Origin of the sequence: Gemella haemolysans (assembly GCF_028308085.1) — a bacterium.
In the GTDB taxonomy this organism is placed as follows: domain Bacteria; phylum Bacillota; class Bacilli; order Staphylococcales; family Gemellaceae; genus Gemella; species Gemella haemolysans_D.
This window is the reverse complement of the sequence record NZ_JAQMFS010000029.1, coordinates 1-57,671: the sequence shown is the minus strand read 5'-3', so window position 1 is coordinate 57,671 and position 57,671 is coordinate 1. Positions and strand designations below refer to the sequence as shown.

Sequence of the window (57,671 nt, the reverse complement as noted above, 5' to 3'; positions counted from 1 at the left end):
AGTTTGGCCTAATGTTCTTAATAATAAGCTAAAAGTAGTCGCTATATTAAGTTGTTCTTTAGGTACAACTTCTTGGAATGCTACTTGTGTTGATGGAAAAATCAAACCATGACCAAGTCCAAGGAAAGCACCACTAATCGAAATATAGTAATAAGAAACACCTATTGGAGCAAAGGCCATCATAAATACTGAAATAGCTATTGCTATAAAACCTATATTTATAAGTTTTTCAAACGACCATTTACTTATAAATTTAGCAGAAAATCTCGTTGCTAACATAACTGCGATAGAACTAAAGATCTGTGTTCCGCCAGCCATGGTTGCACTAGTTCCTAAAACAACCTGCGCCCACATTGGAGCGTAAATACTATATCCAATAGCAAAAGCATAAACAAGTACCATAATTAGATTTTTCGTAATGTAAGACATATTCTTTAATAAACTTATTGGCAGAATCGGTTCTGTTTCCTTTATTTCCCACTTCCATAGCATATAACCACTAACAATAACAAACATTGCTAGTAAACTATTCATAAATATATTAAGGCTCGGAAGATTACTAATCCAATAAAGAATAACTCCTGAAATAATAACTAATAGTCCACTTCCAATGTAATCAACTCTTGGTTTTTGTGAAATTACAGTTTCCTTATAAAAAATTTGGATTAATACTAAAGAAACTACTGAAAATGGAACAAGGCTAAAAAATATCCAAGACCACCCTAATACATCAACTACAAAACCTCCAGCAATAGGACCTAAGATACTTGCCACACCATAGAAGGCTGTTACCCATCCTAAAGCAACGGCTCTTTCTTTCGCATCAGGAAAAAGCTTAGCATATATTACAAAAGGAATAGAAATCATTCCTCCTATACCAATACCCATTAATCCTCTAGCAAACACCATCATCCAGATATTTACAGAAAATCCTCCTAGTATAGAAGCTATTGCGAAGATTAAAATTGATAATTGAAATGCTTTTTTATTACCTATTACTTCTCCAAGCTTACCCCAAAGGACAGTAGTCATGGCTATAAAAAATAATAACATGGAAGTTAATAGACCTAATTGATTTATACCATTTAAATCCTTTATAATTTGCGGTAATGCTGTATTCAACATTGTTGTATCAAGTCCGCCTATAAAATTAGCTAAAAGCAAAGCTATCATAGATAAACGTTTTTGAATTTTCGTCATTGTATTTCCTTTCAGTTCTTTTCAATTTATTTTCAACACATTTATTTATTATATACTATCTTTTCTATTTTCGAAAGATTAAGAATACATAATAAGGAGCGACTTAAAAATCGTGATTTCGTAGAAATCGATCTTGTCGAGTTACCACCTCTATATTTACTAGATATCTAGAAATTTGTTTATAAAGAAAATTTTTCTATCAATTAATCACTGCATTTTGGTATTAATAATTCTATTTTTTGATAAAAATAATCTTTTGAATTAGTATATTCAAACTACTATAAGACTGTAGAAATAAATTTGAAAAATAGAATTTAACAGACTTCAATAGATTAATGGTTATGTTCTAGATGATAACCAGCGATTATATAGTTTATATTTTTTCATTTGTTCTTTATAGTGGTGGAAATAAAATGCTGTAGCATTTTATCGAGGAAAAGAAAGATTACAAGCTTTCTTTTTAGTCGGAAAACAATCTTTTCTTTGAAAAGTTGGTTGAAGACGTCTCGCACCACAATAAAAAGAACAAATGTATAAAAATGTAATTTAAGTATTACAAAAAATACCCATATAAAAATTAAAAGAGCTGAACTCTTTAATGATTTCATTGAAATTACTATTGAGTCAGCTCTTTTTGTATTATATTTTTTTTACAAATTCAGATTTTAGTTTCATAGCTCCGAAACCATCAATTTTACAATCAATATTGTGATCTCCATCAACTAATCTGATATTTTTAACGCGAGTTCCTTGTTTTAATGTAGAAGAACTACCTTTAACTTTTAAATCTTTAATTACAGAAACTGTATCTCCATCTTGAAGTACATTTCCATTAGCATCGCGGTAAACTTTTTCCTCTTCTGCTCCACTAGTATCTTCTGGTGACCACTCGTGAGCACACATTGGACATACTAGCATATTTCCATCTTCATAAGTATATTCACTTTTACATTCTGGACAATTAGGTAATGTCATTTGTTTCCTCCATAAAATTTCATATTTGTACAAAGGATATTATACCATAATGAGAAGCAATATCAAAACAATATCAAAAATTATTTTCTTCAAAACGCTGATATTATAACGATTTCAATCATAATTCATTATCTCAAAAAATTTTTTTGAAAAATCGTCTACTTTTGTAGGCAAAGTACTTGAAATTTTTAAAAAGTAGGAGTAAAATATGAACTAAAGAGTTTTCATCTTATATTTATTTAAAAAATATAAAATATAAACAATAAAATTTAAAACAAAAGAGGAATAAAATTATGGTTAAATATGATCTATTAGTAGTAGGATTCGGTAAAGCCGGAAAAACTTTAGCAGCAACATTTGCTAAAGAAGGAAAAAAAGTAGCAGTAGTTGAAGAAAGCAGTGCAATGTACGGTGGTACTTGTATTAACATCGGATGTATTCCAACTAAAACTTTAATCGTAGCTGCTGACAACAAAAAAGACTTCGCAGAAGCTAAAGCTACAAGAGATGCTGTTGTATCTAAACTTAATGCTAAAAACTTCGCTATGTTAGACAATAGTCCAAACGTTGATGTTTATACAGCCCACGCTAAATTCGTTTCAAACAAAGTAGTAGAAATTTCTGCTAACGGAGAAACTAAACAACTTGAAGGTGAAATCGTAGTAATTAACACTGGAGCTAAAAACAATGTATTACCAATTCCAGGATTAACAACATCTAAAAATGTTTACGATAGCACTGAATTCCAAAAATTAGAAAAAGCTCCTAAAACTTTAGGAATTATCGGTGGAGGTAACATCGGATTAGAATTCGCTAACCTTTACGCTCGTCTTGGAGTTAAAGTTACAGTAATCGACTTCGCTCCTGGAATCCTAGGAAGAGAAGATAAAGATATCGCTGAACTTGCTCAAGGATACTTAGAAGAAGCAGGAATCGAGTTCAAATTAGGAACTGCAACAAAAGAAATCCGCAACAACGGAGAACTTGTAGTTGTTGATACAGAAAAATACGGTCCACTAGAATTCGAAGCAGTATTACACGCAACTGGACGTCGTGCTAACACTGAAGGATTAGGATTAGAAAACACTGACATCGAATTACGTCCTAACGGAACAATCGTAGTTGACGAATTCTGTCAAACAGCTGTAGAAAATGTATTCGCAGTTGGTGATGTTAACGGTGGATTACAATTCACTTATGTATCATTAGACGACTTCAGAGTAGTTAACGGATACTTACACGGTAACAAAGAATACACAACTGCTGACCGTAAAAACGTACCTTACTCAACATTTATCTCTCCAGCACTATCTCACGTTGGATTACACAAAGAAGAAGCTGAGGCAGCTTACCCTAACGTTGCAGTAGCATCATTACCAGTAGCTAACATGCCAAGAGGAGCTGTTAACCAAGACCCACGTGGATTATTCCGTGTAACTGTAGACAAAGACACTAACTTAATTCTTGGAGCTACACTATTCGGTAAAAACTCAGAAGAAATTATCAACCTAATTAAAATGGCAATTGATAACAAAATTCCTTATACTTACATCAGAGATCAAATCTTCACTCACCCAACAATGGCTGAGAACTTAAATGATGTATTCAAATTAATCTAATAACTGCAGAAAGCTTAAAATCTCAATAATCATTTGAGGTTTTAAGCTTTTTTTATTTATTTTATTAGAACTTCTTCTATATAAATATATAAAATTTTCAAATAATTGAAAAAATATGTCTCAATCCCTTTACAAATCAATAGTTTTCTTGTATAATGTACACATGTCTTTTTAAAAAATACAATAAAATAAAAAAAGGAGATCGAACAATGAGTTTATATAAAAGAATTCCATTAATAGCAAAACTTATTATCGCTGTAACATTAGGGATAGTTTTAGGAAGTACTCTATCAACGTCTATTATTAGAGTTTTCGTTACTTTCTCATCAATTTTCAGCTCATTCTTAGGATTCACAATTCCACTTATTATTGTTGGATTTATCGTACCAGGTATCAGCCAAGTTTCAAACAATGCTGGTAAATTACTTGGATTATCAACAGGAGTTGCATATATTTCTACAATTATTGCAGGAACATTTGCATTCTTAACAGCTGAAGCAGTATTACCAAACATCTTAGCTAACGCAACATTACAATCATTCAAAAACCCAGAGGATTTATTATTAAAACCTTTCATCGAGTTTAAAATGACTCCAATTTTTGATGTTACTACTGCTCTTATTATCTCATTCATCTTAGGAATCGGGATTTCAGCAACTCAATCAGAAGGTCTTAAACAAGGATTCGCAGACTTCGGAGAAATTATCGAAAAATTACTTGCTACAGTAATTATTCCACTTCTTCCATTCTACATCCTAGGTGTATTCATGAACATCACAGCTTCTGGTGAAGTATTCAAAATCTTAAAAATCTTCGCAATGGTATTCGTATTAATTATTATTATGCACGTAATAATCATTATTATTCAATACTTCGTGGCTGGAACACTTAACGCTAGAAACCCATTCAAGATGCTTGTTAACATCTTACCAGCATACATGACAGCGATTGGTACTCAATCTTCAGCTGCTACTATCCCAGTAACACTAAGAAGTACTAAAAAAATGGGTGTTGATAAAAACATCGCAAACTTCACAATTCCATTATTCGCTACTATCCACTTATCAGGAAGTACAATTACATTAACTACATGTGCATCTGCAGTATTCTGGCTACAACACGGTGCTGCATTCCCATCAGCTGCAGTAATGATTAAATTCATCTTATTACTAGGTGTAACAATGGTAGCTGCTCCTGGAGTTCCAGGTGGTGGAGTTATGGCGGCTCTTGGATTATTACAATCAGTTCTTGGATTCAACGAAATCATGTTATCTCTAATGATCGCATTATACATCACTCAAGATAGCTTTGGAACTGCATGTAACATCTCTGGAGATGGAGCTTTATCAGCAATCGTTGATAGATTAAATAGAATATTCTTCAAAAAAGACGAAAAACAAAAAGCATAAAAAATTATCCCACAAACATAAGTTTGTGGGAATTATTTATATTCGAAAAAGTAAAATTTAAGGGGAGAAGTCACATCACAATCAAAGAACAAATGATGATAGAATCTACTTTAGTAAAAATAAATAACTATATATTTATCTGTTCTTTATAAATTTGAAGATTTTTCACCTACTGTTTATAGTAGCTGCAGTAAAACATATAGTTTTACTTAGAAAATCAAAGACTACAGGCTTTGATTTTAGCCGGAAAGTCCTTTTGCAATGCAAAAGAATTGGAGGCGTCTAAAGCTACATTAAAACAGTAGGTTATCGAATAATATTTAACAAAAAAGCAACTCCTTGACCTAATCTCGGAGCCGCTTCTTTTATTCTATTTAAGTTTATATCTCAATTTTACCGGATTATGATCACTATATCTATACTCTTGATTTAGTGTTTCTACACCAAGCACTTCAATATTGTCACTCGCGATATACCCATCGATAATGAAACCATATGTCCCTTCACTATCTTTCACATAAGGTTTATTGTTAAGTCTCGCTGAATTTCTACTTTCATCATAAACTAACTTAAATCCTGCCGGTAATAGACTCTTATCTAAATTCTCAGCACGCCATAATTCTTTTGGAACAACATTAATCTCATCTTGCGTTAAAGTTTTTAATGACTGATTAAAATCTGCCCCAACCAATACATAATTTCCTTTTTTATACTCATAATCGATAAATTCAAGAAGTTGCTTCATCTGAGCTTTTTTACCAGAATTACCCTTATCATAAGCATCAAGATGCGCATTGATTAACACTAAATGTTTATCACTATTTTCTACTTTTGTATAAATAACAGAAAATCCACGTTTTAAATTAGCTAGTCTTTCAGGGAAAGTGAATGGAATTGCCATTTGGAATCTTCTTGCATTTTCTATTTTAAAATCAGTCGCAGTATATATACCACTTTTCACCTTTCCTAGCGGTGGTAATGGATATGGTATATATCTAACCTTGAAGTTATAAGCTAAAATACTGTTTAAACCAAGAGCTTCATCAAATGCTCTAACTTGATTTATATTATAACTACGTTTTGAATCTTCATCAATTTCTTGAATAAAATTAACATTCGCTTTCTCATTTTTAACTATTTCTGTAATATTTTTTAGATTTTCTTCAACATGAACTTTATCAAGAGGTAACACCATCTTTCCACCATCCATAAAGAAATCTTCATCTTTATCAAGCCCAGCATAACCTATATTCCAGTTAAGGGCACTATATTCTGTTCCTATTTTTGCTATTTCTAAACTACCTTGCTTAGTGACCTGCAAGCTCTCCACTCCATTAGGACTATATTCTGTCGCCCATAAATAGCCAACTAATCCTGCAAAACCTAAAGCTGCTACTAACACTAAACTAACAACTATTTTTAATATTTTTTTCATCATTAACCTCATAAAAAAGGGGACTCGATAAAATCGCAATTTTCGAGTCGATCCCTAATGCTTTTTATTATATACTATTTATCTTTCTTCTTATCGGGCAATTGAGAAACGATAATCCCTACAAATACAATAAGCATACCAATTCCTTCTCTTATCCCAATATGTTCACCAAGGATAAGCACTCCACCTATTGCAGCTACAACAGACTCTAAACTTAATATTAGAGACGCTGTGTGTGGCGGAACGTCTTTTTGACCTACAATCTGTAAAGTGTAACCTACTCCACTTGAAAGTACACCTATTGCAAGTAACGGCCAAATAACGCTCATTATATCCGCAAAAACTATTGTTTCTTTAAACGCTGCTAAACATAAACTTAATATTGATACTACTCCTAATTGTACAATAGATAAAAACATTGAGTTAACTCTAGCTGCTGAATAATCAATAACTATTATATGAATCCCGAATAGAACCGCACTAATTAAGACTATAATATCTCCCATTTCTAAAGAAAATTCTTCTTTTACAGATAAGAAATAAAAACCAATTACAGATAAAACCAATCCTATAATAAAGAATTTATTAAGTTTATTTCCTAAGAAAACACCTATAAATGGTACTATACAAATATACAATACTGTAATAAATCCAGCTTTACCTGCAGTTGTCATACCAATACCGATTTGCGAAATATACATCGCAAAAAATAGTACAATTCCACAAATACCACCAAGTGCCCAACTTTTATTTTTTGTTATAGGTTCAGCTAACACTTTTGGAGCTTGACTCTTATACAAACTCGGCACTAGCAATGCAACAACAATAAGAAAGACTACTGCAATTATCGATCTTATACCTACAACTGTTAACGGTCCTAGAACTTTACTTGCTATATTTTGCCAAATAAAAGCCAGACCCCAAATAATTGTAACAATTATTAATAATAACTCTGAAATAAATTTTCTCATTAATACACCTTTCCTATAAATTTTTATGAATTTAAAATTCTAAAAGTATTTATTATTGTAGTAATAAACACAGTATACTTTTATAATTTTATACGTTATTCTTAAAAAATTCAACTGTTAGCACCCTTTTATTATGTATTTTAGGAACAACTTATCACAACCACTATTTCCTTGGAAATATCCTTGAATTATTTAGTTATTAATAAATAAAAAGTGACCTAAAGATCTCAATTTCATAGAAATATCCATCTTTAAATCACTCTAAATTATACTAACTCAATTTATTAATTTTAATAATTATACACGCCATAAAAATCTATTTAAATGAGTTTTTATCTAATTTATTATTTTTAAAATAAGTTTCATATTCAATCATTTATGTATTATTTTTCAGGAGCTTCTTTTGTTAATTCTAGATTTTCTATACTTAAACGTCCTTTTGTGAAGTCTTCAACATTAAAGTGTTTTACCCTCTTATTGACATAAGTAATTTCTGTATCCCAGCTTAATCCAAAGAATGGTAATTCATCTGCGATAAGGTCATCGAATTTGTTGTATGCTTGTTTTAATTTATTATCATCAAACATTTCATCTGACCTTTGCTCTTTGAATGCTTCATCGATTTTGTCACTAGTATATCTGAAGTAGTTGAATTGTGACTTACGTCCGAATAGTTCTTGACGACTTGGGTCTGATCCGTGGTGACCCGCACCTAAGAATAAATCGATTTGTGGATCATCTCCTAGTACACGTTGATCCCATTCTTTTTTACCCATTAATTTATTGTCTAGTAATTTAACATCTAGACCTACTTCTTTCCATGATTTAATAAATGTATCAGCTAACGCTTGGTCGTAGTTATTTCCACCCTGAAAGGCAAAGTTGAATACAAGTTTATTACCTTTGTTGTCTTCTCTTAACCCGTCTCCATCTACATCTTTATAGCCAGCTTCATCTAAAAGTTTTTTAGCTTTTTCTACATCTTTTTTAACTACAGTCGCTTTTTCATTTCTTAGTTTTCCTACTGTTGGTGGGTATAAAGCTGATCCTGTTGGTGTGAAACGTAGTCCTTTATAGATTTTCTCATTAATTTGATCACGATCAACTGCGTATAAGAAGGCTTGTCTTACATTTTTATTATTAAACTTAGTATTTTCTAAAGGTACATTTTCTTTTTTCTCTTTATCGTATTTACCGAATTTAAATCCTACAAATGACATAAATGAAGATGGTTGTCCTAATAGCTCTCCATTTTTCGCATCTTTTAATCCTTCATAAACTGTTGTATTGATATCAGTAAGATAGTCTATTTCTCCGTTTTTAAGTATTTGACTCGCTTGTGCTGGTGCTACTGCCTTGAATTCAACTTTAGGCACTTTTATCTCATCCTTTTTATAGTAATATGGGTTAGCTTCAGCTACTACACTTTCACCTTGTACTTCTTTTGTTATTACATAAGGGCCGTATGATAATGGGCGTTTTGTTAATTCAGCTTCTCCAAATCTAGCAAAGTCAGTCACTTTTGCGATTTGTTTTGCGTTAGAGAAGGCATAGATGAATCCATCTCCCCATAACATCGAAGGTGATAACTTACTATATTTGATAACTACTATTTTATCATCTTTCGCTTGAATACCTGAGATTGTCTTAGCTTTTCCTTCGTGATAATCTTTCATACCTTCGATAAGCTCAAATGAACCGTTATATCTTACATTTTCTGTGTATTTTGGATTCCCTAGTAGTTCATAACTAGCGATTATATCTTTTGATGTAAGATCTTCACCATTATTCCATTTCACACCATCGTGAATCGTTAAGGTTGCTTCATTTTTATCCTTATCTATATGTAATTTTACAGGTGCATCGTTATCATCTAATTTATATTTCAACGCATCATCTACTGGGAAAGTTTTTCCGAATACTGTTTCTGTAATTACTCCATCAGCCTTGTTAGCGTGCAGTACTGGATGGAATAATCCAACAAATGGGCTATTTGTTAGAATCCCATATTTAAATGTAGCATCCTTAACTGTATTACCTCCATTATCTGCAGATACTTTGAAGTCTACTTTTGCTTTAGTTTGATTTTGGTTATTGCTGTTTGAGCCTGTAGAACATCCTGCTAATAAAATTGATAATGCAAATACAGAACTGAATACTGATAATATTTTTCTTTGTTTCATAGTTAATTTTCTCCTGAATAATGTTAATTTTAAGACGTTTTATATTATTAACCCACTCTAAAAAGAGAAAAAATGCCGCATAGTTTATTTTACTATGCGGCATTATCGAATTTTAAGTACATTGTATAATTACAAATTTCCTACCTTGCCGACATAGACACTTTTTAGAGCACGCTAAAATTGTGTCTATGTCGTTAAAACATACACACAATATTATCTACGCCATTGCCAAGATTGAATATTGAAATTTTGTCTCATGGTAGTCCTCCTAATCATTAAGTTTTTCATTTAACTTATTATGAAAAACCTTTGTACTTTTGTTGTATTTATTTTACTACTAATTGACTAAAAAATCAAGAGTTTTTTGAATTTTCTCTCAATTTAGAAAAAACAAACGACATAGACAACCGAAGTCATCTATGTCGCATTTTAAATTCTATTATTTAGCACCTTCGTTAGCTGTTAACTCAATGTCATAAAGTTTGAATTGGTTTTTCTTAGCTTTAGCTAAATCATATGATTTAACACGTTTGTTGAAGAATGAGATACTTGTATCCCAGCTTAATGGGAAGAATGGTAATTCTTCAGCTACTTCTGTGTCAAATTTATTGTAAGCTGCTTTTAATTTAGCATCGTCAAACATATCTGCTGATCCTTGAGCTTTGAAGCTGTTTTCGAATGCTTCAGTAGTGTAACGGTATAAGTTTAATGGAGCTTTTTTACCTAGTAACTCTTGACGGTTAGGGTTTGTTCCATATTGCCATGCACCTTGGAAGATATCGATTGATGGATCATCTGCTTGTACACGTTGTGCAAAGTCTTTTGGAGACATAAGTTTTCCATCTACTAATTTAACATCTAATCCTACTTCTTTCCAAGATTTAACGAATACGTCTGCTAATGCTTGGTCATATTCAGCACCTGTGTTACGGATTGCGAAGTTGAATGAAAGTTTGTTTCCGTTTTTATCTTCACGTAGTCCGTCACCATCTTTATCTTTGTATCCTGCATCGTCTAATAATTTTTTAGCTTTTTCTACATCTTTTTTAGCTGCAGTTGCGTTTTCGTTTACTAATTTACCTACAGCTGCTGGGTACATACCAGATCCAGTTGGAGTGAAACGTAATCCTTTGAAGATTTTTTCATTGATTTGGTCACGGTCAACTGCATATAAGAATGCTTGACGTAAGTTTTTGTCAGCTAATTTAGAGTTAGGATCAACTACGTTTTCACCCTTAGCTTTGTCGAATTTACCTAGTTTGAATCCAACATATGACATGTGACGAGAAGTATCACCTAAGAATGTTCCGTTTTTGATGTCTTTTGCTCCTTCGTAAACACTTGGAGTAACGCTATCGATATAGTCAACTTCTCCATTTTTGATTACTTGGCTAGCTTGAGCTGGAGCTACTGTTTTGAACTCGATTTTTTTAAGTTTCATTTTATCTTTGTTGTAGTAGTGAGGGTTTTGTTCTGCAAGAACACTTTCTCCGTTTACTACTTTAGTGATGTAGTAAGGACCATATGATAATGGTTTTTTGTTTAAGTCTGCTTCAGCAAATTTAGCGAAGTCTTTAGAAGCTTCTTCAACTTGTTTCGCGTTTAAGAAGTCAGTAACTAAACCTTCACCCCATAGTAATGATGGACGAACATCAGTGTACTTAAGTACTACTGTTTTGTCATCTTTAACTTGGATACCAGAGATATTTTTCGCTTTACCTTCGTGGAATTCTTTCATTCCTTCAATAAATTCGTATGCATCATTATAACGAGTGTTTGTAGTGAATTTAGGGTTACCCATAAGTTCGTATGTAGCTACGATATCTTTTGATGTGAATGCTTCACCGTTGCTCCATTTAGCTCCATCGTGGATAGTTAATGTAACTTCTTTTTTATCACGATCTAAGTGGAATTTAACTGCTGCATCAGCATCATCTTGTACAACACGTCCTTCTTCATCAGTAGGGAATGTCCCACCCATTACAGCTTGGTTTACGTATTGATCTTCTGCTTTATCAGAGAATACTGGGTTCCAAAGACCTGTTAATGGTTGAGCTGATAAGATACCATATTTTAATGTAGCACCATCTACAGCTGATCCTCCATTATCAAAGCTTGTTTTAAATTCTACTTTTGCTTTAGGAGCGTTTTTGCTTCCAGAATTACTTGATGTTGAACATCCAGCTAAAATTACTGAAAGAGCCATCGCTGAACTAAATACTTTTAGAAACTTATTCTTTTTCATTTTATTTCCTCCATAATATATAAAAACTTATTTTCAATTATTTATGAAATAATTCTAACATCATTTTAACGATAAGTCAAGTAAATTTTCAGAAAATAATATAAAAATAACAAAATTCTCTTTTTAAATTTCTGTTCGATATTTTAAAAATATAAATTTAATATTAGTTAACTAAATTATACTTTATTACTTTACAAATATATATATTTCTTATTTTACTTACATAACAGTGACATCTCATATCAAAAACCTACTATTCTTTTCATTTTAGTTTTGTTAAATCGATATATTTATTCTTATACAAAAAAAGGGACTGGAGGTGACTCGATAAAATCGTTTTCTCAAAAATCACGATTTTCGAGTCACTCCCAATCCTCTTTAAAACTTAATATAAAATTTTTAGATTATCCTTTGGCACTATCTTTATTAGTAAGCTCTAATGCATATAGTTTTTGTTCACCATAAGCGTATTTTTTAACATCGAAGTTTTTGATACGTTTATTTACCCATGTAATATCTGTACTCCAGCTAAATGGTAGCCAAGCCGCTTCTTCTGCAAAGTCTTTATCGAACTTTTTATATGCTTCTTTTCGCTTAGCATCATCTAACATTTCTTTAGAATTGATTGTTTCTAAGTCTTTTTTAAGCACATCACTCATATATCTTTGATAGTTAACTTTAGCTTTATCGCTTAATAGACGTGCTGGGTTAGGGTTAGTACCTAAGCTCCATGCTCCTTGGAATAAATCGATAGATGGATCGTCACTTGTTACACGTTGTGTCCAGTCTTTTGATGACATTAGTTTTCCATCAGCTAATTTTACATCTAAACCTACTTCTTTCCATGATTTAATAAATGCATCAGCAAGAGTTTGATCATAGTCTTGACCTGTGTTACGGATTGCGAAGTTAAATGTTAATTTCTTACCATCTTTATCTTCTCTTAATCCATCTCCATCAACATCTTTAAGTCCTGCTTCATCAAGAAGTTTTTTCGCTTTTTCTACATCTTTTTTATACTTGAATCCATCTTTATCATAGTAATCTTCTGAACGTGGTGGGTAAATACCTGAGTTTGTAGGTGTGAATCGTAGTCCTTTGTAAATTTTTTCATTTAATTGATCCCAATCTACCGCATATCCGAATGCTTGACGTACTCGTTTATCCGCTGCTTTTGCATTTGGATTTACTTTCACTTCATTTTTCTCTTTGTCCCATGTACCTAGTTTAAATCCTACATATGAAATATAGAAATCTGGCTGTCCTAATAATGTTCCGTTTGAATAGTCTTTTACCGCGCTCCATACATTCGGAGTTACTTGTGACATGTAGTCAATTTCACCATTTTTAATTATAGAACTTGCTTGAGCTGGCGCAACTACTTTATATTGGATTTCTTTTACTTTTACATCGTCTTTTTTATAGTAGTATGGATTTTGCTTAGCAAGTACGCTTTCTCCATTTACTACTTTATCTAAATAGTATGGACCATAAGATAATGGTTTTGTATTTAATTCTGCTTCTACAAATTTACTAAAGTCTTTTGATGCAGCAGCTACTTGATCTTTGTTAAGGAATGTTGTTATGAATCCACTTCCCCATAGAAGAGCTGGTTTTACATCTTTGTATTGAATTACTACTGTTTTATCATCTTTTTTAGTAAGACCTGAGATTTTTTCAGCTTTACCTTCATGGTAGGCTTTCATACCTTCTATTGTTTCAAATTCACTCTTATAACGGATATTATCTTTATACTTAGAGTTACCCATAAGTTCGTATGTTGCGATAATATCATCCGCTACTACGTCTTGATTGTTACTCCATTTTAAATCTTTACGTATAGTAAGTGTTACTTGTTTTTTATCCTTATCTAGATGAAACTTAACCGGTGCATCTTCATCATCTTCTTTTAATTTGTATGAATGATCAAAAGCAAATGTGTGTGCCATAGTATCTTCCATTACTGCATTATCTGTTGCTTGCAGGTGGAATACTGGATTAAACATCCCTGTTAATGGATCGGCACTAAGGATACCAACTTTCAATATAGAATCACTTACCGCACTACCACCGTTATCAACTGATGTTTTAAATTCTACTGATGGTTTTCCATCTTTTGATGATTTTGACGACGTTGAACATCCTGCTAAAATAATTGATAGTGCCATTGCTGAACTGAATACTTTTAAAAATTTATTTTTCTTCATTTTTTCCTCCAATATAACTCTAGTTTATTAATAATTAATAAAGACAAAATTTAAGGCGAGGTATCTTTGCTACATTAAAGCATGATACTTCGCCTTAAATCTATGTAAATTTGTAGCTCTACATATTTTTATTAAGAATATGGGAATAACTCAAAAATCGTAATTTCAAGTCAACCCTTGTTAATTAATTTTTCATTTAAAAGTTATATCTATTTTTTTTATTAATATTTCTATAATATAAACAGTATATTCATATTTTCAAAGATGAGAGGGCTTAAATTAGAAACCTCTATTGAAATTCTAATTTTTCATCCCTCTCAAAAATTAATTGAAAATAAAATGAAATATAAGTTTATTAGGGGGAAATTCAACTAAGTGCCCTTAGCTAAATCTCAATCCTAAACTAAATTAATTTTTTGCTGGTGCATCAGCAGTTAACTCTAAACCGTAAACTTTTTGTTCACCAGTTTTTAGTTTCGCTAAGTCAAGTGTTTTAACACGTTTGTTAACCCATGTCATAGATTGTTGCCAACTGAATGGTAACCAAGCAGCTTCTTCTCTGAATTGTTTATCAAATTTTTGATATGCTTCTTTAAGTTTAGCATCATCAAACATATCGCTACTTCCCATTGCAGTTAATGATTTTTCTAATTCTTCTGTTGTGTAACGTTGTAAATTAAGTGGTGTTGTTTTACTTACTAATCCACCTGGGTTTGGATCACTTCCTAATCCCCAAGCCCCTTGGAAGATGTCGATTCCTGGATCATCTGCTTGCACACGTTGAGACCAATCTTTAGGTGCCATAAGTTTACCATCTACAAGTTTAACATCTAATCCTACTTCTTTCCAAGATTTAACGAATGTATCTGCTAATGTTTGGTCGAAGTCTTGACCTGTGTTACGGATAGCGAAGTTGAATGTAAGTTTTTTACCGTTTTTATCTTCTCTTAATCCGTCTCCATCAGTATCTTTAAGACCTGCTTCATCAAGTAGTTTTTTAGCTTTTTCTACGTTCTTAGTATATTTCTCACCATCTTTGTTGTGGAACATTTTAACGATTGGTGGATAGAATCCAGAACCAGTTGGTGTGAAACGTAATCCTTTATAGATTTTTTCGTTGATTTGATCCCAATCTACCGCATATCCAAATGCTTGACGCACTCGTTTATCTGCAGCTTTTGCGTTTGGATCTACTTCTACTTCACCTTTTTCTTTGTTGAATTTACCTAGTTTGAATCCAACATATGATACATAGTAGTCAGATTCTCCTAAGATTGTTCCGTTCTTAGCATCTTTAGTTCCGTCCCAGATACCTGTAGTCAAACTATCCATTAAGTCTACATCACCGTTTTTAAGAACAGCACTTGCTTGAGCTGGTGATACAACTTTAAATTGGATTTCTGGAATTTTTACATCAGATTTTTTGTAGAAGTAAGGGTTAGCTTTCGCTAATACACTTTCCCCATTTACTACTTTATCTAAGTAATATGGTCCATAAGATAATGGTTTTTTGTTTAAGTCTGCTTCAACAAATTTAGTGAAGTCTTTTGATGCAGCTTCTACTTGAGCCTTGTTTAAGAATTCTCCGATAAATCCATTACCCCATAATAATGCTGGTTTAATCTCTGTATATTTAAGTACTACAGTTTTATCATCTTTTTTAACTACTCCAGAGATATTTTTTGCTTTTCCTTCGTGATAGTCCTTCATACCTTCGATTACTTCGTACTCATCACTGTAACGAACGTTTTCAGTGTACTTAGGATTACCCATAAGTTCATATGTTGCAACGATATCGTCCGCTTTTACGTCTTCCCCGTTACTCCATTTAAGATCTTTATGAATAGTTAATGTAACTTCTTTTTTATCGCGATCAACGTGGAACATAACTGGTGCTTCTTTGTCATCTTGTTTTAAACGGTTTGCATCGTCAGTTGGGAAAGCTCCTGCCATTGTATATTTCATTACATCATTGTCAGTAGATTGTAAATAAAACACTGGGTTAAACATCCCTGTTAATGGATCTGCTGAAGCAATACCAACTTTAAGTTGTTGACCACTAAGCGCATTTCCACCATTGTCCACGGCTGTCTTAAACTCTACAGCTGCCTTTGTTCCCTTAGAATTGTTACTTGCGCTTGAACATCCTGCAAGTAACATTGTGAGAGCCATAGCTGAACTAACTACCTTTAACATTTTTTTCTTTTCCATTATCTTATCCTCCATGCTGTACGTTGTACAGTCTTTCTTTAATGTTATATTTAGCAATTATATCAGAGAATTTTATAGTAGTCAAGTAATTGTCAGAAAATTTTACACTATTTTTTTAATTTTCGCTGAAATGGATATAAATATTAATTATCTATCGATAACACTCATTACGAATACCATTAGATTTATATAATTTATTTCAAACTAAATACCAATCTAGAATTCATTAGAAAAAATAAAAAAGCCATGTAGAAATCTTTCTACATGACTTTCTAAATTATAATCTTTGTCTAGCATCTAAACTACGTCTTAATGCACCACCAATAGAGTTGATACATAAAACGATGATTAAGATTGCAAGGGCTGCTGGTAACCAAATGTACATTTTGTTAATAAGAACGTCTGCATCTTTTGCATAAGATAACATTGTACCTATACTTGGTGTTCCTGCTGGAAGACCGAATCCAAGGTATGTCAGACCTACCTCAATACCCATATTAGCAGCTAATGATAATGTAGCTTCTACGATAATGATCGAGCTAATATTTGGTAAAATTCCTTGTAACATGATTTTCCAATCTGGTGTTCCCATAGTTTTTGAAGCAAGAACATAATCACGACGTGATTCTGATAATGCTTTACTACGTACCAAACGAGTTGATCCCATCCATGCGAACGCTGATAAAATCAGAATGAATAGTACAAGTCCGTAATCACGTTTAATACTTACGAATACGATGATTACCATAAGAGTTGGGATAATTACCATAAAGTCTACGAAACGCATCACAATATTATCAACACGTCCTCCGTAATATGCAATAACTAACCCTACTGCTGTACCAAACCCAATTGTTAATGCTGTTACCGCAACCGCGATAAGAATTGAGTTAAGCATCCCCATCATTAGCCATCCAAAAACTGAGTGACCACCTACGTCTGTACCTAATAAGAATCCATCCTCACCAGGTTTTAAGAAAATATTTAATAAATCTACATCAAAGTAAGTACTATATACTCCACTCACACGAATGTAAATATTGAAAAGTACTACAAAAATTAAAATTGCACTTAATGTGATTAAAGCTGCAAAAGCACCTTTATCCTTTTTAAATTCACGAGCCACAACTGAAAACCCAGAAGGAGTTTTAGTTATAACTTTTTCTTCTTTTGCTTTTGTCATTGTTCAACTTCCTCCTAGTCTAATTTAATACGTGGGTCAACAATTGCCATGATAATATCACTTAAAGTACTACCAAGCAATGTTAAGAATCCTGAGAATAACATTAACGTTGTAACAACACTGTAGTCTCTATCTTGAATACTTTGATAGAATAATTGTCCCATTCCAGGGTAACCAAAGATTGTTTCTACGAAGATACCACCACTGAATAATCCAGTAATAGAGAATCCGAAGAATGCTGCGATTGGTAAGATAGAGTTTCTAAAGATGTGTCCTGAATAAACTTTTTTAACTGGCACACCTTTAGCACGTGCTGTTTTAACATAATCACTTTGTTTCGCGTCGATAACTTCATTACGTAGATATTGAACAGTCGATACTGTTGATAATAACGCTAAACAGATACCAGGTAAGATTAAGTGTTGCAATTTATTAATATAGTATGTGAATGTTCCTGGATCAAGGTTAACATCTACAGATCCACTTGTTGGGAACCATCCTAGACCGAAACCAAATAATGCAATCATAAATAAGTATAATACGAATGATGGAATCGCTAGGAAGAAGAAGTTATAAAAGTTTACGAATTTATCGAATTTAGAACCATTATAACGACCTGAATACATCCCCATAGGGATAGCAATTGCATACATAATTACCGCAGTAAATAATGACAGGTTGAATGTATTGAAAATTCTTTCTCCTAAAAGTGTCCCTACTGATTTACCAGTAGTATAACTTAATCCGAAATCACCGTGCATGAAGTTTTTTAACCAAGTTAGGTATTGTTGATACCAAGGTTCATAGAACCCACTCGCTTGACGAATCGCCTCAATTTGTTCTTGAGATATTTTTGGATTTTCTGCTAAACCACTAAATGGATCCCCAGGCATAAGTTTAGCTAGACCAAACACTAGTATACTAAGGATGAATAGTTGTGGTATCATTACTAAAAAACGTTTTAAAACTACTTTCCACATTATACTTCTCCTCCTTTCATAGCTACATAGTGTGTATCTGTTAATTTTTTAAGTGGATACACTCTTCCATCTTTATCGAAATAATCATTATAATGTTTTTGATACTCTTCTTCAACAGCTTGTCTAACTTCTTTTACTTCTTTAGCTTTATCTAAGTTAGTACTTGGAATAGCCGCAATAAGACGTTTTGTATAAATGTGTTGTGGATTATTGTATATATCTTCACGAGTTCCACGTTCTACGATACGACCACGATACATGATATAAATATAATCACACATGTGTTTAACAACACCAAGGTCATGAGAGATAAATAAATAACTTATATTAAAATCTCTTTGGATTTTTTTCATGAAGTTTAATACCTGAGCTTGAACTGAAAGGTCAAGGGCAGATACCGGTTCATCGGCTACGATTAAACGTGGATTACACGCGATTGCACGTGCAACACCAATACGTTGACGTTGTCCACCTGAGAATTCAAATGGATATTTATACATAGCTTCCTCACCCATACCTACGATATTAAGAAGCTCTAATACGCGCTTTCTAGTATCTTCTTCAGATAAGTTCTCAAAATTGCTAATAGGTTCTGAAATAATATCTATAATACGTTTTTTAGGATTTAAACTAGACATTGCATCTTGGAAAATCATTTGAACGTCACGATTATATTTTAGTTTTTTACGAGCTGCTTTTTTAGTAACATCTTCGTCTTTGTAAATAATTTGTCCATCAGTTGCTTTTTCTAAACCTAAGACTACTTTACCTACAGTAGTTTTTCCACTACCACTTTCACCGATTAATCCATAAGTTTTCCCTGCTTCGATTTCAATATCAACCCCATCTACTGCATAGACATGATCTTTAATTGTATTGAAAAATCCACCGCGAATGGGATAATGTACTTTTAGATTTTCTACTTTAAGCATTGTTCTCCTCCCCTTCAAATTCAAAGTTTTTATAGCATGTACAACGTACATGATGTCCTTCTTCTACTTCATGTAAAGTTGGATTGTGTTCGTGTTCTTCATCTTTTAGCCAAGATATACGATCAGCAAAACGACACCCTTGTCTGTCTAATGTTTTTAGAGAAGGTACCATCCCTTGAATAACGTAAAGGTCATCACTAGCATCTTCATCATCAAGTTGAGGAATACTACGTAATAAACTACGAGTGTACGGGTGTTTTGGATTTTTGAAGATTTGTTCTGCAGTTCCAATTTCTACTACTTCTCCAGCATACAGTACAGCTACTCTATCAGCCATCTCAGCAACTACACCAAGGTCATGAGTAATTAAGATAATTCCTGCATGCATTTCTGCTTGAAGTCCTTTAATAAGGTCTAATATTTGCGCTTGAATTGTAACGTCTAGAGCTGTTGTAGGTTCGTCTGCGATAAGAACACTTGGTTTACAACTCATCGCCATAGCTATCATAACACGTTGACGCATACCCCCTGATAACTCGTGTGGATACTGTTTTGCACAACGCTCAGGATTAGGGATACCAACTTGTGTTAATAACTCGATAACTCTCTTTTGTCTTTCTTCTGCACTTAATTCTGTGTGATAAATTAAGGCTTCTTCTATTTGTTTTCCAATTCTGTGTAATGGGTTTAACGAAGAAAGTGGATCTTGGAAAATCATTCCAATATCTTTTGTTCTAATTTTATTCATCTCATCTTCTGTTAAGTCAAGAATATTTTTCCCATTAAAAATAATTTCTCCAGTTGACTTAGTAAGATTTTCATTATGAAGACGCATAATAGTAGTCGCTAATGTCGACTTACCACAACCACTCTCTCCAACGATAGCTAATACTTCGTTTTTATATAGGTCTAAACTAACTTTATCAACAGCATTAAAGTAATCATCTTTAATTCTAAAAGCTGTTTCTAGATTTTTAATCTCTAATAGTTTCTCCATTTACCTATCTCCTTCCAAAAAATAACTTACTTCAATAATAAATACAAATTTAAACTTTATTTCTTTTTGCATTTTCAATTAATATTGTTTTATTTCTAATCAGATTTTTTTATAAATCATAACCTTAAATAAAAACAGCATAATACTATATTATAAAATTTTTAGAAAAAAAGCAATAAAAAAGTAAAATTCAGAGAGAAAAATCTAGAATTTTCTGAATATTTATCAAAACACTCTATAAAACTACTAAAATTTCCTCTGAATATATCGAAAAAAACGACTCAAAATCTTATTTTCTAAAAAACATTTTATCAAGTCGCTTTATTACTAATTTTTATATTTCTATTATCTTAGTCGGAACTACTGGATCAGTATCCATAATAATTATTTTATCATTACAATCAATAGTTTTATCAGCTTCTAGAACACAATCTATATCCTTGTGTTTAAGCGTCATATCCGTTGCCATACGAGCAAGTTCTTTTGTATTATTTTGCTCACTTAAATGGGCTAAAAAGACATTTTTTGTATTATCTCCTACTATCTTCGTTAAATAATTAGCAGAATCTGTATTTGATAAGTGACCCATATCTGATAAAATACGTTGTTTAGTCGTCCATGGATAAGGTCCACTAAGTAGAACATTCTCCTCATGATTACTCTCATAGACAATCGTATGTGAATCTTTAACATAATCTATCATCTTATCAGAAACATAACCCGTATCCGTAAGAATACTTACCCTTTTCCCATCACACTCAAAAGTGTAAAACTGTGGATTAATCGCATCATGACTAACTCCAAAACTATTAACAACTACATCATCAAAAATTTTACTCTCTTCTTTTTCAAAATGAAACTTAAGATCCGAGCTAATTTCACCACACTTAGTCATATTTTGCCAAGTAAGTTTATTAGCATAAACAGGAATATTATATTTCCTTGCGAGTACCCCTACTCCTTTAATATGGTCAATATGTTCATGTGTTACAAAAATTGCATTGATATCTTTAATATCACGCTCAATTTGTGCCAAGTTTTCTACTACTTTTTTTCCAGTCAGTCCAGCATCTACTAAACATTTAAAATTATTATGCTCTATATAAATACTATTTCCACTACTACTGCTGGCTAATACCGATAATTTCAAGTTGCACCTCCATACCATTTTTTCACTTTTCTATTATATCACTTTTACAATAGTTTAGGTAGAAAGAATCACTATACTAATTTTTCTTAAAGAATTTCATAATAAACAGCTCTGGAAAACCTTAACAAGAATGAGTTTTTTAGTTAATTGTCAGAAAAATTTAGAAATTTATTCAAAAAAAGCTTGCATTCATAAATAATAATGTGTATAATAAAAACAACAAAAACGAAAAGGAGGAACTACAAATGAAACAAACAACAACTTTAAAATCTTGGCAAAACTGGCGTAGATAATGTTGTGTGTATGTTTTTATGACGTAGACGCAACTTTAGTGTACTCTAAAAAGTGTCTATGTCGGCTGTAGAAAATTCGTTTTAAATTTCGCAAAAGGGCCGTATAGAATTCTATACGGTCTTTTCTTTTTGGGGTAAAATAAAAAACTTATACAAATCTTATAGACAATTCGAAAGGAAATAAACAATTATGACAAACTTAGAAAATAACTTAAACAACTTAAAAGGATACTTTGGAGAATTTGGAGGAAGCTTCGTGCCTGAGGTTGTACAAAAAGCTCTTGATGAACTAGAAGCAGCTTACAACAAATACAAAGATGATGAAGAGTTTTTAGCAGAGTACGCTCACTACTTAAAAGATTACTCAGGACGTGAAACTCCACTATACTACGCTGAAAGTTTAACAAACCACCTTGGAGGGGCAAAAATCTATCTTAAACGTGAAGATTTAAACCACCTTGGAGCACACAAGCTTAACAACGTTATCGGACAAATTTTACTTGCAAAACGTATGGGTAAAAAGAAAGTTATCGCTGAAACAGGTGCAGGTCAACACGGTGTAGCTACAGCTGCTGCCGCTGCAAAATTCGGTATGGAATGTGAAATTTACATGGGAGCTCTTGATGTAGAAAGACAAAGATTAAATGTATTTAGAATGGAAATGCTAGGAGCAAAAGTTCACGCAGCTCAAGAAGGAGAAAAAACTCTTAAAGAAGCTGTTGACGCTGCATTCAAAGCATGGATTGAAAACATCGACGATACTTTCTACGTACTAGGATCTGCAGTAGGACCTCACCCATATCCTACTATTGTAAAAGACTTCCAAAAAGTTATCAGTCAAGAAGCAAAACGCCAAATCTTAGAAAAAGAAGGACGTCTACCTGACTTAGTAGTAGCTTGTGTAGGTGGTGGATCTAATGCAATCGGTGCTTTTGCTGAATTCATCCCTCACGAAGAAGTAGCATTACTAGGGGTTGAAGCAGCTGGTCGTGGTCTTGATACAGATCGTCACGCAGCAACACTTACTCTTGGGACTGTTGGTGTTGTTGATGGTATGAAGACTTACGCATTATTCAACGAAGATGGTTCAGTAAAACCTGTTTACTCTATCTCTCCAGGATTAGACTACCCAGGTATCGGACCTGAGCACTCATTCCTAAAAGATGCAAAACGTGCTGAATACGTAAGTGCAACTGACGATGAAGCTGTTGATGCTTTACTTCTATTAACTAGAACAGAAGGAATTATCCCAGCAATCGAAAGTTCACACGCTCTTGCAGAAGTGATCAAACGTGCTCCAAAACTAGATAAAGATAAATTAATTATCGTTAACGTATCTGGGCGTGGAGACAAAGACGTAGCTGCAATTGCAGACTACTTAGAAAATAGAAATAAATAACAACAAAACATCGCATACTAGGTTTTCTAATATGCGATGTTATATTATTTACTTTAGTAGTATTACTAATTTCAGCAAATTTCAATAAATTTAACTATTGCCTTATTTATTCATTGAACTTATTAGATATTTATGTTAGAATAAAATCATAAAAGAGAGAGCCGTTTGCACTGACTTTACTAATAATTTCTTAACTCACTATGTTCGTAGAAATTATAGTAGTCGTAGTATAAATTATTCGTAATATTTTTCTTCAGTCTTCTACTTTGAAAAATAAACGACTAACTTAAAAGACGGTGGCTTAATTAGTTAGTTATAATAATAACCATCTAACCGGCTAAAGTTAAAGATGGTTATTTTTTATTGTCATTTTTGAACGCTGTTAAGCACACTCCAACTATTGTTGCAATCAATAGATTTATACCAATAATAGTTTGTACTATTTCGTAAGGTGACAACTTGCTACTCCTTTCTTCAAGATTTTAGTGTATGCGGACATAGCACCATCCCCTTTCAAACTGAAGTAGCCACCATCTTCATCGGAAACTATACTGCTCCCTAACTTCTCTCTCCGATTTTGATTATATCAAATTAAATATATATAATCAACTATTTATGAGAGCTGCTATATCAATGTTTTCAACTTGTTAATAATAGTAAATTTTATTCATAAATTAAACATATTCTGAAAAAATAAATTCATAAAATAGAAACAAATAACAACAAAACATCGCATACTAGGTTTTCTAATATGCGATGTTTTTTTTATTATTTTTTAAATTTCTTATGTAATTCTGTATAGAATAATAGTCCTATTAATGTTAAGGCTATTCCTCCCACAGCTAATGATGTTTGTGAAATTAGAGTACTTACTAAAGTATACACCCCACCTAGAATTGCTATTATAGGAACAATTGGATATAGGGGTACTCTATATGGTCTTTCTAATTTTGGTTCTTTTTTACGTAGTATAATTACCGCAAGGAATGTTGCTGTATAGAAGAACCACATTACAAATACTAATAGATCTGTTAACATATCAAAACTACCAGTTAACATCATTAAGAATGCTATTACTAAAAGTAATAATCCTGCATTCACCGGTACAGCACCTTTGTTTAACTTCGTCCATACATTTTTAAATGGAATTTGTTCACTTTTTGCCATTGCATAAGGTACACGAATTCCAGCCATTGAGAATCCGTTAATTGCTCCATATACACTGATTAATATTCCAATAGTGATAATTTTACCACCAATACCGCCGAACAACTTCGCAGCTACATCACTGGCTACAGTTTGATTACCTGCAACATGATCTAATGGTAAAGTCATAAGGTAAGCAACATTTATAAGTACATATACTGCCATAACAACAGCAAGTCCTAAGAAAATCGCTCTTGGTAAATCTTTTTTAGGATTTTTCATCTCTCCTGCCATACTTCCTACGTTCGTCCACCCTTCATAGGCAAACATCGCAGCAAGTAAAGCTCCACCTAGTCCACTAGCAAATGAAATATCTTTCCCCGCTTCTATAGGTAATAATTGTAGCGGCTGTGAATCACTTTGGAATAATCCAAATCCAATAATTACTATTAATGGTATTAATTTACAAATGGTAGCTACTGTTTGAATTACCCCACCAATTTTTCCACCTAGAAAGTTTAAAAACATTAACGACGCTGCAGCAGCAAAGGCTATAGGAAGATGCCACGCTTTATCTAAATTTAATAAGTTTAAAACTTGTGTAGAGAAAATAACAGCAAGAGCCGCAATCATCGCAGGGAAATAAATTACCGACTGAGCCCATCCTAATAAGAATGCTGCAGTTTTCCCATAAGTTCTCTCTATCCAAACGACCATCCCTCCTACTTCAGGAATAGATGCCGCAAGTTCTGCAACAGTAAGACCGGCACAGATAGTAATAATTCCAGCAAGAACCCAAGCAAGCAACCCTAGACTCATCGTCCCTGTAGTTTTATAAATTACAGCTGCCTTAAAGAACACCCCTGCTCCAATTACTGAACCTATTACAGTCATAAAAGCCGGCATGAAACCTATCGTTCTTTTCAACTCACTCATAAGAGTAACCTCCTTATTTATAATTTTTTCATTTCTATATTATACCTTTTTATTAGAAAAAAAGAAAAAAGAAAAGACTCAAAATTTGAATCTTTTGAATGCCGATTCAAATTTACTGAAAATAATATTTTTTTAAAATATATAATTAAATTTTATATATTTAAATTTTATTAATTTTGTAAATGATAACTATCTCCTTTGTAATTATCTTTTTTATATAATTTTTACTATTATTAACAATATTAAAATAATCCTATTAATTTCTTAAAATCGTTGATAATCACTAATTAATCTGATATAATCAAAATCGGAGAGAGAAGTTGGAGAGTATAATACTTTCTACAAAGATGGTGGCTACTTTTCTATGAAAGGAGTTGGTGTTATGTCCGCATACACTAAAATCTTGAAGAAGGGAGTAGCAAGTTGTCGGCATATGAAATTGTACAAACAATTATTGGAATAAACCTTTTAATTGTTTCAATAGTTAGTGCGTGCATTATGGCATTAAAAAAAGACAATAAAAAATAACCATCTTTAAAACTTTGAACGGTTAAGACAGTTATTTTCAACTATAATTAATCAGAGTCACCGTCTTTAAAACGGCTCTCTCTTTATAGTTTTATTTTAACATAAATATGAAATAAGTGCAATGAATAAATAATACTATAACTCAAGTTATAAATAGTTAACTCAGATATACAAAATACACCACATACTAGATAATCTATTATGTGGTGTTGATTTATTTTGACTTCTCCTATTTCCCAAATAATAATTTGAAGAAGTTTAATTTTTGACCATATCTTAATGTTGCTAGTCTATATACTCTAACACTCGCAAATGCTACAAGTAATGTAGTTAAAGCTAATATACCATAAGATAATCCTAATTCTTGAATAGAAACGTGGCTAATTGCATAACGTGTAAACATTACAAAGTATGATGTGAATGGAACATATGATAAAATCTCTGCAATTTTAGTATCTCCTGTTGAACCCATAATGTAGTAGTTTGCGAAGAATGCACCCATAAATGTTAACATCGGTAAAGTTATCGCTCCGTTGACATCCTCAATCTTACTAACTAGTGAAGCGAATGCCGCGTACATAAACATAAACATTACGAATCCAGTTAAAGCAAACACTAGTCCGACACCAAGGACTTTCAAGTCTACGTTTTCTATAATATGTTTAATATTATCGCTATATCTAGAACCATTAATTTTTAGACCTGCAAATAAACCACCTATGATTAAGCCCATTTGAATAAGTACCGCAATTGATAAAGCTAGTACTTTTCCTAAAATTAACGTTCTAGGATTTACAGTGACTACTAATAGTTCCATAGCTCTATTACTTTTTTCTTTAACAACATTTGTTGCAACTACACTACCAAATTGAACTACCGTCATATAGACAATAAATGTAAGGACATAAACCACCACTACATTCACAGCCTGAGTTTGAGCATCAGAATCTCCACTTACGTTCACAGGTACAGGTTGAGGTAGATGTGATTTCACGTTAGTTACTTTATCATAATCTAAACCATTTTGTTTATAGACTAATTTTTCTACGTTCTTTCCAAAAGCTTCTTTGAATTCACTGCTACCTTTACTAAAGATAGATTGTCTAGATAAATATTCATAACTGTCTTTAGTTAAGACGATACCTTCATCTAATTTTTTATCTTTAATGTCTTTTTCTAAAGCCTCTTTACTATCATATTTTTTAGCTTCTTTTAGATCTTCTAATTTAATATTTGCATCTTTTACAACATATGCACTACGATTGAAATTATCGTTGCTATCACCTTTGAAAAGATTACTGTTCGCAATCGATGGTACAAATGTTATACCTATAGCGATAACGAAGTATATTGCCATAATAACTTTTGTCGCTTTCTTTGCGAAAAATTGTTTTAACTCGAAATTAAATACTGTACTAAAATTCTTCATAACTACTTACCTACCTGTTCCTTGAATATATCTTCTAACGATGGTTTATAAAGTTTAAATTCTTCTATATTAAAGCTGCTTCCTGCAAGTTTTGCTAATAGTTCTTTTTTAGATCCCTCTTCTTTAAAATCAAGAAGTACTCCCTCTGGTACTAATGAGTATTCGATACCTAATGGTATAGATCTTAGATTAGCGAGCAATTCTTCTTTTCCTAAGTTACTAACACTCAAGATCATTTTTCCATGTCCTAGTTGTTTTTTAATATAATCTAGATTTCCACTTAAAGTAATTTCCCCTTTTTCTAGTATATTTATGTCTTCACAGAATGTTTCTACAACTGGCATTTGGTGAGATGAAAAAATAACTAGTTTGTCTTTTTTGATAAAGTCTGTAATTATTTCTTTTAGCTTCGATACGTTCACCGGATCAAGTCCACTGAATGGTTCGTCAAAAACAAGAATATCTGGGTCATTCATAACACTTTGAATAATTTGAATTTTTTGTGCATTACCTTTAGATAATGTTTTTAATGCTTGTTTATTATCTTCTAATTCGAAATACTCTAACCATTTTTTCGCTTCTGTTTGTGCTGCTTTCTTCTTCATACCTTTTAGCATTCCGAAGTACGTAAGCTGATCTACTAGTCCAACACCATCGTACATTCCACGCTCTTCTGGTAAATATCCAATTTTCACCTTACTGTGATCTAGAGGTTTTCCGTCTAATAAAATCTCACCTTTATCTGGCTTGAATATATCTAACAAAATTCTAAAACTTGTAGTTTTACCACTACCATTTCGTCCTAAATATCCGTTAGCCACCCCGCTTTTCGCTGTGAAGCTAACTCCCTTAAGAACCTTTTTATTACCAAAACTCTTCTCTACATTTTTAAATTCTAAAATCATAGCCCTTACCTCATTTCCTAACTTATTAAAAGTTAAATTCCTTTTTTATTCGACATTATTTTTTATTTCTTTTGTTAACTTGAAATATTTCGGTAAAAACATTCCAAGTCCACTTATACAGTAACCAAATATACCACCTATTAATCCACCTATTAACATGGCTAACACATCAGGTATTCCACTATTAATTACCCATTTAATATTAGTAAAATACAATACCCCTATTATATTTATTAAAATAAATAAAACTATAAATCTTAACAATCTATATTTAACAATTTCTAATTCCGTCTCGGTATCAGTATATATCGGATAAGAACTCGAAGTCCCTTCAGCTAGCCTAAACAAATTATAAACTTGAAACTTATAAAGCTTCCAACCAGTTGCTTTATAATACTCTTCTATCTCAGGTGTAAAGTTTTTATCAAAGATAAACTTGTATTGCTTATCACTAATCTCCGAAACTTTCTTCATTCTGATTGCCACTATAGCCTCTTTATCGTATTCATATCCCCTAGCAGCAAGGCGATTCATTTTATCCGCTACTTTGTCATAGCTTATAAATACCGGAACATATTTATACTTCATAAATTCAATCCTTTCTTCTCTTCAAAAATAAATATTTTATAAAGAATGCTATATTTACAGCACCTAGTCCTAAAGCAAAGCTAAAAGACATTCCTGTAATAAAATCTATTACTTCAGATGGCATTATAAATTTATTTATTATGTGCGTCACCAAAGCTATAAGAAAACACCCTAACATGATTTTCACATTAAATCTTATTCTATATAGCCACATATATTCTTCACTCAAATTATCTGTATATAGTGTAGTTGCTGAAGGTTCACCACGTAATATTTGCCAGAAAAAACTGTTTCTAACTACTTTCCAACCGTTAAACTTATAGAAATCTTCACGTTCAGAATCGAACTTTTTATCATATACCAGTTCGTATTTGTAGTTAATTTTTTCTCCTTTTTCTAGTAAAATGAAGAATCCTAGAAACTTTTTAAAATGCCAGCCCTTAGCACTATATCTTTCCAACTTTCTCATGAGTCTCTTATTTGTTAAAGCAAAGGTATGTATCACCTTATATTTACTCATCACTCCCACCACCTATAAACTTCTTAGCAACATCTAGTAAAAACTGTCGCAGTTTTAAATTTTTCTCCAAAACTTCCATACCTTTTGGAGTAATATGATATTCTTTTTTCGAATTATCAATTTCCTTATCTTCTATCCAGCCTACAGAAACCATTTTACCTAAAGTTGTGTACATTGTCGCAGGTCCGATAATAATATTATTGTCAGTAATTTCTGCCACCTTTTGCATTATTAAATAACCATGAATAGGTTCTGTTAAAACTAGAAGTGTGAAAAATATACTATCCGTTAGTTCACCCGTTTCATAAGGGCTTAACTTTGCCATTTTATCCCTCCTAACTTAATTAGAGATATTCTGTATCTATATCCATCATCGATATATCTATCTTCGATATAATTGTATATCAATCATTGATATAAGTCAATAGATTATTTATTATTTTCACAAAAAATATTGGATAAAAATAGTTTCCTTATTTATGACCTATATTATTTATTACAGATATTTTAAAAATAGGTTTATAATATAGTAATATCGACTATAATATGATAGAATAATGCTATAAAAATAAATTTATAAAAATAGATTCCTTATACTAGTCTATTTTAATTAATGTTAAGGAGAGACACATGACAAAATCACTAAAAAAATATCTATTGCTTATTGCAACGGTTATTCTTTCAGTTACTCTTGCTGCTTGTGGCATGGGAACTTCCGCAGAACAAATCGTCAATAAATCAGTAGAATCATCTAAAAATATTAAGAGTACAGATTTCGAAGCTACAAACCAATCTGAAATTTTAGTTGGTGAACAAAACCAAACAATTGAAAATACTGTATCTGGTTCATTAATCATGGATCCACTTGCAATGAAAGCAACTACTGATGTGAAAGCTCAAGGACAAAGCCAAACATTAGAATTATACATCAAAGATGGAACTGCTTATGCAAAATCAACAGGACAAAACGAATGGGTTAAAAGTTCAAACAACAATATAACAGCACAATTTGAAAATCTTAAAAAGATTGCTAATTCAGACCAAATTTTAGAATTCTACAAAAAAATCGCTAAAGATTTCAAGAAAACTGAAGAAAATGGAAACTACGTACTAACATATACAGGAAATGGTGACCAATTCAAAGATCTTATGGTTGCTGTTGCTAACGCTTCTTCAGGAAGCGAAGTGACTGCTAGTGCATTTAACAACGTTGATTTCAAAAACGTTTCTATTAAACTTGTAGTTACTAAAGACTTCACACCTGTTAACAACGAAGTAACAATGGAACTTGCAACTAAAGATACTTCAAACCCAACTACGATGAAAATTAAACAAATCATCAAATATTCTAACGTGAATAACGTTAAAGAAATCAACCTTCCTGATGAAGTGAAAAATGCTAAGGAAGTAGCTACTAATTCACAACGTTAATAACATTAAAACCTACCTACTGAAAAAAGTAAGTAGGTTTTTTTATTAGTCAAGTTTGTATTTCAGTAATTCTAAAAATTAAGGTTAAATTTTTAGATACTTTATTTTAATATCTGAGTTTATGTAAATTTATCCTTTCAGTTTACAATGCACTTCTCATCTAGTATAATAATATGGACGATTAAATAACTAGGAGGTAATTTGAATTTATAATTATAGCGCCCGAACTAAGTTCTAAAGGTTAAATTGAGCTTAGTTGACGAGGAAAAAAGTTATCGAAAATTCGGCGGATGCTTTTTCGGAACCAGAGAGTTTCGTTAGATAATGTACAATGGGGTGTACCTTTGTATCTTTAGGAACGTAGTGACGACAAGATACTTAGGTACAGCGTATGCAACAGCAACTTAGTTTTTAAGGAAGAATGACGACAAAAACTTTAGTTGCCACTGCTGGGGTAGATCTTACTATTTCTAGGAACAAAGAGACGACGAAATAGTTACAGTGGCTACTAACAAAATATTTCGTCATTTCATTCCTTATATTTTGAGTAGCTGTTGTCTAAGTTACTCGATAAGGTTTCTTATCATCTTTTTGATTCAAGAAACCTAACGATTAACTCATAGATATATCGTATGCAACAGCAACTTGGTTTTTAAGGAAGAATGACGTAAAAAAACCACCCTTCAAAATCATTATCCTCTCTCTATTTGGCTCATAATACTTTCTTTCAGGTTAACATAAACTAAGTGGAGTATAATATTTTTGAGTGAATATAATTTTCATAGTACTTTCTATGAAACGACAATTAAATTAAATAAAGAAAAAAGCGAGGAATTTTTAATATGTGTGGAATTGTAGGATTTGTTGGAGAAGCAAATGGAGTTAAATTTTTAATCGATGGACTTAGCAGTCTTGAGTACCGTGGATACGACTCAGCTGGTATTGCTGGGGTTGTTAACGGAGAAGCTAGCGTTACTAAGTCTGTAGGTCGTATTAAAAACCTAGAAGCCTTAATACCTGAAGGTCTTCACCTAGAATTAGGTATCGGTCATACTCGTTGGGCTACTCACGGTGGAGTTAACACAACTAACTCTCACCCACATCAAAGCTTCAACAAACGTTTTATTTTAGTTCACAATGGAGTTATCGAAAACTTCCAAGAACTTAAAGATAGATTTTTCAAAGGTGTAGAACTTGTTTCTGAAACTGATACTGAAGTTATCGTTCAATTAGTACAAGTTTATAGCGATCGTGGTCTTGATACTAAAGAAGCTTTCAAAAAAGCTGTATCTAAATTACAAGGATCTTATGCACTTTGTTTAATCGACACAGAAGATAAAGATACATTATATGTAGCAAAAAACAAAAGTCCACTTCTTATTGGACTAGGAGAAGAAAATAAAAACTATGTTGGTAGTGATGCTTTAGCAATGATTAAGTACACTAACAACTTCTTAGAAATCAACGATGGTGAAATTGTTATCGTGAAAAAAGATAGCGTAACTATCGAAGATAAAGAAGGTAATATCGTAGAGCGTGAAAGTTTCTCAACTAACTTAAACGCTGGAGAAATTGATAAAGGTATCCACGAGCATTACATGATTAAAGAGATTCATGAACAAGTAGGAGCTATGCGTAACATCATCTCTCACTACTTCGATGGACATGATGTAAATATTGACAGCGAAATTATTAACAACGTAAAAGATGCGGATAGACTATACATCATCGGATGTGGTACAAGTTATAACGCTGGTTTAGTAGGAAGAAACTACTTCGAAAAATGGGCTGGTATCCCAACAGAAGTACACCTAGCATCAGAATTTGCTTACAACGTACCATTATTATCTAAAAAACCAATGTTTATCTTCCTTTCTCAATCAGGAGAAACAGCTGACCTTCGTGCAGTATTAACAAAATTACGTAGTGTAAATGAAGATTATAAATTCTTAGTACTTACTAACGTTGATGCTTCAACTCTATCTCGTGAATGTGACTATACATTATTACTTCACGCAGGTGTTGAAATTGCGGTTGCTTCTACTAAAGCATATACTGCTCAAATCGCAACACTAAGTATACTAGCTTACGAAGTAGCTAAACAACTTTCAAGACAGCCTAAATTTGATATTGAGCAAGAGTTATCAGTAATTACTTCAGCAATCGAATCAATCTTAGATGATACAAAAACTATCAAAGACTTAGCTAAAAACTTATTCACTGAACGTAATGCATTCTATATCGGACGTGGAATTGACTACTATAGTGCATGTGAAGCAGCTTTAAAACTTAAAGAAGTTTCATATATTCAAACAGAAGGATTTGCCGGAGGAGAATTAAAACACGGTACAATCGCTCTTATAGAAGAAAGAACACCAGTAGTGGCTCTTATTACAAGCGCTAAACTAGACTTAAATACACGTAGTAACGTAAGTGAAGTAGCTAGCCGTGGAGCTAATACTCTAATCATTACATTAGAAAAATTAGCTCGTAAAGGTGATTATGCTATTCCTAACGTAAATGAAGATCTTGCTCCAATCGCAAGTATCGTTGTTACACAATTATTCGCATACTATGCAGCTTATACTAAAGGTTTAGATGTGGATAAACCACGTAACTTAGCTAAATCAGTAACAGTAGAATAATAAATAATTTAAGTAGTACTTGACCCAAAAGTCCTAAATTTTAACAAAGTGTCTATGAGAATTCATAGACGCAGTGGTTTATTGATATCTAAATTCGCTTTATAAAAGCTTTTTAGATATCTAATAAACTTTGCGGGGGTGACTCGACAAAATCGATTTCTACGAAATCACGATTTTTGAGTCACTCCCTACTTTTATCTATCTATAAAAAGTTAAGCCTTTTCTCTTTACAAACTTTAGTCTTAGGTTTATAATAAATCTATAGTAAATAATTAAATTATCTTCGGGGCAGGGTGAAATTCCCGACCGGCGGTTAAAGTCCGCGAGCGCAAGCTGATTTGGTGAAATTCCAAAACCGACAGTACAGTCTGGATGATAGAAGATATAGAATTAATAAACTTGCACATATAACCTTACTACATATGTATATTTGTCATACAGTGTGTTGTGCGATGTTTATTTTTCATACCTTTCAGTCCCGCTTTAAATTTTTTAAAGTGGTGTTTTTTATATCTAATACAGATTTTAAAGACGCCTTTTTAAAAATTATATTGCGGTTATTTTTTGCCTATGAAGATAGGAAAGAGGATTTAATATGTACAAAAAAAATGTTCATTCACTTGTTTTAAGTGGAATGCTTGCAGTTATTGCTCTACTTCTATCTTTTTTTAGTTTTGCTGTGCCATTCTTGCCACCATTTCTAAAATTTGATTTCACGTTTATCCCGCTATTCATGGCGTTGTTATTATTAGGTTATAAAGATGCACTTTTAGTGTCATTCTTAAAAAACTTCCTACACTTCGCATTATTATCACATGAACCTATCGGATCAATCGCTAATATCGTTGTAGAATTTACTTTCATTAGCATTATCGTATTCTTCTACAAAAAAGGTACTACAAAAACAATCATCGGTGGTATCTTAGGTACTTTAGCTATTACATTATTCATGTCATTACTTAACTACTTCGTGTTACTTCCAGCATATGGATATATCATGAATTTAGCTGATATCGTAACTAATGTGAAAACTATTGTAACTGCTGGTATTATTCCATTCAACCTATTAAAAGGTGCTTTAATAACATTCTTATTCTTCGTTACTAAGAGTGTTTATAGATCAATACCAACAAGTATTCGCAGTCGTTTTGCATAAAAATAAAACTAAATAATTAATTTAACCATGAAAAATTCCTCCATTACACTCACCTTACTGTAATGGAGGATTCCTTTTTTATTATTTCCTAGGGAATATTTTATTTCAAAATTATTATTACACCCTACAACTATCTTATTCACTCAATAGTTTATCTAATTTTTCTGAGTGAGCTACTTCTTCTACATTAGTGTCTTTTTCATCGAGTACCGTATCAATATTTAATTTTTCATCATTATTAACTATTAATCTAGCATAAATTTTTTCTCCAACACTTCTTATACTCTCATAATCAATCTTATAATCTTTTATTTTCGACTTTGCAGTAAATGCCAATTTATCTTTTTCTAATATTATTTTTTCATAAAAACCACGAGCATCTGCAGTTTTTACGACTCTAATTATTTCTTTGTACTTAGGATTATTTTTCATATAAATAACTCCACCTACAGCAGCCATAAATGTTATTGCTCCTAATATTTTTTTTCTCACTTAAACACATCCTCCTTTTTACAACTACCAATCGGAGATTTTAAAACTCTCTTATTAGTGCACTTTTTAGTTATCTTATATATTATAACTTTTCTAAGGTTTTTGCAATAGTTTTTTTATGATTTCTTGTACTTTATACATTGCTTCCTTTTACCATCAATCTCGCCATAATTTCTTCACAAATATAACAGTCTAAGCAATTTAAGTTTAATTAATATGATATTGTAATTGATAATAATTTCTGTAACAATATAAAAACACGTGTGTTTTAGTACAAAAAGTGGTATAATCGTATATAACTATACAATTATGAGAGGTTAAATAATGAAAAAAGCTATTTTAGTTATGACATATGGAACACCTGAGGATTATACATTTGAAGGCGTAGCTAAATTTTTTACGAATATTAGAAGAGGAGTTCGTCCTAACGATGATGAAATCAACTTATTATTAAAAAACTATCTTCGCATCGAAGGTTCTCCCCTTCAAGAAATAACACTTAAAGAAGTTAATTTGTTAAAAGAAGCTGTACGAGATGAATATCAAGTATACTTCGCAAATAAATTCTCTTCTCCATATATCCCGGATGTAATTTCAAAAATGGAAGAAGATGATATTGAAGAATGTATTTGTTTAATTTTAGAACCTCATTATTCATTCTATTCTATTATGGGATATGAAAGATTTATTAAGAGTGATAAAATCAAATTTAATATAATAAAATCGTGGTATAAAGAAGAAAAATTAATTGAATTTTGGGCTAATGAAATCAAAAAAATTATCGATACAGAAGTTAAAAATGATAGCTTTAAAGTTATCTTTTCTGCACATAGTGTACCTGAGATTGCTTTGAAATATAACGACCCTTATGTTGACCAAATCTTCGATATGACTAAGATTATAGCAGAGAAAATAGGACTTGATAAAGATAACTATACAAACACATGGCAAAGCGAGAGTGATATCGGTATGCCATGGATTAAACCTGATGTTCTAGAATATTTAAGAGATCAAAAAGAGCATCCAAATCACTATATATTTGTACCTCTTAGTTTTATAAGTGAACATATTGAAGTTCTTTTTGATAATGATGTTGAATGTCGTGAACTTTGCGAAGAATTTGGTGTAGCATATCATAGACCACCAATGCCAAACTACGACTCTCGTTTAATAGAAGCTCTAGTTTCTACAATTAATGATAATAAAGATAATCCTTTTATCTATCATAATCCAGAACAAACAACATTTAACGAGATGGATAAAGAAAAAGCAGAAATGCCTGATTTCGTTAAGAAAATGCTTGCCAATAAAAAAGATGGTGAAAAACCTGAAATGCCCGACTTCGTTAAAAAAATGCTGGCTAACAAAAAAGACGGCGAAAAACCTGAAATGCCTGACTTCGTTAAAAAAATACTAGCCAATAAAGAAACAAGTCGTAAGGATAAAATTTTCAATTTCATTAAAAGTATATTCAGCAAAAAATAATATTTTATAAATAAATACAAAAAAAAGATATAACTCTGTTACTACTAGCTAGTAATAGAGTTATTTTTTACATAAAAAATATAAACAAAATCGTCTATATCTTCTATAAATCAAATTAATAAATATATTAATTTTTTATCAATTTTTATATATTTTGTTGTATATTTTTTAGTTTACATATAAATAACACTGTAATAACAATTATCACTTATCTTAATATAATTAAATTTTATTATATAATTAATTTATAGTTACCGTTTTTTGTGTTATAATAAAAGTGAAAATTAAAGGAGGAGTAAATTTATGAAAAGAAATAAAATAACTTTAGCTTTATCGAGCATATTACTTTCTGTATCTTTAGTAGGTTGCAGTAGTGGCGATGGTCTTAACCGTTCTGCGAAAGACGGAAAAGAAAACGAGGTAGAAAAAGCTGCCATCAAACTTGTTAAAGCCACAAAAACTGGGGATTATAATTTAATAAGCGCTGATGAATTGAAAAAATCTATCGACAACAAAGAAGATATGATTTTAATCAACACTATTCCTTCCGATCGCTTTGAAAAAACAAAAATCAAAGGTGCTGTAAATGCTGGCTTACCTAAAGAAATGAAAGATTTAAAACCAGAAGAAAAAGAAACATTCTTAAAAACTTTAGGTACTGATAAAGATAAAAAAATTGTTATCTACTGTGGATTTGTTTCTTGTGAAAGAAGTCATGTTGGGGCAACATTAGCTAAAGAAGCAGGATATAAAAATGTCTATAGATTTCCGGGCGGAATTGCCGCATGGTTAGATGCTGGAAATAGCATTGATAAATAACATTATCTCTTGCATCTGTGGATAATTATGAGGATTTACCTCACTTTTGCAATATAAATTAATATTTGTGGATAATTATGAGGATTTATCTACGAATACTCTAATTAAATAATATTTTAATTGTTATATTGTTGAAACAACCCCTTATTTATTTTTCAACAGATCAATCAACATTCCAAATTTTTATCCAAAATTAACAATTTCGCCCAATAAAGAGGTAGCTGATTTCAGCTACCTCTTTATTTTATTTTTTTCTATTAAATTTAAATATTTCTCTTTTAAATAAAGGAACATTATCAAAATACTCTCCCTTATAGAAAGGGTGACATTTCAAAAGTCTCTTTATAGTTAAGTATGTTCCAAGAAAAAAGCCAAATCTCTTATAACTTTCCATCGCATAGCTCGAACATGTCGGTGAAAATCTACATGTTGGTCTTGTGTAACGAGATATATACCTTCTATACAATTTTATTAAAAATATACATAACTTCGCCATTAAAAGCACTCCTTTCTGCTTTATTTTAACAATTCACTAGATTAATTTCAACTTATTACTACATAAATACAACAATTATATTCGATAATGATTATCATTTATAATTTTTCACCTCGGAAAACATTGTCAAATCAACCTTTATTTTAGATAATAATTCTCAATAACTATTATAAGTCTATAAACTTTACATCACGTATTCATGGTGCTATAATTTAAGCATAAATTACAAAATATAAAGGAGAGAATTTAATATGACACGTACAACAGAACTAAACAAACTTGTAGCAAATTTAACAGTATTATACACAAAATTACACAGCTTCCACTGGTATGTAAAAGGACGTAACTTCTACACACTACACGAAGTATTTGAAAATTACTATAATTACACGACTGAATCTTTAGATGAGGTTGCGGAAAGATTATTAGCAATTGGAGGTCGCCCAGTTTCTACACTTAAAGGTGCTTTAGAAATCGCAACTATTAAAGAAGCAACTGAACAAGAAACAACTTCTGAAATGGTTGCAGCTGTATTCCACGATTTCGAACTATTAATCAACGACTTAACTCACCTTATGGAAGTAGCTGAAGAAGAAGGAGATCAAGGTACTTCTGACTTAGCACTAGGTCTAAAAACTCAATTAGAAAAAAATGTTTGGATGTTACGTGCTTACTTAGCAGACTAATAACATATCTAAAAGAAAGCTATCCACCACTTTATTGTGATGGATAGCTTTTTTTATACCTATCTATGAACTTTGTCCTTTTCTATTTAAAATATTCAAGTTTATAGCATCTACATAATAGTTACTCACCTGTCCATCCTTATCACTTATCTCAACATTCCAAGTCGGTATTAATACTTGATTTTCTGTTTGCGAAATATAAGTATAATATCCTAAAGTTGTACGAACTCTACAATTTTTTGGAATCAAGTCTTCATGATACAGCCTGTTTATAGCTTGATTAGATGTAACTAAGGTTTCGTTTTTATCTTTTCTTATGTTAGAAACTCCTGTTAGAGTAAACCGCTTGATATCTCCATTACTTTCAACTTCAAAAACTATTCTAGCATTTTTATTTGAAAATACTCTGAAACTATCAATCTGTTGTTCATAAATAACCTCATTTTTATTAGAATTATAACTAGAGAATACATAATTTGCACTCAACTTCAATTTTTCAAGTAAAAATGAGTCTAATTCAGCTCTATAACTGCCTTTATTAACATTACTTATAGCATTTTCTGAACTAACCTTTAGAGTTGATGTTTTATCTACATTTTCAACTTCAATCTTCAATCCATTTTCTTCTTTTTTATAATCTTTCAAATCCGAAATAGTTACATTAACATAACCTAGATTATCACGTTTTGTGGCGTTTTCTTCGACAGTTATATTATCATTTTTCATAGATCGTTCTATTATTTCTTTTTCTTGAACTATTTCAGTTTTATTCTTTTGAACTGTATAGACATAAAAAGTTAATAAGACTGCATTTAAAGCGACAAATAGGTAAATAAATAATGTTTTCATCTTGCCCCAATTCATAGTCTCTCTCCCTTGTCTATTTTTTCTTTTAGTTTTTTGAAACTCATATATCTGTCATTGTACTTCACATACCATGTAGGAGTATAACTGAAACTGTTTCTTTCTTTATTGTAAGTTTTATCATATCCTAAAACTATATCACCTATTTCTTTTAGGTTAACCCTCTCATAAAGATAGTTTATCACGTATTCTGTTTTTTCTACAGAATACAATTCTGCTTCTTTCGATGAAAGGTAAGTCTTAGTCAATTTCTTCGGTGAGGTCAGTTTATATATTCCACTACTGTTATCTTCTGATATTATATCAGCAAAACCATCTTTACTAAAAGCTATAGAGTCCTTGTACGCTTCTTGGAAAATACTAATTCCATCTAAAGCTGTTGTTAGTTGGTAATTAGTATCTCCAACATAACCTAACTCTAAGAAACTAATAGTATTATTTATAGCAATAGTAGCTCCTACTTCACGTCCACCTTCATTAGATGGATTTGTATATACCAGTCTATTATTTATAGATCTTAATATTCCATATCCATCAGTTACTTCATCTTCATTACTAATTCTAAGATTATCTTTTTTCTCAAAAATATCCCTCGCCAGCTTATTTAAATTGACATCTTCAGCGCTATATTCATCAATAACATTATCTTCATCGCCTTCTTTTAGATATATAAATTTGTTATTCAAACTATATTTCGCATAATTTTGCTTTTTCTCATTGAATTTACTATTTATCTTCTCATATATATCTTGTTTCAAAGTAATTTGAAGATAGTTTTTATCATCTTTTTTATATAGATAAATCATATTAGGTCTATCTTTTAATATAACTATAGTATCAAACTCTAAACTTACGTTTGAATTGTCCTCAGAAAAGAATAACGGTTTAAGCAGCGCTGAGTCTAAAGTAACTTGATAATTTATCAATATTTTTTCAACGTTATTAGTCGTAATATCTTCTATGTTACGGTTTCTCACCCTAGATTCCGTGCTCTCACTATCTGAAAGAAGAGACAGTAACTCTTTTAATACTTTCTTCTCCTTGACTCCTTCTACGCTAGCTACTTTTGTTATTGTATTTTGAATTACAGCTTCTTCCCTTGTTCCTTCATGGTTTTTCACCACACTATCAGGTATAAGGAAATTCAGAAGATTATTTTTGTTTGAATCAACTGTTTTCTGAGTAGATCTTTTCGTAAAAATTTCGTAATCTGGTTGATAAGTAATAATAAGATAAGATAAAGTTAAACTTAGTAAAACAAGTATACCTAAAACAACTGATTTTACAGTTTCCTTTTTTCTATTTCTCATATTACTCACCTCTATAACCATTCGTCATCTATTTGTTCACAAGGTAATGTTACAAAAATTATGCTTCCATAACCTTCTCTACTTTGTGCCCAAATGCGTCCTTTATGAGCTTCTACTATAGTCTTAGCTAGAGCTAATCCTAAACCAGTTCCACCCATACTTCTTTGTCTACTTTTATCAACTCGATAAAATCTATTAAAAATTTTATCTATATGTACTAAAGGTATTCCTACCCCTTCATCTTTTATAGAAATACTCACCCTATTATGGTGATAATTCTGTCTAACTCTTATAGTGATATTCTTACCATTTGGAGAATATTTTATTGCGTTATTAACAATATTGTCAAACACCTGTGTAAGTTTGTCTTGGTCTCCTTCAACAAATATCGGCGTTTTAGAAATATGTTTTATAAAATTCTTTTCTGGATGTGTTAGTGCAAATCTATCTGTGATCTGCTCAAGCATTTTATTTATATCGATGAACTCTTTTTCATAATGCTCTTCTTTAATATCCATTTTCCCAAGTTGCATAAGTTCATTTACCATTCTTATCATACGAGTAGTTTCTTTATGAATAGTATCGATAAACTGAGGAGCCAGTTCCTTATCTTCTAATACACCTTCTTCTAATGCTTCGATATAACTGTTCATCGTAGTTAGAGGTGTACGAAGTTCATGAGATACAGTTGATACGAATTCACGACGTTCTTTTTCTTGACGCTCTTGATCTGTTACGTCATAAAGAACAATAATATATCCTTCTAGCTCAGTTGACATCTGAGTTAAATCTTCTTTATCTTCTTTTTCTATCTTAGAGATTTCTGCTCGTAATAGTAATTCATCACTATCATTAGACGCATTAACAAGAAGGCTATCCTCAGCTTCTAATATTTCCTCAATACTTTCATATTCTGTAATATCAAGAATTTTTAGAACATCTTTTCCAATGAAAATTTCATCATCACGTCCACCTAACATATCCTCAGCACTTGTATTTATAAGGATTATTCTACCGTTATTATCAGTTGCAATAATTCCATCCATCATACTCTCGATAATAGTCGCAAGCTTCCTACGTTCTGTCTCCGTTACAGCCTGCTCTTCTTCGATTCTCCTAGAAATCCGGTTAAATACTTTAGCAAGATCACCGATTTCATCATCTGTATCTATACCAACTACAGTACCATAATTTCCTAAAGCCATCTTCTTAACCTGAGAACTCATTTTTTCAATAGAACTCGTTACGGTTTTAGAAGCGACAAACCCTATTACAGTAGTAATTAATATCGATAATATAGTACCTACTATAAAGATTCTCGAAATACTATTTACCTCTTGATAAACACTTTCTATATCTGCCATAAGTGATATTACACCAATAACTTCATTATCTTTTTTTACAGGACTCACATAAATCCATACACGCTTATTACTATCAGCATTATACTGAATTTGTTTAGTACTCTCACCCGTTTTTATAACTTGACTAACAAGTGGATCAAAAGATCTTTTAGCAAGATAGTCATCATTTCCATTTTTTGATGAACTCGCTAAAATTTTCGAATTATTATCAATAACATTTACAAGTAGTAATTTCTGGATATTAAATTCACTAACTAGTTTTACTATTCCACTTTTTGAATCTCGATTATTGCTTGTAGAATCTTGATTAGCGTTATTCTCTGAATCAGTTGACTCTTCACCCTTCTTCATATTAACCTTATCAAGTTCCTCTCGAATATGGTAATTCAATATCTTTTCTTGTTCGATAATATTTTGTTCAAATGTGTTTATATTACTGTTTCTTAGTTGTGTTGTAAAGAATAATCCGATTAGTTGTAACGAAATTATGTTAACTAATACATATACTATTACGAACTTAGTTCGGATTGATGAAAAGAATCTTTTCTTAAATTTCTTACCGAAAAAACTCATTACTCTTCACCTATAAAGTAACCAACACCACGACGTGTCATTATATATTCTGGTTGCGATGAATCATCTTCTACTTTTTCACGTAATCTTCTCACAGTCACGTCAACTGTTCTAACATCTCCGAAGTAGTCATAACCCCATACTGTTTGCAGTAAGTTCTCACGTGTTAAAACTTGACCACGGTGTTGAGCAAGGTAATAAAATAAGTCAAATTCTCTACGCGTTAAATCTATTTCTTCTCCATTTTTCTTAATAACATAAGCCTCTGGATAGATTACAATATCCTTAATTACAAGGTCACTACCACTCTTCTCTTCTACAACTTCTTCTTGTTGCTTAGTAACACGACGTAAGTTTACCTTAACCCTAGCCATAAGCTCACGTGTTGAGAAGGGTTTAGTTACGTAATCATCAGCTCCGAATTCTAATCCTAGAACCTTATCTATTTCACTATTTTTTGCTGTTAGCATAATTATTGGAATATTCTTTTTAGCACGTACTTCTCTACATACTTCCATTCCATCTTTTTTCGGCAACATCAAATCTAATAGAATCAAATCAGGGCTTTCGCTAAAAGCAAGCTCCACCGCTTTTTCTCCATCATTAGCAACTATTACATCGTAGCCTTCTTTTTTTAAATTAAAATCTAGTATATTAGCAATCGGTTCTTCATCATCGACTACTAGTATTTTATATTCTGCCATCATCTTCCTCCTTAGATTCATACTAAGTTTTATTATATATTCTTACTAATTTGCAAGAATGCATATAGCTATCTATATTATATCATTTTTCTTTAATAAGTTACAACTTTAAGCAAGCGATTAACACTCTATCACTTACGAGAAAACATAAAGTTTTTATAACAACTTATAAAATATATGCACCTGCCACTATACATACATAAAAAACTCCTCATCTGACAAAAACGTCAGACAAGGAATCTATTATTGTTTTTCTTTGTCTTTCTCTATATTTTTTAATATAGCTTTTATGAAAAATTCGAAGTTAACATTGTATGGATTCTTATTCAAATTAGAGATTACAGTATCACTAGTAAGAAGCACATTTAATTGTTTTTCTAACTCTACTATCCGTTCTTCAGAAAAATTACTTAATATACCTATCTCTGCCAAACCAAAATCTTTATATTCTGAAGATAAATATCCGTCTTGATTTTCTTCTCCTTCAAAAGAACTTCCAAATGATTTATTATATATATCTAAAAAGCTCTTAATCCCGTGCATTCCCGCTTCTTTAACTATAATTTCATCACCCACATAATAACCAATAGAAAGTAACTCAGCTATACGCGTAAATACATCATACTCCGAAACAATTCTCTTAACAGAACCTGTAAAAGTAGCTTTCTTAATAGCGATTTTCTTCATATTTCTAAGATACTTTTTCATACGTTTAGCGTACAATTCTCCATCAACTTCTTTATCCATAAAAATATCTATACCACCAATTAGATATATAGGTGCAGCATTAAATACTACACTCTCTTTCACATCGTACTCAATTGCAACTCGTTGCGCAATACTTCCACCTAAAGAATGACCAGTTAGTATGATATCATTACCATATTTTTTCTTCATTCTTGTGTAAAATCTGTAACACGGCGTTAAGTGTTCCCCTTGACCTAAACAAATCCCTACAACATCAGCATACATATCTTTTTGTCTATCAAAGTAGAAATTCGTACCTGTATAAGATAAAATATAATTCCCTTCTACAGTATTTTCAAACAAAGTTCCGCTACTTCCAGTTTTTCCATCATAAAAACTACATATATAGTTTAACTCTGTCGGAAAATTGTTCACTGTTTTTTGAAGATTTATATACTCGCGTATCACTCTTTTGGGAACTTTGATTTTATCCATCGCTTCTATATGGTACACTATAAATGATGCATAACTTGATACTTCAAACAATCTATCCATTACTATTTCTATCCATCCTCGCAATATTTCTTAATAAGTATTTTATCATAAACAATTAATTTTTTCTTATTTTTACGTTGTAAATAGTACTTTCTCAGGTTAAGTTTTCAATTTATTTTGATTTTTTTAAAAACAAAATCATAATTGATTATGATTTTCAATTAGCTATTTAAATCGATAATTATTTTTGATATAATAATTATATAGATTTAATAAATACGGAATCAACTTACAGGATAATTATTTACATATCCTAAGTAGGAGGCTAAATTATGAAAATTTTACTTGCTTATTCTAGCAAAACAAAAAATACTAAAAAAGTAGCCGAGGCTATCTATGAACAGATAAAAGATCAAGGGGAAGTAGATTTACTCGACATAAAAAAACAACGAAAAAAGCTAGAGAAAGAATACGACTTTTATATTTTAGGAGCATGGACGGATAAAACAAATGCTAATAAAAATATGCAACGTTTTGTAGATCAACAAGAGATACATGGAAAAGATGTCGCTCTATTCTTAACTTGCGGTGTTCCTCGTGAACATTATCACGCTGATGATTCTATTAACAATTACATCGCATTTATGAAAGAAAGAAACAATAGAATCCACGAAACATTTGTTTGCCAAGGTAAAGTTGATCCGAAGGTTATGATAGTTTTCAAAATCCTTACTTGGCATGACCCAAACTTTATTCATAAGGTTACACCGGATCTTGTCGATATGGTTAAAGAATCTAAAAAACATCCAGATCCAAAAGACTTAAAAGATGCACAAATTTGCTTTAAAAATTTATTAGAACATAAAATTGCTCACGCAACAGTATAAACAATATAACCTAAAGGGTAGTTATCCTCTATCAGAGAAATAACTGCCTTTTTTACATATCTTTTATAATAATTGTTTTTTTCTCTATAAATATAATTTTTTAAACATTCCTCTTTTAAAATAGCGAACTATTTTTTTCGTTAATTAGGATTTTTATGGTATATATTAACTAAATTATTTTAATTAATATATATATCTTTATAAGGTTACATAATATTCTCATTATTCCATGAAAACTTAACATTACAGTGATTTATCAAATATAAAATTCACTTAACAGTTATAATCTCTATCTCCATTATATATAATATACTCTAATATTAAATATAATAATTTCACTATTACTATAAAATATTTTGACTTTTAGTATATAAGGTTGTAAAATATCTTAAGTGATATGAAACCATATCATCAAATTCAATATAATGGAATTTCGCCGACGAAATTTCTTAGGAGGAATTATGATAAAAAAAGAATTTAGTAGCCTTTTAAAGAGTAAAGGGTTAAAAGCTACCATGGCTACCGTTCTTCTAGTTCCTGTTTTATATTCAGGAACCTTCCTAAAATCCGTTTGGAATCCATATGACAACACCGGAAATATGAAAGTCGGGGTTGTTAATCTAGACCAAAAAGTAGATTTTAATGGAAAAACTCTAGAAGTTGGGAATTCAATGGTCGATAAATTAAAAGAAAATAAAAAAGTAAATTGGCAATTCGTCGATAAAGATACAGCTGATAAAGAACTACGCGAAGGAGACTACTATATGGTAGTTACAATTCCACAGAACTTTTCTAAAAATGCTACATCTTTATCAAACGATAATCCAGAAAAAATGAATATCGACTTTACTACCAATTTTACGAAAAGTAAAAATGGTGAGAAAATCATGGAAACTGTAGCAAGTAACCTAACAAACACAGTTAAGGATCAAGTTGTAAAAACTTATACAGCTACTTTATACGGTAAATTTTCTGAGATTGGAGAGTCTCTTCATAAAGCAGCCGATGCTTCGAATACACTAAACAACGGACTTGGAAGACTTAGTGAAGGCGGACAAAAACTTGGCAGTGGTATTAACCAACTTACTGATGGTTCTGGTCGACTTTCTAATGGACTTAGTCGCCTTAGCGATGGAGGGCAAAGACTTAGCAGTGGCATTAACCAACTTGCTGACGGTTCTGGTCGACTTTCTAATGGACTAACTCGTCTCAGCGATGGCGGTCTAAGACTTAGCAGTGGTATTAACCAACTATCTGAAGGATCATGGAGACTGACTGCTGGACTTTATCGTCTTAGCAATGGCAGCGCTAAACTCGGCAACGGAATTAACGAACTTGCTGACGGTTCTAAACGTCTAACTGATGGACTAACTCGTCTTAACGATGGGGGAGCTAAACTTGGTAATGGAATCAATGAACTTTCTAATGGTTCTAAACGTCTAACTGATGGACTTTCTCGCCTTAGCGATGGCGGGTCTAAACTTGGTAATGGAATCAATGAACTTTCTAATGGTTCTAAACGTCTAACTGATGGACTTTCTCGCCTTAGCGATGGGGGACAAAGACTTAACAATGGAGTTAACGAACTTTCTAACGGTTCTAAACGTCTAACTGATGGACTTTCTCGCCTTAGCGATGGCGGGTCTAAACTTGGTAATGGAATCAATGAACTTTCTAGTGGTTCTAAACGTCTAACCGATGGGCTTTCTCGCCTTAGTGAAGGTGGACAAAGACTTAACAATGGAGTTAACGAACTTTCTGATGGTTCTAAACGTCTAACTGACGGACTTTCTCGCCTTAGTGAAGGTGGAGCTAAACTTGGTGATGGAGTATCTCAATTACAAAGTGGAGCTGGAAGATTATCAGAAGGTCTAAGTTCATTAAACGATAAAAAAGACGCATTAATCTCTGGTGTAAACGAACTAACTGAAGGTTCTAATAAACTTACTGTCGGTTTCGATACATTCAAAGCTAAAAGTATTATGCTTACTTCTGGTTTCAATTCTCTATATAACGGAAGCAAAGAATTCCAAGCTGGACTTTTAAAATATACTAACGGCGTTCTTACACTTAATGAAAAATTACTAGCTAAAAAAGAAGATTTAGAAAAACTTAATGCCGGAAGTACTACATTAAACAATGGAATCGATAGATTATCAGACGGTATTTCACAAATCAACTCTGGACTTGCAGCTAAAAAAGATGATCTTAATAGACTTACTGCAGGTGGGGCTGCATTAGGTGATGGGGTAGCTAAACTTTCTGAAAGTACTCCAAAACTTGTAGATGGAGCTGATAAGCTAAACACAGGATTAAACGCATTAAACGCCAACTTACCAAGCGACAGTGATTTGGCCGCTAAAAAATCTAATCTAAACTCAACATTAGATAAACTAAAAGGATTAAAACTTACTTATAGAACACACTTCAATCCTCTTAACAGTGCTTTTGCAGAATTAGGTTCTCAACTGGAATCTATAAAAACTCTTGTAGATCGTATAGAAACACAATCTACTACGACTACTACAACTACAGCAGCACCTGCTCCAACTCCTGCAGCTACTAATTTCGCAAACTTGGAGCAAACATTATCATCAATGCAATTAACACCTGAGCAAAAAGCAAGTATCCTTGCCGCAGCTCGTAACGATGTTGCTGCTACACCAGCACCTGTTGCTCAACCAACTACTACTGTTCAAAATAGCAGCAGTAACAACAATAGCCAGATTAAAGCTGAACTTTCTTCAGCAGTCTCTAGCGCAAACTCAAAATATTCAAGTATGAAATATCGTGTAGGAAGATTAAATTACATCCAAACTCAACTTGATAAATTCGATGTAAATACACTTTCTTCTGAACTTGAGGGAACAATTAGTGGTTTTTCTAGCATTAAAGACGCTGTCGGTAAACTTTCTGCTGGTAGTGGTCAATTAAAAGCTGGTTTAACTATAATGAACGAAAAAACACCTACCCTTATGGCAGGATTCAATCAATATAAAGGTGGAGTAGATGCTACTGTATCTTCTCTAACAACAGGGGACTTAGCAAACGGACTTAACCAACTTGCTAATGCAACTCCAAAACTTAAAGATGGAGTAACAAACTACACTAACGGTGTAAGCGCCCTTACTACATCAATGACTACAGGTGAACTAGCACAAGGTGTTGGAACACTTGCAGCTAAAGGTTCAGAACTACAAGCTGGATTCGATAAATTAGGTGGTGGTATCAGTATAATGCACGAGAAACTTCCTGAGTTAGCTGGTGGTATTGATGCTTTAGTTAATGGAAATGCAAAAATTAATGCAGGGCTTAACAAACTTCAAGCTAAACTTCCGGAATTAAGCATCGGTATTAAAGAACTTGATAACGGTGGTAAAAAATTATATCAAGGACTAACAGATATGAAAGCTAAAGCTCCGGAATTAATTAACGGACTTAACAGTGCAAAAGTTGGGTCTGAGAAACTTTCTAACGGACTAGCTGCTATGCAAGCTAAAGCTCCGGAATTAATCAATGGGGTTAACGCTGCTAAAGAAGGTTCTGAAAAACTTTCTAACGGATTAGCTGCTATGCAGGCTAAAGCTCCGGAATTAATTAACGGAGTGAACGCTGCTAAAGAAGGTTCACAAAAACTTTCTAACGGACTAGCTGCTATGCAAGCTAAAGCTCCCGAATTAATTAACGGAGTGAACGCTGCTAAAGAAGGTTCACAAAAACTTTCTAACGGATTAGCTGCTATGCAAGCTAAAGCTCCCGAATTAATTAATGGAGTTAATACTGCTAAAGAAGGTTCTGAAAAACTTTCTAATGGTTTAGCTGCTATGCAAGCTAAAGCTCCGGAACTGCTTAACGGACTTAGCAGTGCTAAAGTCGGTTCTGAAAAACTTTCTGGCGCTCTTACAATAATGCAAGCTAAGGCTCCGGAATTAATAGGCGGAGTTAACACTGCGAAAGTTGGTTCTGAAAAACTTTCTAACGGATTAGCTGCTATGCAAGCTAAAGCTCCGGAATTAATTAATGGAGTTAATAACGCCAAAGATGGAGCTAACAAACTTCACGGTGGACTTACTTCTATGCAGGCTAAAGCTCCGGAACTACTTAACGGACTTAACACTGCTAAAGCGGGATCTGATAAACTTTACAGTGCTCTTACAATAATGCAAGCTAAAGCTCCTGAGTTAATCGCAGGATTAGATAAAGCTAAAGACGGATCTGGTTTATTAGCAGATAAACTTTTTAGTGGAGCTGATAGAATTACTGCAGCTAAAACTGGAGATAAAAACGTAGACATGATGTCTAACCCAATCAAAACTAATATTAGCGACATCTCAGAAGAAACTAGCTACGGTAACGCAATGGCACCATTCTTCTTAGTATTTGGACTACTAATCGCAGCTGCGGCATTTAACATCTTATTCCCAGCTCGTAAAGCAGAATACGGAGAGTCAACAAACAGTCTATTCACTTCAAGACTTGCAGCAATGTCTACATTCGCAGCATTAGCTACACTTATCGAAGTTGTAGTGATGAAATTATTATTCGACTTTAGAATACAAAACTTCGGAATGTACTTCTTCGGATTAATACTTTCAGGTATCGTGTTTATGATAATAACACACTTCTTATCATACACGTTCGGAAAAGTTGGTAATGCTATTAGTATCGGATTTGTAGCTTTACAATTCGTTCTAACTACACCACTATTCCCTAAAGAAATGTTACCATCTCTATACAGTGGATTAATTCCGTTCACACCTGTTTACTACGGTGACATGGCAGTTCGCCACGCTGTTCTTGGTGGTTTAACTGATGGAATTTACAACAACTCTATATTAATCCTAGTTGTTTTAGGAATAATATTCTTAACTCTTACTTACATCTCTTACAACAACAAGAATAATAAAGCTATTGTGAATTCAGCAAAATAATAAACAAAAAATTCTAAGTAACATCGATATTTGTTACTTAGAATTTTTTTGTATGGGAGTGACTCAAAAATCGTGATTTCGGAGAAATCGATTCGGAGAAATCGATTTTGTCGAGTCACCCCCGCACAGTTTATTAGATATCTAAAAAGCTTTTATAAAGCGAATTTAGATACCAATAAACCACTGCGTCTATGAGTTATCATATACACTTTTTTAAAATTTAGGACTTTTGGGGCAACCCCGTGTGTTCAACTATCCATTATCCATAATTAATTCTATTATTTATAGATTGATTCTCTAAAGTCATCTGTAGTACGTAGGTACGCATTATAGATTTTTTGTTTTAATAAGTGAACCCAACTTGGCGATACATAGCTTGTTGCACGATCAATATTAGTAATATCTTTCGCTACCGCTTCATCAATCATTCGTTGCATCTGTGCGGCACTCGTTATAGTTACTTCTTTTGTACTCTTAGCATCACCTAATTCATATTGAATTGTTATTGGTTTTAATCTGTCTTGTTTAGCTATACGCTCATTAAACATCGCCTTTTTGAAATCAGCCCACGATTTATATTGGTTATTAAATACCTTACTTAATACTAAATCATCAGTTACTAAGCCGACATCTTTTCTTAACCAATCCGAGTACGCTACACTACCTTTTTGTTTAGCTTCTTCTGCATATTTATTCGATACATATGGAATAAATCCATTTTGATATCCTTTTTCAGCTAGAAGCTCATAAGCAGTTTTTCTAAACATAATATCCCCAGGAGCACCTTTTGAGTTACTTAGCCCTGCGTAAATAGGAGAGAACATACTTACCACATGGTATCCATTTCTTACGTATTGACTATTATCTCTATACGCACGACGATTAATAATATTATTATCTATTAATGATTCTAAAGAAGTTAACTTCGCTACTTCCTCATTCGTCAACGGACGAACAGAGTTTCCTGCGTGAGTATCTTTTTTATACTTACTATCTTTTACGTAGAAGTTTTCAATTTTTCTATACCATTTTTTCTTAACATCATTCGATTTAGATACTACAGCTTTAGCTTCCATTGCATCTAATGTGTATAGAACATCATACATTCCATGAACATATTCTTGAAGATCTGCTGCAGATTTATATCGTTCTGTCGGATTATAAGCATGTAACCTTGTAAGAGAATCTTTATCCCCTTTGTATAGCGTATTTAACACTATAGCATCTTTTTCTAAGCTGTCTGCAGATTGTAATAATCCTAGCGCGTATAATTCAGCTCCTAAACCTTCTCTACGACCATTGCCTTCGAAGTAAATATGCCCATCAGAGTTATGAGTCATCTCATGAGTGTAAACTGATGTTCCATATTTATCTAATAATCTATCACTTACGTAATGTACTTCGTAACCGGTAGCATAGGCTCCTGCTGCTGGACTATTTCCATACCATTTTCCTGCTGGTCCAAAGAAATTATAAATAGAATCTATATTCTTATCTGTGGCTGTCGCCCAATAACTTCTTCCTTGCGTATCTTTCATCGCAAATCCATCAATAATTGGAACTGAACGGAATAATCTTTCTTTATATTCAGAAGATAACAAGTTATACCAGATATCATAATGATCTCTTTCCCATTTAGCAGCTTGATCAACTTTTCCATGAACATACTGACGTAATGCATCTCCAGAAAGCACACTACCATCTACAGTATCTCTATAGCGTTCATAACCACCAAATGATAATGTAGACATATTCGAAATAACATACACACTTTCTTCTGGTAGTGTTAATAGTGGTAATAACATTCCTCGATACTTCCATGTAGGAGATGATATTCTATCATACACACCTAATGAATATTTACTGTCTACTGCCGCTTCTTCTTGTTTTTTACGAACTTCTGGAATATCTGATTTAGTCTCTACTATATAAGCTTTAGTATTATTTTTAAACCACTCGTTATTTGTTTTATTAGGTAATAATAATTTACGATAAGCTTCTACGAAGTCAAATACTGTGTCTTCTCCTTTTAACGGAGCAAGTAGACTTCCATATAGTCCCATATTATTTCCACCACGTAAGTTTTCCAACTCACTATTTCCTAGTGAAATAAGTGTATCTAATGTAGAAGTTGCATTATTACCATTGAAGTCGAATTTATACGTAGATAAATCTTTCGTATTCATATCATCATAATTGATATTATACCAACGATTCATATAAGTAAGACCTAATAACAACGCTTCTTTATTGTTTTTAATTTTCTCACTTACATACTCAACTACACCATTACCCATAGTATTCACAGATTTATCCATAGCAAGGATTTTTCTTAAGTGTTCAGAAATATTAGCTTTAACTTGTTCAAACTCTCTATCTAAGTATAAATTATCTATAGCCGCATTATCTGTAACACCAAGAACCTGTTTCATAGCTTCTGAATTGTAAGTCACACCTTGTAAATCAGGTAATACATTATTAATTATCTTCGTATAATCAGATACAAAGGCTTCTGGAGTAAAGATATATTCTTTTCCTGCAACATTATATTCCAACACTTGATTATTTTCGAAACTTCCTTTGAAAGTAACATCTAAATACGCAACAGTATTATCTTTATAATGAAGCATTAGCCTATTAATAGTATTTTTAGCTCCATTAATATCAGTTACTACATTGTTACCATTCATTGGTACAACATCAAGTAATTCTGTAGTATACAATTTATCTGTTTTATCTACCTTATTACCGTAATTTACAACTAATTCTTTATTGTAGAACGGCATTAGTTTTTCGATATTATTATAAGCTACTTTTCTATCTGCTTGAGCTTTACTTAATTTCGTATAATCTACAGTTCGAATATTAGTTTTTAAGAATTCTCCTGTATCTTCAAGAGTCGTAGTTATTCCATAAGTAGCTACTCTCTGGTCTGCTTGCTCTTTAGTTAATTTAGTCGCGTACTTATCGTCTTTTTTATTATTAACAGAAGTTCCAGCATTTACTATATCAGCTCCGTCGTACTGATCTCCAGTAATAGCATAACCATAACCAACATTCATATTGCTGACTACATTGTTAATACGTCCATCTTTCCAAGTAGAACCTACGATTCCTCCGATTCTTGAATAGTTATTACCATTTATTATTTTACCAGATGTGACAGAGTTGTTTATCAACGCTCCACCATCAACTTTACCTGCAATACCTCCGGCATTTTGGTTACTATTACGCGCTGCAGTAGAAATCTGGGCATCTACTTTCGCTCTATCAATTACAGATTCATATCCTGAAATATTACCAACGATTCCACCTGCATAATTTGCACTAGTATTAGCATGGTTCGCTACGATAGCTCCTGTGAATGAGCTGTTTTCTATTACAGTATTAGATGCACTAACTACTAATCCTGCCACAGATTTTCTACCAGCAATCTTACCTTCAACAGAAACGTTACTAATAGTAGCTTTATTCGCAGTCTTCGCTAAAGCTGCCGCATTTTCTCTACTATCTACATCAACATTCTTAAGATCTAAATCACTTACCGTAGCATTATTTAATGTTTCAAATAAAGGTTTTTTAAGATCATAAATCGCATAAGATTTAGTTCCATCAGAACCGATTAACTTACCTGTGAATGCTCCTGTTAAGTAACTTGTCTTATTATTAGGTAAACCTACTTCATCAGCAGTCATATCTGAAGCTAACTTAAAGACACCTGCCATATTACCTTGCATAGCAGTTACAAGACTATTGAACGATGTATAAACTCCATCTTGTTCAGCTTTAGTTTTAGCTACATTGAATGAATAATTATCTTTATACCCTTCTAATCCTTCTTCAACTAGTTGATCTACAGCTGCTGTTACTTTATAATTCCCATCTGCATTTTCCGTAATAGATTGAACAGGTAGATACATTTCTTTAAATCTATCCGATTTAACTTTTGCAAAATAATTCGTTGTATCTTTTGGTACTTCACTTAAACTTAGATATCTACGGTAACGACCATTTTCTTTTCCGTATAATTCTACAGAATCGATATCTTTAATTTCTAGTTTTTTATAATCTAAATTAAAGTTCTTAGTTGAAGCTTCCGTACTATATTCGTCAAAATCTCCTAGGTTATAAGTTAACTTAGTTTTCAATGTGTATGGAGTATAGTAATCTAATCCTTTAATCACTTGTTCCTTGTTAGTATTTTCGATATCAACTTCTTTTACAAGCTTATCACCATTGAAAATTTGAGCTTTCGCAGAAACATAAGCCCAAGTAGGATCTGTTAAGTTATAACTTACAGTTATTGACTTCTTACTTTCATCTTTTATTAAATTAGTAATTTCTACTGTAGGTTTTCTCTTAACAAGTGTTCCTAACTTCACAATTTGTTTTACAGGATCTACTTGCGTACGTGATAACTCTTTAGTCGCTTCAACTTTTCCATTCACCAGATAATCCTCATACTCAATCGTGCGAACTCCATCTCGACCTTGTTGTTCGATTCTACGACGATTTTTCAGAAGCATAGGATCTAAGATTTCCTCGGTTTCATAAGGTAGAGTTTCTTTTTCTGTACGATGCTTAGTTACAAGATCTAGCGCAGGTCGTTCTTCTACAGCAGGTTCTAGTTTTGCACTACCTGTAAACTCTGGAAGAGTTGGTTGCACTAACGCTTCTCCTTCATGTCCTTCTTCTTGTGTTCCTTTTGTCGTTATCACTTCTGAGTATTCTGGAAGAGTTGGTTGCACCAACGCTTCTCCTTCATGTCCTTCTTCTTGCGTTCCTTTTGTCGCTACTGGACCGGTATATTCTGGAAGAGATGGTTGTACTAACGCTTCCCCTTCACGACCTTCTTCTTGCGTTCCTTTTGTCTCTAACGGAAGAGTATATTCTGGTACTTCATGCACCAAGTCTTTCACCTCTTCTCCTCCTGAAGACGCTACTGGACCTGTATATTCTGGAAGTTCAGGCTGCACTAATGCTTCTCCTTCATGTCCTTCCTCTTGTGTGCCTTTTGTTTCTAACGGAAGAGTGTACTCTGGTACTTCATTTACCAATGCTTTTACTTCATCTCCTCCAGTCGATACCACTGGTTTTTCTACTTGAACAGGTTGTGTTGGCTGTGTTGGAGTATGTTCTACAGTTGGTTGCTCTGGTTTAGTTTGAGGTTGTTCTGATGTTGTTGCAGGTTGTGTTTGAACTGATTTTTCTACATTAGCCGGTTGTGTTGGTTGTACTGGAGTAGGTTTTACAGTTGGTTGAACAGGTTTAGCCTGCGGTTGCTCTACTTTGACAGGTTCTGTATAAGTCGGTTTCTCAACAGTCTTCGCCGGTTGTGTTTTTTCAATTTGTTTTTGCGGTTTAACTGTTTCTTTAGGCTCTTGACCCATTTGAACTACTGGTTGTGTTGGTTGTACTGGTTTAACTTTAGGCTGCTCAACAGTATTCGTCGGTTGTACTGGTTTAGCTTTAGGTTGCTCAATAGTATTTATTGGTTGTACTGGCTTTGTTGAGTGTGTTTGTTGTTGTGATTGAACCGGTTTTTTAACATCCTTTTTCTCTTGAGAATTATTTTCTAACGATTTCATCTCAGAAACTTCAAATTTTAAATCTTCACTTGTGAAGTATCCCATATACTTATAACCAGGAATATCAATAACTTGTTTTTCTAAGTCTATATTTCCATTAACATCAGTTAACTTATTGTATTGCACTAAAGCTTTACTTTCTAAAGCAAAAGTTTGATATGGAACTATGACACTTTGTCCCAGTGCTCCTATTAAGACTACACTTAAGACTTTGTTTCTATATTTTTTACTAATTAATAGCACTGCAAGAAATGCTGTACCTACTCCTAATCCTGCCATAGGAAGGGTGTTATTCCCTGTGTTAGGTAGTATCTCTGTTTTAGATGTGTCCTTAACTATTTTTTCATATACTAGATAATATGTATCCTCATTTTTGTATTCTTTCGGAATACTCTCTTTTATTAAATTTTTCTCATTTTCATTCAATTCAGTTTTTTCTACATATTTAAAATTAACATCGGCGGCAGACACCTCTTGCCTAGGTAAATAACTTCCGAACATTAATGCTCCAACAACTATCGGAGCTACACCGAATGATAATTTTCTAATAGAATATTTTAATATCTTATTATTTACATTAATATTTTTCCTCAATAAAATCATCCCCCATTTACTTTTTAAACAAGACTTTTTGGTTGTATACTTTACGTATATTTATTATTTTATCAAAATAAATTGTTATATTCAAGGCATCTGATATATAAAAATTTAGCTCCTTTTTTATAACAGAATAGTATTATTTATTCATTATAGATTTTCTATAAAATATATAATGATTTAAGAAAATGAATTATACCGAACAATTAATCTCTATTTTTCTACATCCTTAATCACAATCCCCTATATATGATCTAATATTAAAGTACAAAAAGATACCCTAAAGTCAGAATAAATAATCTAACTTTAAGGCATCTTTATTTATATACTTTTTATAGTTAAGTTTTTCAACCTATTATTTTTCTTTACGTCTTCTTGCAGCCGCAGCTAATCCAAGAATAGCTAATCCTAATCCTGCTAATCCAGTATTAGTTTCTGTTGCTCCTGTGTTTGCTAAACGTTTTGGTTGAGCTTTTGGTGCAACTTTTTCTACTGGTTTAGTTACTTTTCTGAAGATGTGACGTACATTTCCATTTTCATCAACAACTGTTCTTACGAACTCGTATCCTGGGATCTTACCTGATTCTAAAGTTCCTTTCTCTGTTGGTTTTAATGGGTTTCCGTTTTCATCTGTCCAGATTGTAGTTCTGTTTTCAGCTGGAATACGTGGTGAAACTTTCTTGAAGATGTGTTGTACATTTCCATCTTTATCAACTTCAGTCTTAACTAATTCATATCCTGGGATTGACCCTGGATCTTTAGTTCCTTCTTCAGTTGGTTTTAATGGGTTTCCATTTTCATCTACCCATGTTGTAGATTTTTCTACTACAGGAGTTGGTGTTGGAGCTGGAGTTGTAACTTTCTCGTATACGTGCTCGATGTCTCCGTTTGGAAGTTTCTTAGTCTCTACGAAGCGGTATCCTGGAATATCTTTCTTCGGTTGATCTCCATCTTCTGTTGGGTAGTTTGGAATTTCGTTTCCATCTTTATCTTTGTGACTAGTTTTAACTTTTTCGTATA

At 32.3% G+C, this 57,671-nt stretch carries 40 protein-coding genes and 1 riboswitch (1 of these 41 running past the window's edge); of the genes, 11 read left to right on the top strand and 29 right to left on the bottom strand.

The features are described 5' to 3' along the window. A protein-coding gene (locus PNO30_RS02665; protein ID WP_271987064.1) for an MFS transporter crosses the window boundary here: on the bottom strand, positions 1 to 1,200 show its 5' portion. Its footprint begins 156 nt before the window's first position; the window shows 1,200 of its 1,356 coding nt (coding positions 1-1,200); it begins with the start codon at positions 1,198 to 1,200; the stop codon falls past the left edge of the window. A 639-nt stretch (positions 1,201 to 1,839) separates the two neighbouring features. Then, positions 1,840 to 2,175 (bottom strand): zinc ribbon domain-containing protein YjdM, encoded by a 336-nt coding sequence (locus PNO30_RS02660; protein WP_003147532.1) that lies wholly within the window; start codon positions 2,173 to 2,175, stop codon positions 1,840 to 1,842. A gap of 293 nt (positions 2,176 to 2,468) precedes the next feature. Between PNO30_RS02660 and PNO30_RS02655 the strand changes: the two genes are divergently transcribed. Both PNO30_RS02655 and PNO30_RS02650 read left to right on the top strand, forming a co-directional pair. Continuing rightward, positions 2,469 to 3,794, top strand: a complete 1,326-nt coding sequence (locus PNO30_RS02655) for an FAD-containing oxidoreductase (protein ID WP_271987063.1) — start codon at positions 2,469 to 2,471, stop codon at positions 3,792 to 3,794. Between the two features lie 209 nt (positions 3,795 to 4,003). Beyond that, entirely contained in the window at positions 4,004 to 5,203 is a 1,200-nt protein-coding gene (locus PNO30_RS02650) for a dicarboxylate/amino acid:cation symporter (RefSeq protein ID WP_271966288.1), read from the top strand. Positions 5,204 to 5,573: 370 nt separating this feature from the next. On the opposite strand, the gene PNO30_RS02645 is transcribed toward PNO30_RS02650, so the two are convergent. The 11 genes from PNO30_RS02645 to PNO30_RS02595 all read right to left on the bottom strand — a co-directional run bounded on the left by PNO30_RS02645 (position 5,574) and on the right by PNO30_RS02595 (position 21,697). Further along, positions 5,574 to 6,638, bottom strand: a complete 1,065-nt coding sequence (locus PNO30_RS02645) for an endonuclease (protein WP_271987062.1) — start codon at positions 6,636 to 6,638, stop codon at positions 5,574 to 5,576. A gap of 74 nt (positions 6,639 to 6,712) precedes the next feature. Then, positions 6,713 to 7,609, bottom strand: a complete 897-nt coding sequence (locus PNO30_RS02640) for a DMT family transporter (RefSeq protein ID WP_271987061.1) — start codon at positions 7,607 to 7,609, stop codon at positions 6,713 to 6,715. A 383-nt stretch (positions 7,610 to 7,992) separates the two neighbouring features. After that, entirely contained in the window at positions 7,993 to 9,792 is a 1,800-nt protein-coding gene (locus PNO30_RS02635) for an ABC transporter substrate-binding protein (RefSeq protein ID WP_271987060.1), read from the bottom strand. 439 nt (positions 9,793 to 10,231) lie between these two features. Then, positions 10,232 to 12,037, bottom strand: a complete 1,806-nt coding sequence (locus PNO30_RS02630; RefSeq protein ID WP_271987059.1) for an ABC transporter substrate-binding protein — start codon at positions 12,035 to 12,037, stop codon at positions 10,232 to 10,234. A 404-nt stretch (positions 12,038 to 12,441) separates the two neighbouring features. Then, complete coding sequence (locus PNO30_RS02625) at positions 12,442 to 14,244, bottom strand: ABC transporter substrate-binding protein (protein WP_003147513.1); 1,803 nt, start codon at positions 14,242 to 14,244, stop codon at positions 12,442 to 12,444. A 408-nt stretch (positions 14,245 to 14,652) separates the two neighbouring features. Further along, the gene (locus tag PNO30_RS02620) at positions 14,653 to 16,455 is read right to left on the bottom strand and encodes an ABC transporter substrate-binding protein (protein WP_003147512.1); all 1,803 of its coding nucleotides are present in this window, start codon (positions 16,453 to 16,455) and stop codon (positions 14,653 to 14,655) included. Positions 16,456 to 16,732: 277 nt separating this feature from the next. Then, positions 16,733 to 17,638, bottom strand: coding sequence for an ABC transporter permease (locus tag PNO30_RS02615; RefSeq protein WP_003147509.1), 906 nt, complete (start codon positions 17,636 to 17,638; stop codon positions 16,733 to 16,735). 14 nt (positions 17,639 to 17,652) lie between these two features. Further along, positions 17,653 to 18,618, bottom strand: a complete 966-nt coding sequence (gene opp4B, locus PNO30_RS02610) for an oligopeptide ABC transporter permease (RefSeq protein ID WP_003147508.1) — start codon at positions 18,616 to 18,618, stop codon at positions 17,653 to 17,655. Next, positions 18,618 to 19,550 (bottom strand): ATP-binding cassette domain-containing protein, encoded by a 933-nt coding sequence (locus tag PNO30_RS02605; RefSeq protein ID WP_003147507.1) that lies wholly within the window; start codon positions 19,548 to 19,550, stop codon positions 18,618 to 18,620. Before PNO30_RS02605 ends, opp4B begins: the two co-directional genes overlap by 1 nt. Further along, positions 19,543 to 20,547: an ABC transporter ATP-binding protein gene (locus PNO30_RS02600; RefSeq protein ID WP_003147506.1), complete on the bottom strand. Its 1,005-nt coding sequence runs from the start codon at positions 20,545 to 20,547 to the stop codon at positions 19,543 to 19,545. Before PNO30_RS02600 ends, PNO30_RS02605 begins: the two co-directional genes overlap by 8 nt. Before the next feature lie 334 nt (positions 20,548 to 20,881). Next, entirely contained in the window at positions 20,882 to 21,697 is an 816-nt protein-coding gene (locus PNO30_RS02595) for an MBL fold metallo-hydrolase (protein ID WP_271966295.1), read from the bottom strand. Between the two features lie 483 nt (positions 21,698 to 22,180). Here PNO30_RS02595 and trpB point away from each other — a divergent pair, with 483 nt between their 5' ends. Next, positions 22,181 to 23,389, top strand: coding sequence for a tryptophan synthase subunit beta (trpB, locus tag PNO30_RS02590; RefSeq protein ID WP_271987058.1), 1,209 nt, complete (start codon positions 22,181 to 22,183; stop codon positions 23,387 to 23,389). 353 nt (positions 23,390 to 23,742) lie between these two features. Here trpB and PNO30_RS08920 read toward each other — a convergent pair whose 3' ends face one another. The 7 genes from PNO30_RS08920 to PNO30_RS02560 all read right to left on the bottom strand — a co-directional run bounded on the left by PNO30_RS08920 (position 23,743) and on the right by PNO30_RS02560 (position 29,766). Continuing rightward, positions 23,743 to 23,847 carry a putative holin-like toxin gene (locus PNO30_RS08920; protein WP_331271069.1) on the bottom strand — a complete coding sequence of 35 codons (105 nt, stop codon included), beginning with the start codon at positions 23,845 to 23,847 and terminating at the stop codon, positions 23,743 to 23,745. Between the two features lie 310 nt (positions 23,848 to 24,157). Then, on the bottom strand, positions 24,158 to 25,471 hold the full coding sequence (locus PNO30_RS02585; protein WP_271987057.1) for an APC family permease: 1,314 nt from the start codon (positions 25,469 to 25,471) through the stop codon (positions 24,158 to 24,160). A 757-nt stretch (positions 25,472 to 26,228) separates the two neighbouring features. Beyond that, a complete protein-coding gene (locus PNO30_RS02580) occupies positions 26,229 to 27,428 on the bottom strand; it encodes an ABC transporter permease (protein ID WP_271987056.1) in 1,200 nt (399 codons plus the stop codon). A gap of 2 nt (positions 27,429 to 27,430) precedes the next feature. Continuing rightward, positions 27,431 to 28,333 carry an ABC transporter ATP-binding protein gene (locus tag PNO30_RS02575; RefSeq protein ID WP_271966299.1) on the bottom strand — a complete coding sequence of 301 codons (903 nt, stop codon included), beginning with the start codon at positions 28,331 to 28,333 and terminating at the stop codon, positions 27,431 to 27,433. Positions 28,334 to 28,378: 45 nt separating this feature from the next. Then, positions 28,379 to 28,921, bottom strand: a complete 543-nt coding sequence (locus PNO30_RS02570) for a hypothetical protein (protein WP_271987055.1) — start codon at positions 28,919 to 28,921, stop codon at positions 28,379 to 28,381. A 4-nt stretch (positions 28,922 to 28,925) separates the two neighbouring features. After that, positions 28,926 to 29,390, bottom strand: coding sequence for a DUF2812 domain-containing protein (locus PNO30_RS02565; protein ID WP_271987054.1), 465 nt, complete (start codon positions 29,388 to 29,390; stop codon positions 28,926 to 28,928). 43 nt (positions 29,391 to 29,433) lie between these two features. Beyond that, entirely contained in the window at positions 29,434 to 29,766 is a 333-nt protein-coding gene (locus PNO30_RS02560) for a PadR family transcriptional regulator (protein ID WP_003144244.1), read from the bottom strand. A gap of 305 nt (positions 29,767 to 30,071) precedes the next feature. Between PNO30_RS02560 and PNO30_RS02555 the strand changes: the two genes are divergently transcribed. The 3 genes from PNO30_RS02555 (at position 30,072) to PNO30_RS02545 (ending at position 34,673) form a co-directional block, all read left to right on the top strand. Beyond that, on the top strand, positions 30,072 to 30,872 hold the full coding sequence (locus PNO30_RS02555) for a DUF6612 family protein (protein WP_271966302.1): 801 nt from the start codon (positions 30,072 to 30,074) through the stop codon (positions 30,870 to 30,872). 842 nt (positions 30,873 to 31,714) lie between these two features. Beyond that, complete coding sequence (gene glmS / locus PNO30_RS02550) at positions 31,715 to 33,517, top strand: glutamine--fructose-6-phosphate transaminase (isomerizing) (RefSeq protein WP_271987053.1); 1,803 nt, start codon at positions 31,715 to 31,717, stop codon at positions 33,515 to 33,517. A gap of 275 nt (positions 33,518 to 33,792) precedes the next feature. Then, positions 33,793 to 33,905, top strand: a riboswitch (FMN riboswitch). Positions 33,906 to 34,112: 207 nt separating this feature from the next. Further along, positions 34,113 to 34,673: an ECF transporter S component gene (locus PNO30_RS02545; protein ID WP_271987052.1), complete on the top strand. Its 561-nt coding sequence runs from the start codon at positions 34,113 to 34,115 to the stop codon at positions 34,671 to 34,673. Between the two features lie 135 nt (positions 34,674 to 34,808). Here PNO30_RS02545 and PNO30_RS02540 read toward each other — a convergent pair whose 3' ends face one another. Continuing rightward, entirely contained in the window at positions 34,809 to 35,165 is a 357-nt protein-coding gene (locus PNO30_RS02540) for a DUF1310 family protein (RefSeq protein ID WP_271966057.1), read from the bottom strand. A 324-nt stretch (positions 35,166 to 35,489) separates the two neighbouring features. On the opposite strand from PNO30_RS02540, the gene hemH reads away from it, so the two are divergent. Beyond that, a complete protein-coding gene (hemH, locus tag PNO30_RS02535) occupies positions 35,490 to 36,650 on the top strand; it encodes a ferrochelatase (RefSeq protein ID WP_271987051.1) in 1,161 nt (386 codons plus the stop codon). A gap of 303 nt (positions 36,651 to 36,953) precedes the next feature. Then, on the top strand, positions 36,954 to 37,469 hold the full coding sequence (locus tag PNO30_RS02530; RefSeq protein ID WP_271987050.1) for a rhodanese-like domain-containing protein: 516 nt from the start codon (positions 36,954 to 36,956) through the stop codon (positions 37,467 to 37,469). Between the two features lie 244 nt (positions 37,470 to 37,713). Here PNO30_RS02530 and yidD read toward each other — a convergent pair whose 3' ends face one another. Continuing rightward, positions 37,714 to 37,965, bottom strand: coding sequence for a membrane protein insertion efficiency factor YidD (yidD, locus tag PNO30_RS02525; protein WP_003147487.1), 252 nt, complete (start codon positions 37,963 to 37,965; stop codon positions 37,714 to 37,716). A gap of 251 nt (positions 37,966 to 38,216) precedes the next feature. Here yidD and PNO30_RS02520 point away from each other — a divergent pair, with 251 nt between their 5' ends. After that, positions 38,217 to 38,651 carry a Dps family protein gene (locus PNO30_RS02520; protein WP_271987048.1) on the top strand — a complete coding sequence of 145 codons (435 nt, stop codon included), beginning with the start codon at positions 38,217 to 38,219 and terminating at the stop codon, positions 38,649 to 38,651. Between the two features lie 63 nt (positions 38,652 to 38,714). Here the strand turns inward: PNO30_RS02520 and yycI are convergent, their stop codons facing one another. The 5 genes from yycI to PNO30_RS02495 form a co-directional block, all read right to left on the bottom strand. After that, positions 38,715 to 39,515, bottom strand: coding sequence for a two-component system regulatory protein YycI (gene yycI, locus PNO30_RS02515; protein WP_271987047.1), 801 nt, complete (start codon positions 39,513 to 39,515; stop codon positions 38,715 to 38,717). After that, positions 39,512 to 40,825: a two-component system activity regulator YycH gene (yycH, locus tag PNO30_RS02510; RefSeq protein WP_271987046.1), complete on the bottom strand. Its 1,314-nt coding sequence runs from the start codon at positions 40,823 to 40,825 to the stop codon at positions 39,512 to 39,514. The genes yycI and yycH overlap by 4 nt, the downstream gene beginning before the upstream one ends. 11 nt (positions 40,826 to 40,836) lie before the next feature. Beyond that, positions 40,837 to 42,762: an ATP-binding protein gene (locus PNO30_RS02505; protein ID WP_271987045.1), complete on the bottom strand. Its 1,926-nt coding sequence runs from the start codon at positions 42,760 to 42,762 to the stop codon at positions 40,837 to 40,839. After that, positions 42,762 to 43,466, bottom strand: coding sequence for a response regulator YycF (gene yycF / locus PNO30_RS02500; RefSeq protein WP_271987044.1), 705 nt, complete (start codon positions 43,464 to 43,466; stop codon positions 42,762 to 42,764). The genes PNO30_RS02505 and yycF overlap by 1 nt, the downstream gene beginning before the upstream one ends. Before the next feature lie 243 nt (positions 43,467 to 43,709). Beyond that, a complete protein-coding gene (locus PNO30_RS02495; RefSeq protein WP_271987043.1) occupies positions 43,710 to 44,708 on the bottom strand; it encodes a hypothetical protein in 999 nt (332 codons plus the stop codon). Between the two features lie 272 nt (positions 44,709 to 44,980). On the opposite strand from PNO30_RS02495, the gene PNO30_RS02490 reads away from it, so the two are divergent. Then, entirely contained in the window at positions 44,981 to 45,535 is a 555-nt protein-coding gene (locus tag PNO30_RS02490; RefSeq protein ID WP_271987042.1) for a flavodoxin family protein, read from the top strand. 461 nt (positions 45,536 to 45,996) lie between these two features. Beyond that, a complete protein-coding gene (locus PNO30_RS02485; protein WP_271987040.1) occupies positions 45,997 to 50,466 on the top strand; it encodes a YhgE/Pip domain-containing protein in 4,470 nt (1,489 codons plus the stop codon). Positions 50,467 to 50,744: 278 nt separating this feature from the next. Here PNO30_RS02485 and PNO30_RS02480 read toward each other — a convergent pair whose 3' ends face one another. Next, the gene (locus tag PNO30_RS02480; protein ID WP_271987039.1) at positions 50,745 to 56,657 is read right to left on the bottom strand and encodes a ZmpA/ZmpB/ZmpC family metallo-endopeptidase; all 5,913 of its coding nucleotides are present in this window, start codon (positions 56,655 to 56,657) and stop codon (positions 50,745 to 50,747) included. A gap of 349 nt (positions 56,658 to 57,006) precedes the next feature. Beyond that, on the bottom strand, positions 57,007 to 57,671 hold a 665-nt coding region (locus PNO30_RS02475; RefSeq protein WP_271987038.1), incomplete at its 5' end, for a MucBP domain-containing protein.

Excerpts from the sequence above, each read along its gene's own strand:
- yycH (WP_271987046.1), bottom strand. The coding sequence starts at position 40,825 with ATGAGAAATAGAAAAAAGGAAACTGTAAAATCAGTTGTTTTAGGTATA.
- PNO30_RS02505 (WP_271987045.1), bottom strand. The coding sequence starts at position 42,762 with ATGAGTTTTTTCGGTAAGAAATTTAAGAAAAGATTCTTTTCATCAATC.
- PNO30_RS02530 (WP_271987050.1), top strand. The coding sequence starts at position 36,954 with ATGAAAAGAAATAAAATAACTTTAGCTTTATCGAGCATATTACTTTCT.
- PNO30_RS02555 (WP_271966302.1), top strand. The coding sequence starts at position 30,072 with ATGACAAAATCACTAAAAAAATATCTATTGCTTATTGCAACGGTTATT.
- opp4B (WP_003147508.1), bottom strand. The coding sequence starts at position 18,618 with ATGTGGAAAGTAGTTTTAAAACGTTTTTTAGTAATGATACCACAACTA.
- PNO30_RS02585 (WP_271987057.1), bottom strand. The coding sequence starts at position 25,471 with ATGAGTGAGTTGAAAAGAACGATAGGTTTCATGCCGGCTTTTATGACT.
- PNO30_RS02495 (WP_271987043.1), bottom strand. The coding sequence starts at position 44,708 with ATGGATAGATTGTTTGAAGTATCAAGTTATGCATCATTTATAGTGTAC.
- PNO30_RS02655 (WP_271987063.1), top strand. The coding sequence starts at position 2,469 with ATGGTTAAATATGATCTATTAGTAGTAGGATTCGGTAAAGCCGGAAAA.
- PNO30_RS02630 (WP_271987059.1), bottom strand. The coding sequence starts at position 12,037 with ATGAAAAAGAATAAGTTTCTAAAAGTATTTAGTTCAGCGATGGCTCTT.
- glmS (WP_271987053.1), top strand. The coding sequence starts at position 31,715 with ATGTGTGGAATTGTAGGATTTGTTGGAGAAGCAAATGGAGTTAAATTT.
- yycF (WP_271987044.1), bottom strand. The coding sequence starts at position 43,466 with ATGGCAGAATATAAAATACTAGTAGTCGATGATGAAGAACCGATTGCT.
- PNO30_RS02620 (WP_003147512.1), bottom strand. The coding sequence starts at position 16,455 with ATGGAAAAGAAAAAAATGTTAAAGGTAGTTAGTTCAGCTATGGCTCTC.
- hemH (WP_271987051.1), top strand. The coding sequence starts at position 35,490 with ATGAAAAAAGCTATTTTAGTTATGACATATGGAACACCTGAGGATTAT.
- PNO30_RS02520 (WP_271987048.1), top strand. The coding sequence starts at position 38,217 with ATGACACGTACAACAGAACTAAACAAACTTGTAGCAAATTTAACAGTA.
- PNO30_RS02660 (WP_003147532.1), bottom strand. The coding sequence starts at position 2,175 with ATGACATTACCTAATTGTCCAGAATGTAAAAGTGAATATACTTATGAA.
- PNO30_RS02635 (WP_271987060.1), bottom strand. The coding sequence starts at position 9,792 with ATGAAACAAAGAAAAATATTATCAGTATTCAGTTCTGTATTTGCATTA.
- PNO30_RS02580 (WP_271987056.1), bottom strand. The coding sequence starts at position 27,428 with ATGAAGAATTTTAGTACAGTATTTAATTTCGAGTTAAAACAATTTTTC.
- PNO30_RS02560 (WP_003144244.1), bottom strand. The coding sequence starts at position 29,766 with ATGGCAAAGTTAAGCCCTTATGAAACGGGTGAACTAACGGATAGTATA.
- PNO30_RS02565 (WP_271987054.1), bottom strand. The coding sequence starts at position 29,390 with ATGAGAAAGTTGGAAAGATATAGTGCTAAGGGCTGGCATTTTAAAAAG.
- PNO30_RS02625 (WP_003147513.1), bottom strand. The coding sequence starts at position 14,244 with ATGAAGAAAAATAAATTTTTAAAAGTATTCAGTTCAGCAATGGCACTA.
- trpB (WP_271987058.1), top strand. The coding sequence starts at position 22,181 with ATGACAAACTTAGAAAATAACTTAAACAACTTAAAAGGATACTTTGGA.
- PNO30_RS02615 (WP_003147509.1), bottom strand. The coding sequence starts at position 17,638 with ATGACAAAAGCAAAAGAAGAAAAAGTTATAACTAAAACTCCTTCTGGG.
- PNO30_RS02570 (WP_271987055.1), bottom strand. The coding sequence starts at position 28,921 with ATGAAGTATAAATATGTTCCGGTATTTATAAGCTATGACAAAGTAGCG.
- PNO30_RS02605 (WP_003147507.1), bottom strand. The coding sequence starts at position 19,550 with ATGCTTAAAGTAGAAAATCTAAAAGTACATTATCCCATTCGCGGTGGA.
- PNO30_RS02490 (WP_271987042.1), top strand. The coding sequence starts at position 44,981 with ATGAAAATTTTACTTGCTTATTCTAGCAAAACAAAAAATACTAAAAAA.
- PNO30_RS02600 (WP_003147506.1), bottom strand. The coding sequence starts at position 20,547 with ATGGAGAAACTATTAGAGATTAAAAATCTAGAAACAGCTTTTAGAATT.
- yidD (WP_003147487.1), bottom strand. The coding sequence starts at position 37,965 with ATGGCGAAGTTATGTATATTTTTAATAAAATTGTATAGAAGGTATATA.
- PNO30_RS02480 (WP_271987039.1), bottom strand. The coding sequence starts at position 56,657 with ATGATTTTATTGAGGAAAAATATTAATGTAAATAATAAGATATTAAAA.
- PNO30_RS02645 (WP_271987062.1), bottom strand. The coding sequence starts at position 6,638 with ATGAAAAAAATATTAAAAATAGTTGTTAGTTTAGTGTTAGTAGCAGCT.
- yycI (WP_271987047.1), bottom strand. The coding sequence starts at position 39,515 with ATGAATTGGGGCAAGATGAAAACATTATTTATTTACCTATTTGTCGCT.
- PNO30_RS02640 (WP_271987061.1), bottom strand. The coding sequence starts at position 7,609 with ATGAGAAAATTTATTTCAGAGTTATTATTAATAATTGTTACAATTATT.
- PNO30_RS02545 (WP_271987052.1), top strand. The coding sequence starts at position 34,113 with ATGTACAAAAAAAATGTTCATTCACTTGTTTTAAGTGGAATGCTTGCA.
- PNO30_RS02485 (WP_271987040.1), top strand. The coding sequence starts at position 45,997 with ATGATAAAAAAAGAATTTAGTAGCCTTTTAAAGAGTAAAGGGTTAAAA.
- PNO30_RS02575 (WP_271966299.1), bottom strand. The coding sequence starts at position 28,333 with ATGATTTTAGAATTTAAAAATGTAGAGAAGAGTTTTGGTAATAAAAAG.
- PNO30_RS02650 (WP_271966288.1), top strand. The coding sequence starts at position 4,004 with ATGAGTTTATATAAAAGAATTCCATTAATAGCAAAACTTATTATCGCT.